We start from the raw sequence: 57,671 nt of genomic DNA, 5'->3' as shown, positions 1-57,671 counted from the left end.
GGGGTTGCGGCCGCGCCGACTGGCCGGGGGCCTGCTGGCGGCCGCGTTCGTCGGCGTCGCGCCCGCGGTCAGTCTGCTCGCCTCCGCCGGGCTGGTCATCACCGGGATGCGGCGGAGCGCGGCGGCCGGGCTGGTGGCGCTGCCCGCGCTCCTGCTCCACCTGGCGGTGCTGGTGCTGCTGTCGAAGGTCGCCGTCGCGGCGTTCGGCCTCGCCCTGCGATCACGGGCGAACGCGGTGCTTGTGGGCCTGCTCAACGGCGCGGTGCTCGCACTGCTCAGCCAGGGTTGGGTGTTCGCCGTCGCGTTTGGACAGTCGGGCGGCCTGCCGCCGGCGACGGGCGCGATCGTGCGGGCGCTGCCGTCGGGGTGGGGTGTGCTCGCCGTGGAGTCGGCCGCGTCCGGGCACTGGGGACGGGCCGCGGCCCTGATCGCCGCGCTGCTGCTGTTCTGCGGACTGCTGCTCGTGGTCTGGGCCGCGTTGATGGCCCGTCGGTCGGGATCGCCCCGGCCCGGCATGGCCGGACACCGGGTGCTCAACGCCACCTCCGCCCGGAACGCCGTGCTGGGCAAGGAGATCCGCACCTACTTTCGGGACCTGGTCCGGATCCACCAGCTCGTCTTCGCCCTGTCCTTCGGAATCTGCTTCGCCGCGCTTCCGCTGCTCGTGGGCTGGGTCCAGATGTTGCCGTGGGCGGGGCCGGTCTTCGTCCTGATGGCCGCCGCGCTCTCGGCGAACCTGTACGGCAACGACGGCACCGCGCTGTGGATCACACTGCTCACACCGCGCGCGATCGACGTGCGCGGCCGTCAGCTGGCCTGGCTGGCGTTCACCGCACCCGTCGCACTGACACTGACGCTGCTGTTCACCGCACTTGTCGACGGTCCATGGGCGCTGGTGCTCGCGGTCACCTTCGCTCTGCTCGGCGGCGGCGCGGGACTGGCTCCCCTGGTGTCGGTGTACGCGCTCGTCCCCGGCATCGACCCGCGGCGACGCGGCGGAAACCCTTTGCGTGTCACCGAGGACGACGGTTCGGCGACCGGCGTCATGTACGCCCTGCTCGCACTCGCGCTGCTCTCCGCGCTGCCCGCCGGCGTCGTGGCCCTCCTGTACGGCTGGGCCGGCGTGCCCGTCGGCCTGACAACCGGAATCCTGTGCTGGTGGGGACTGGGCAGGATGGCCGCGCGCAGGCTGCGCAGCCACGGCCCCGAGCTCCTCCAGATGATGCGCTCCGGCCGCCGCGACACCAGCGCCACCCGGTGGACCCGGTACAACGACCTCTCCAAGGGCCGCCAAGCCCTGGTGAGCCTGTGCATGACGGCGTGCCCGATCGCGTTGGTGCCCCAGGGGATCCTGCCCGGCGTCTTCAAGGTCGTCGGCGTCGACGCCAAGGCCTGGTTCCTCGCCCTGCACGTCCCGAACTGGGCCCAGTGGCCCACCATCCTCTGCATGGTGCTGCTGGGCGTCGCGTTCGGCGCCGCCGCGGTGCGGCTCCTGCGCGAGAAGGGCGCTCACCACCCGCCAGAGGCGCACCTGGAGCGCGCCTGACGACCTCGACGGTCGGCCAGTCAGGCGCGCAACTCGCCCGGAAGCCCGGCGGTGGCGGAAGTCCCGACCGAGCTTGGGAAAGACCGCCACCGACCGAATGCGGGGTGTTACGTTCCTGCGGTGAGCGACAACGTGGAGTCCGTGGTGCGCCTTGATCCGCACGACGGCGACATCTCGGAGATAGTTGATCGCATCAAAGGCTTTCTCCTCACCTACGGGGTCGTCGAAGGAGACCCCGTGTGGAACGCTGACCACGAATGCTACGAGTGACCTTCTGTCCCACGAACACCCTCAGCCGTCTCCGCACGACGAGAGTTGGCGTGGGACAGCACTCCGGGAGACGAGGTTCAGATCTGCACGAGGCGCATGGTGTACGACCCCGAGGAGAACTACGAGCCCCCCACATGCGCCGAGTGCGGAACAGAGCTCGACTCCCGTGAGCACATTGATGCCGTGGAGCCGTGGCTCCACGGTGTGGAGCCAACATTCACGTGTGGACAGTGCGGGTGGTCGGCACTGGCGGGAGACTGGCCGATGACATGGGGACTGGCCGTGGGCGACATAGCGGTGTCCCTCGCCAACTGGACCCCCATGTCGGAGACCTTCATCAAGGAAGTCTCCAGACTCCGGGGTGGGCGCTGTGGAGTTGTCCGGGCTCGCTACTGACCCTCCTCGGAGGTAGGCCGCACGCCACTTCCACCTTCCCCAGCCCACCGCAGCCAGTGTCCACAGCGGACTTGTCCGATGTGGACGCACCCGTGGCGGCTGGCGACATCCCGTCGGGTTCTGGCTCTCGTGCTGGCCGGCAGGTCGAAGGCGTGCCGTCTACCCGCCTCCCGAGGACACCGGGCGACGGCGCACGCCGCAGGACGCGCGTCGAACGTTCGTCGGAGCTGAGAACCGCCCGTCTGCTCACGCCGGCTCCGCGGGCAGGGCAAGCGAAAGGCAGGTGCGCGACGGGGCGGCGTGAGTACGGTGGTCAGCATGGCATGGCTTCCGGACGACTTCGCGCATCCGACGGTGCTCCCGGTTCTCGACGGTTACCACCTGCGCCCGATTCGGGAGTCCGACACCGACATCGACTACCCCGCCGTCATGGGCTCGCGGGAGCGGCTGTGGCGGATCTACGGGGAGGCGTGGGGTTGGCCGCCCGCCACGATGACCGTCGACCAGGACCGGGCGGACCTCGCGCGGCACGAGCGGGAGATCGCGGCGCACGAGTCGTTCAACTACGCGCTGCTGGACCTCGACGAGACCGAGTTGGTCGGCTGCGTGTACATCGACCCGCCCCGCAAGTCCGGATCGGACGCGGAGATCAGTTGGTGGGTGGTGGACGACAAGGTCGGCACCCGCCTGGAGGAGGCGTTGGACTCCGCGGTGCCGACGTGGATCGCGCAGGTCTGGCCCTTCGAGAATCCCAGGTACGTGGGCAGGGACCTCAGCTGGCAGGAGTGGCTGGCGCTGCCCGACGCCTGACCCCGCCCCGGCTGTCGGCTCGCGGTCCGACAGCCGGGGTCACGGGCCCCGCGCTCGCGATCAGGAGCGAACAGGCGAGCAATCGTGCTTTCCAGCAACCACTTTTCCGGTCACCGGCTGCCGCACAGCGCGGAGTCGATGACATCCTCCTGTGCGGGCGAGGACGCCGAGGACTCCGTGTTCGTCACCACCGCGGCGTGCCGGGCGTCGTCGGTCACGGCCGTCATGGACGAGTAGCCGGTCGCGGAACCGCCGGGGTGCCCCCACGCCGCTCCCCCGCAGCTCAGCGGCTGCCGCATCAGGCCAAGTCCGTAGCCGTAGCCCTGGGAGTGACCGGGAACGGGCACCGTCCGCCGCATCTCGGCCAGGGCGGACGCGGACACCACCTCGCCGCCGAGCAGCGCCCGGAAGAAGGTCGTCAGATCCTTCAGCGTCGACACGATCCCGCCGGCCGAACTGCCGACGGACGCGATGTCGACGTTGGACCCGGGATAGGTGAAGGTGGTCTCGGTCCAGAAGAGGAACGGTCCCACGCGCCTGCCGGTGTACCCGGGCAGGTACGGCTCGCCGAGCGTCCTGTCCCCGGGGCGGGGAAGTGTGGTCTCGGTCAGTCCGAGCGGCCGGATGATCCGGCTGGTGACCGCGTCGACGACCGTTGTCCTGGTGATCCGTTCGATCAGCAGTCCGGCCAGGTGGTAGTTGGTGTTCGAGTAGCCCCAACTGGTTCCGGGCGCGAACTGCGGCGGATGACTCAGCTCGCGCCGAACCAGATCCCCCAGCGCGATGGTGCCGTCCGGGCTGGGGACCCTGCCGATCGCCGAGACCGGCGGGTTCGCGATTCCGCTGGTGTGCTGGAGGATCTGCCTCACAGTGATCTTGTTGCCGTCGTAGCCGTTGCCCCTGACCACCCCGGGCAGGTACCGCTCGATGGGCGCGTCCAACTCCACGCGCTTCTCGTCGACCAACTGCAACACCACCGCAGCGGTGAAAGTCTTGGTCTGACTGGCGATGCGGAAGTGGTCGGTGGTCCTGACAGGACGGTGGGGCCAGCCGGCCCTGGCGGTTCCGCTGTGCAGATGCCACACGCCGGTCCGGCCGCCCGCGTAGACGGCCGCGCCCGGGCCGGACTTCGCCCGGTAGCGGTCCAGCACCACCTGGGTGTCAGCGTGCCCCTTCTCCGTCTGGGCCTGCGCCGAAGCGGGCACCGCCAAGGCGACTGCCGCAGTGGCGGCCAACGCCACCGCCCATCGCCGTGAACCGTTGCGCACGTGCTCTCCTCCCCGTCGATCGCGGCCAGGCCCCTGCGAAAGTCCACCCCGGCCACAACCGGAAGCATGCCCGCTGACAGAGTCGAAGATCCCAGGAGGCCGTTTCCCACGAGGAGCACGGGAAATCAGAGGCCACAGGCGCTACGTCGACTGGCTCCCCCGATCGTCATGGCGTTGCCTTCCGGAGCTTGCCGCGCAGCGCGCGCCGGGCGACCGGCCCGAGGTCGTCGACCACCTCGACGAGAGCGACCAGTCGACTCAGGGCGTCGAGCGCGGCCTGCGCGCCAGCGGGTTCGACGCCCTCGAACAGTTCCAGGCCGATGAACCCGGCGCACACGGCGCGGGCCAGCCCGGCGGTGTCGACGACCGCGGCCAGGGGGGAGCCGGTCAGCAGGCGGTCCAGGGTCCGCTCGACGGGGTCGATCCACAGGTGCAGCGCGGCGGAGGTCGCCTTGGCCAGCCTGGCGTCGGACTGGGCGGCGGCCAGCATCTGGGCGAGCACGGTGACGTTGCCCAGGGAGCGTTCCTCGGCGTGCAGTCGGCGGCCCAGGTCCAGGAGTTGCCGGAGGTCGGAGACCTCGGCCAGCCGTTCGGCGAAGGGCGCGACCCTGGCCTCGGTGGCGGTCAGGCAGGCGACCTCAAGCAGTTCGTGCACGCTGCCGAAGTGGTAGAAGACCAGGGCCTGGTTGACCCCGGCCGTGGTGGCGATCGCCCGCGCGGACGTTCCGGTGATGCCGTGCCGCCGGATGGTCTCGATCGCGCCGTCGATCAGCCGCTGTCGGGTGTCGCCCATGGCTTCACGGTAGATGCGCCGACCGGCGGGTCCGGTCCGGGTGGGCGCACAGGTAGGGGCGGGCCAGGACCAGCGCGGTCAGGGTGAGGCCGATCCCGACGAAGACCGGCGCGAGATGGCCGAGGTCGGTGTACTGGATCGTGCCGTGCACGACCACGGCGGGAAGGAACCCGGCGGCCGCCGCCAGCGCGAGCGACCACCAGACCCAGGACTCGCCCCGACGCCATCCCCACGCGCTCAGCAGGATGATCGCCGTGGCCGCCGCCGTCAGCGCCCCGCCGAACCCGGCCCGGTCGTGCGCGATGAACGGCAGCAGCCGCGGACTGACGGCTCGCAACAGGTCCGGGTCCGTCTGGAGGAACTCCAGGTCGCTGGCCACGAACACGTCGGTGAGGCCGACCGCCGACACCGTCACACCGCCGACGAGCAGTCCGAGTCCGGTGAGGACCAACAGGAGCTGACCGACCAGCGCCCTGCGCCGCTCGCGCTCCGGCCCCTCCTCCCGCACTGTCCACTGTGGCCGGACAGGTCGACGTCGGGTGGCGGCGAGGAACATCGGGAAGAGCACCACCGTGACCGCGGTGTGCAGCGGCTCGACGAACCCGAACCCCACGAAGTACAGCAGGGTGGGGAACGCGATCCATCCGGAGGCGAGGTACGCGTCGCGGGCCCACGGCCATCCCCGGCGGACGCCCCCGACCGCGAGGCCGACGTAGAGCACGCCGATGGCAATCATGGTGCCCGCCATGGTGATCCGGTCGTGTTGCAGGAAATGCACCAAGTGGTGGTTGGCCGCGTGCAGCTGATCCACCTCCATGCCGAGGAACTCGCGGTCGTACCACAGCAACACCGGCCCGAGCGTGATCGCCGCGGCTCCCAGGCCGGCGCCGATCATGCCCAGGCCGACCAGCAGTCCCCACCACCACCCCGGCCACCGACGTGGATCACGACCGACGTCCCGTGCCGACGGCGCGGGACGGGTGGGGGTGGCCGCTTCCACCACCCGGGCGAACCATCCCGGACCCGCGTGCACCAGCACCGAGGGCGCGGCCAACACCACCTTGGCCGGCTCGTTCAGCATTCGAGCGGCCGCGGCCACCGACGGCGAGGTCAGGTAGACCACGTTCGGATCGGCTTCGGTCCTCACCGCGTCGACGTGCGGGGCGAGCGCGGAGGCCACGCCGGCCGCGTCGGGCCCCACCGCGCGCACCACGACCGGGACACGGCGGCCCTCGGCGGCCTCGCGCACCACCGGGACGTCGGCGAGGCTGACGGGAGCCACCTCGATCAGCCCGGCTCCCACCGGGGGCAACGCGCGCACCGCGTCCCGCGCCACGCTGGGCGACACCACTGCTCCGAGTCTACTGTGGACAGTGATGCCCGAGACCGTGCCGGCGAGGTGGGGTGGCGGGTGGCGGTGCCCGAACGCTCGGGCGATCAGCCGACCTCCGCCGGGCGCGGAACCGATTGCCGCCAGGGCGCGCAATGCGACCCGCCGCGATCGGCGGAGCCCCAGGAGCGCGGCCGCGATCCCGCGCAGCGGTTGGTAGGTCCAGTCGGGCACTAGAGCTCCCAGCCGAGGACGGGCGCCATGGAGCGCAGGGCCGCGGTGGCAGGTGTCAGCCTGGTGGCAAGATCGCGCAACCACACCACCGGCGGCCACGACCACTGGGCGAGGGCCCCGAGGCGAGCGGAGCGGCGGACGATCCCCTGGGTCCGCGGCCGGCGCGACCGGTCGTAGCGGCCCAGTGCGGCGGCCACATCAGGGGACGTGTCCAGACAGGCGGCGAGAGTGACCGCGTCTTCCAGAGCCTGGCACGCCCCCTGCCCGAGAACCGGGTCCATCGCGTGCGCGGCGTCCCCCAGCAGCACGACCCGGCCGCGCACGAAGGTCGACACCGGCGGGAGGTCGTACACGTCGTGCCGGAGCACGGATTCCTCCGACACCGCCGACAACAGCGCGGGGATCGGGTCGGGCCAGTCACCGAACCGGCGTCGCACCGCCGCGTGCTCACTGTCGACGGCAGCAGCCCCGGCAGGCAGAGCGGCGGTGGCGAAGCAGTAGAACCGCTGGCCTGGCAACCTGGTGAACCCGAAGCGTTCGCCACGTCCCCAGAACACGGCGCCGTCGGTCCTGACCTCGTCCAGTGGCTCGGTGATCATGCGCCACGCGGTGGAGCCGACGTAACGGGGTTCCTCCGCGTCCGGCCACCAGTGCCGCCGCACCGCGCTGCGCAGGCCGTCCGCGCCGACCACCAGGTCCGCGCGCAGTGTTCCGCCGGAGTGCTCGACCACCACCGCATCGCCGTTGTCCCGCCCGGCGCGCATCTCGCAGCCTGACCGCAGGCAGTCCGACGGCAACGCTTCCACCAACGCCCGCATCAGGTCCGCCCGGTGCACCACCGTCATCGGCCAGCCGTGACGACGGGCGATCTCGGTGTTGTCCATTCTCGACAGCCAGCGGCCCGCGCGATCACGCACACCGCCCGCCGCCTCCACCGCCCCGAGCGCGCTCACCCGCTCCGCGAGGCCGATCGCCGCGAGTGCGCGCATCGCGTTCGGCCACAGCGACAGACCCGCGCCGACCTCGGCGAACTCCGCCGCCCGTTCCAGCACCGTCACCCGCCAACCACGGCGGTGCAACGCGACCGCCGTGGCCAGCCCGCCGATTCCGCCGCCCACCACGATCACCGTGCGCCCGGCCACAACCACCCCTCCTTGAGCGACTGCTCAAGGCGCAGGGTACGCAGGGTTGAGCGACTGCTCAACCCTGGAAGGCGAGCAGGAACCCGCTCGCACCCTGGAGGAGCGGCACGTCGGACTGACTCGGATCGGCAGCGGGAAACCGGTCTCCCGAGGCCGTCGTCAGCGATGACGCTGGTGGAGGTTCCGGCCGCGTTGTTCGTTGTCGGGGTGGCCTCGGGCTCAGCGGTGCAGGGTCGTCTCCTGCTCCATGCGCGACAGCTTCTCGGGGTTGCGCACGGCGTAGAGCCCGCTGATGAGGCCGTTGTCGACGCGCACCGCCAGGACGGTGTCGATCTCGCCCGCCAGCCGGAGAACCAGCGCCGGGTGGCCGTTGACCTGGGTCGGCACCAGCGACATCGTGGCGGCGACCCTGCCCAGTCCGGCGACCAGCAGGCGGGACACCTTGTCAGCGCCCACGATGGGCCGCAGCACGGCCTGCACGACCCCGCCGCCGTCGCCCAGGAGCACGACATCCGGCGCGAGGATGTCGAACAGGCCCTGCAGATCGCCGGTCTCGATCGCCCGCTGGAACGCCTTGAGCGCGTTCCGGGCCTCGGTGGGAGAGGTGCCCGCGCGCGGTCGGCGCGCGGCGACGTGGGCCCGCGCGCGGTGGGCGATCTGGCGGACCGCGGCCGGGGCCTTGTCGACGGCCTCGGCGATCTCGTCGTAGCCCAGGTCGAACACCTCGCGCAGCACGAACACCGCCCGCTCGGTCGGTGTGAGTGTCTCCAGCACCAGCAACATGGCCATCGAGACGCTGTCGGCCAGCTCGACGTCCTCGGCCACGTCCGGCGCGGTCAGCAGCGGCTCCGGCAACCACGGGCCGACGTAGGACTCCTTGCGGCGGCCGAGGGTCCGCAGCCGGCCCAGGGCCTGGCGGGTGGCGATCCGGACCAGGTACGCGCGCTGGTTCCGCACCGTGTCGAGATCGACGCCCACCCACCGCAGCCAGGTCTCCTGGAGGACGTCCTCGGCGTCGACGGCCGAGCCGAGCATCTCGTAGGCGACGGTGAACAGCAGGTTGCGGTGGGCGAGGAACGCCTCGGTGGCGGGGTCCGGGCGGTCGTCCTGACCCGTGCTCGGGCCGTGGTCCTCGGCAGCGGTCCGCGTCGTGCCAGCCATGGTGGCTCCTCTCCACTCTCGACTGCGTCGCCCACCAGACACCGGTCCCCGCCGTTCTGTGACACCGGAACGGCAGCCGACCTCCCTGTCCCCCGCCGCCAACCTAGGTGATGCCAGGTCAACGTCGTGACCAGCGGTGCGTCGCACCGCGCCGACGCGTTCCAGACCGTGTGCCCCTCGTCACGTCGTCGTGCTGTCACACGGCTCGGCCGCCCGGCATCTGGTGTTCGTCCAGTGCGACACCGTGAGAGAGGACAACGTCATGGACGCCCGGATCAACCTGATGCAGAACGAGATCGGCGCGAAGTTCGCCAAGCGGTTCGTCAACGCCAGCCTGGTGCTCCACGAGTCGTCGCTGCCGAAGTCGACCCAGGAGCTGGTTTCGTTGCGCGCCAGCCAGATCAACGGCTGCGGCTTCTGCACCGACATGCACACCAAGGACGCCGCGGCCGCCGGCGAGACCTCGGTCCGGCTCAACCTGGTCGCCGCCTGGCGGGAGGCCACCGTGTTCACCGAGGCCGAGCGGGCCGCGTTGGCGCTGGTCGAGGAGGGCACCCGGATCGCCGACACGCACCAGGGCGTGTCCGACCAGACCTGGGCCCAGGTGCGCGAGCACTACGACGACAACCAGATCACCGCCCTGATCTGCCTGGTCGCCCTGATCAACGCGGCCAACCGGATGAACGTGATCGCGCGCACCCCGGCGGGTTCCTACGAGCCCGGCATGTTCGCCAGCGTGGCGAGCTGACCGGCGCGAGGCTCCGCCCCCGGCCTGGCCCGGGACCGAACGGTCCCGGGCCGGGCCCGCGCATGTCCGGGATGGTCCCCGGCCAGCCGCGCCAGCCGTGATCGCCGTCCCGCCGGCGGTGTCGCGCGACGAGTCGCGCCGCGGTCCTCAGTCGTCGCGGCCCTGCCAGGTCGAGACACAGGCCTCGTTGCCCTCGACGTCGGCGAGCACCCAGAACGCCGGAGCGGAGTCCGCGGACACGACCCGGCCGCCCGCGGCCACCGCCGCGGCGATGCGTTTCTCCGCTTCGTCGTGCGGAACGCTGACGTCGAGGTGGATCCGGTTGCGCTCGGGGCGGGGCCGGTCCATCTGCTGGAACCACACGGCGGGGCCCTGCCCGAGGGGATCGACGATCGGGTCCTCGGGCCCGGCAGCGCCCGGAGCGTCCACATAGTCCAGTACCGCTTTCCAGAACGGTCGGACACGCCCGATGTCCACAGCGTCGATCGCGATCTCCAGCAGGTGGACGGATCGCCCGGGGACGCCGCGCCCGACGGCGTCGGTCCGCAACCCGGCCTCGGCCACAGCGGTCGAGATCCGCCGGGCCAGATCGATCTCGCGCGGACCAAGCCCCGCGTCGCGCGCGCCGTGCACCCCCAGCACGACCCGGTCACCACGCAGATCGACGTGCAGGTGTTCGTCCGCGTCGGCTCCGGCCGCCTCGACCACCCGCGCCGACACCGCCACCGCCTCGACCAACGACCCGACCAGCACACTCGTCTGCAAGGTCTCCAGCACGAACCGCCACCCCAGGTCTCCCACCGCGTCCGAGACCTGCTGCCCGGTCAACTTCCGTCCCATGCCGGTATCTTCACATCCCCCACCGCCCACCGACGCCCCTCGGCACCAGGGATCTCCTTCTGGGCAGCCGTGCCCGTGTCGACGCGGTGGTGTCGGGCATGTCCCCCAACGGATTCCGCCCCTGGAGGCCAGATCGGCTACCCGGGTGAATCGGTACCGGGCCGGAGCCGGAACTGGTTCCCTGGCCATCAGGAGTCAGACGACGAGATGGGGGGCACCCATGTTCAGACTCGCCGCGGTGGCAGCACTGTCAGGGATCGCGCTGCTCACCGCGGTCCTGCCCGCGCAGGCACAACCGGCCGACACCGGGCCCGCCGCGCCACTGGCGTGCGAGATCGGCGGACCGCACACGGACTTCGCGGGAACCAACATCCGCATGCGGTCCACGCCCGGCGGCGGTCGAGTCCTGGGCCACGCCCACCAGGGCGACTGCGCCTACTGGTACTTCACGGATTCGGGGCCGTCTGTTCGTTGCCCGGACGGCAGCACCACCGTCGCGTGGCACAACGTGCTGAACAAGCGCACCAAGGTGCGTGGCTACGTCTCCGCGTGCTTCTTCCGCAAGTGACCCACGGCGGGCACTTCCCCGTACGGCTCAGTGGTTCTCCTGGTGCTGTCCACTGTGGTGGGAGCCGGCGCGGGGCCGGGAGCGGAAGGTGCGGCGGTAGGTGTCCGGAGGCACGCCGACCGTGCGGTGGAAGTGCCGGCGCAGCGTCGTGGCGGTGCCCATGCCGGTGGCCGCCGCGACGGCGTCGACGCTGATGTCGCTGTCCTCCAACAACTCCTGGGCGCGGCGGATTCGCTGCGCCAGCAACCACCGCAGCGGGCTGGTCCCGGTCACCGCCCTGAAGTGGCGGCCCAGGTTGCGCGAGCTCATTCCCGCCTGGCGGGCCAGGTCGGTCACGGTCAACGGTTGGTCCAGCCGCTCCAGCACCCAGGGGAACAGCGCGGTGAGCGGGTCGTTGGTCGGGGCGGGCACCGGGGTGGTGACGAACTGGGCCTGGCCGCCGTCCCGGTGCGGTGGCACGACCAGACGGCGGGCGACCGTGTTGGCGACCGACGAGCCGTGGTCGAGGCGGACCAGGTGCAGGCACAGGTCCATGGCGGCGGCCTTGCCAGCGGAGGTGAGCACGCTGCCGTTGTCCACGTAGAGGACGTCGGGGTCCACGTTCACCCGAGGGTGGCGGGTGGCCAGGGCGTGGGTGTGCGCCCAGTGCGTCGTCGCGCGTTTGCCGTCCAGAATGCCGGCGGCGGCCAGCACAAACGCGCCCGTGCAGAGGGAGGCCACGCGCGCGCCCGCCTCGTGGGCCGCGCGGACCGCGTCGACCAGTTCGGCGGGTGGGTCCTCGTCGACGTCGGCCCAGCCCGGGACGATCACGGTGTCGGCGCGGGACAGGTGGTCGAGGCCGTGGTCGGGCTCCAGCCGGAACCGGCCGGTCCGCACGGCGCCCGGCCCGCAGACGACGACGCGGTACCAGGGGTCGGCCACCCCGGTCAGGTCGGCCCCGAAGACCTCGTAGGCCATGGACAGCTCGAAGTGCAGCATCCCGTTGGTGACCGCCAGCGCCACAGTTCCCATGTCCGAAATTGTATGGATGATGGCGTTCCGGACACTCGCGGGGAGGTCCCGTCCTCGTCAGGCTGTGCACGACAGATCGCGGCAGACCGGTTCGAGCACGGGGAGAACTCATGGGATCAGGGCACACGGTGGCGGTGTACGGCGCGTACGGCCACACCGGGCGCTTCGTGGTGGCGCGGCTGCGGGAACGCGGGTTCGTCCCGGTTCTCTCCGGGCGCGACGCCGCCAGGCTGGCGGCGCTGGCGGCGTCCGAACCCGGACTCGACGCCCGCCCGGCGTCGGTGGACGACCCCGCCTCGCTGGACCGCGCGCTGGCCGGCGCGGCGGCCGTGGTCAACTGCGCCGGCCCCTTCGCGGCGACCGCCGCCCCGGTGATCGAGGCGGCACTGCGCGCCGGGATCCCGTACCTGGACGTGGCGGCCGAGATCGAGGCCATCCTCGACACCTTCGTCCACTTCAGCGACCGCGCCCGCACCGCGGGAGCGCTGGTCGTCCCCGCGATGGCCTTCTACGGCGGCCTCGGCGACCTGCTGGTCACCACCGCCATGGGCGACTGGACAGCGGCCGACGAGGCGCACATCGCCTACGGGCTGAGCGGTTGGCACCCCACCGCAGGGACGCGTGCCGCGGGCGCGGTCTCCCGGCAACGGCGCGGCGGCCGACGCGTCCGGTACGCGGACGGGCGACTGGAGTACCGCCACGACGACCCGCCGACGCTGCGGTGGCCCTTCCCCGCCCCGATGGGCCCCCGAACCGTCATCGGGGAGTTCACGATGGCCGACGTCGTCACGGTCCCCAGCCACCTGCGCATCGCCGACGTGCGCACCTACATGACGGTCGAGGCGGCCAGGGAGGTGTCGGCTCCGGACACCCCGACCCCGGCCGCGGCCGACGAGCGCGGCCGGTCCGCGCAGACCTTCCTCGTCGATGTCGTCGTGCGCTCCGGCGGCCGTGAACGACGCGCCGTGGCCAGGGGCCGGGACATCTACGCCGTCACCGCGCCGCTCGTCGTGGAGGCCGTCGACCGCGTCCTCACCGGGCGGACCAGGACGGTCGGTGTCGCCCCCGCCGGCGAGATCTTCGACGCGCCTGACTTCCTCCGCGCCCTGTCCTCGCACATCGCCCTGGAGCTGCCGGCCCCTGCCGCCGCGAACCCCGCCGGTGGCGAGTGACCGCGCCCAACCTCGCCGCCCGGTCGGTCAATCGGTTCTCACCGAGCGCGGCATGCGCTGTCCGGCGGTTCTCGTGGGCCGTCAAAGGAATCAGGGCCGTGTACCACGAGGCCGAGTTCTTCCTTATTCGAAGGACGTTCCGGGCTATCACCAGGAAGGGAAGCCGCCGTGGACAGAGTTGCGTAGCGATACCACGGTCGGCAGTCGCGAGCCAGCCTGCCAGCCACCGAATCGGTCCTCGTTTCTGACAGTTTTGAAAACACTCTCGATCGCCCAACGGGCCGCGGCGAAACAAACCAACGCGTCGGTTCGGTTCGGCATCGGTCGGGCACCGCTCGAACGGCGGGCCAGCGGTCCCGGCGCTGGTGCGCCAAAGGCCGGATCTCGGCGATGTCCGCACCCGTAGCGCGGGACTACCAGCACCGTCGCCGCAGCTCAGGAGCTTTCACGCTCCCTGGAGGCGGGGCGGGGGCCGCGGGCCGGTCGCGCTGGCGATCGCCGGCCCGGTCCGGCGGAGGACGAAGCCGCAGCGCGGCCTCCGACCCCGGGGCGGGGCGCGGATCGGGCGGACCTCCGCCTCGAAATTTTCGATCCGACCGGCCGTCCCGCGCAGCGGCCGGGCCGTCCTCACCGGCTTCATTCCCTTCCCGGAAAAGCCGACCCCGTCGGCGAATCAGCACACCGCGTTCCGGACTCCAAAGGCCGCCACGACCGCCGTCCAGACAGTGAGTGATCTTCATCACAGGATGTCAACCGGTTCGCGACGCAACGATCGCTCCTATGCTCCGGGACGTGTCCACACGCTTACCTTTTCGCGGCTGGGTTTATCGCGCCGCGCTCACGATGCTCGTGCTTACCGGGGCGTTCGTCGTCGCCACGTTCTCCAGTTCGCAGTCGTCGGCCGAGCCCGAGGACCGCACGCCCCGGGCGCCGCTCGCCCCGGTGGTCGACCGCCCCGTCGAGTCGCCGACTCCGCTGCCGAACGCGGTGGCCGCCCAGGTGCACTCCGCCCCGGCCGGGCGGACGATCGCCCACGGACCGAACATGACCGTCGACGAGTTCACGCTCAACGAGCCGGCGACGCTCAAGGGCGGCAACGCGCCGGTGCGCGCCGTGGCCCGACTGACCATCACCGGTGACTTCCCGACCCGCTCCCTCGACCCGACCGTGCTCGTGGACGACAAGCCGGTCGGCCGGGGCATCGCCGCGGTCGACGAGCGCTCGATCAGCGTCGCGCTGACGGACTTCCCGTCCGTGCGCAGCGGGTCGGTCGTCAAGTACCGGTACGGCTCGGGTCCCGCGACCACGGTCGGCCAGCTCACCCTGGGAGGCAAGTGATGCGGACCAGAACCAGGCTGTTGCTCGCCGCGGTGGCCGCGGCCGTCATCGCCCCGCTCGTCCCGTTCGCCGCGAGCGCGGCGACGCCCGAGGTGCCGGACCCGCTCGCCCCGGGCGAGCACCCGGTCGCCGTGGCGGACTACACGCTCGGCGACGAGGCGTTCAAGCCTACCAACTTCCCGTGGCCGGTGGAGATCACCGGGCAGATCCACTACCCCACTGACAGCAAGAACGGGCCGTACCCGCTGGTGGTGTTGCTGCACGGACGGCACTCTCCCTGCTACGTCGGCAAGGAGACGCGCCTGAAGTGGCCCTGCACCGGGGACGAGAAGCCGATCCCCAGCTACCTCGGGTACACCGAGCTCGCGAAGTCCCTGGCCAGCCACGGGTACGCGGTGCTCTCGATCAGCGCCAACGGCATCAACGCCAAGGACAACCAGGACGCCGAGTTCGGCCAGCCGGCCCGGGGTGAGCTGACGCTCAAGCACCTGGACCTGTGGCGGTCCTGGCGCAACCACGCTAAGGGCCCCATCCCGACGCAGGCGCTGCGTTCGCTCGACCTGAACAACATCGGGCTGATGGGGCACTCGCGGGGTGGCGAGGGCATGGTCAACGCGGTTGAGCAGAACGCGATGCGCGAGGAGTCCCAGCGGCACGGGATCGCCGCGTTGCTGCCGCTGGCCGCCACGGACTTCTCGCGCCGGGTCCCGACCGGGCTGCCGATGGCCGCCCTCCTGCCGGCCTGCGACGACGACATGTACGAGCTCCCCGGCGTGCACTACTACGACGACGGCCGCTACCGGGCGGCCAACGACCGCGGGGTCCGGCACACCGTGACCGTGCTCGGCGCGAACCACAACTACTTCAACAGCGTGTGGTCGCCGAGCGCCGGTCTGCCGGGGTCGGTCGACGACTGGAAGACCAGGCCGGGCTCGCCGTGCGACCCGGCGCAGTCCACCCGGCTGACCGAGCAGCAGCAGCGCAACGTCGGCACTGCCTACATGGGCACGTTCTTCCGCTACTACCTGGGCAACGAGACCCAGTTCGCGCCGCTGTGGAAGGGCCAGGCCGGCGTGCCCCGCTCGCTGGCCCCCGCCCAGGCGTACGTGTCGTACCACCCGTCGACCATCAGCGGGAAGCGCAAGGACATCAACCGGTTCGCGAGCGTCCGGACCGTCAACGAGCTCGGCGGCGACATCACGGTCGGCGGGCAGCTCAAGGCCACCCGTTGCGGCGGCTACCGGACGGACGCGAAGGGCTCGTGCCTGCACGTGCAGCAGACCAGTGACATCCGGGAACCGCACCGGGGCTGGGGTGTGCTCGGGGTGGACGCCCACCAGCTCACCTGGACCTCCCCCACCGACTCGCTGACCAACGCCATCCCGGCCGCGCACAGCGACGTGCGGTCCTTCAAGGCGGTCCAGCTGCGCGCCGCGGTGGACTTCACCAACGAGTTGAACCCGGTCGGCAAGGCCCAGGACATGCGGGTGGAACTGGTGGACGCGGCGGGCAAGTCCGCCTCCGCCAAGGTCAGCGCGTTCAGCCGCGGCCTGGACTACCCGCCGGTCGGCCCGGACGGCGACGTCGTCCCGCACCTGCTGTTCCACCAGGTCCACGTGCCACTGAACGCGTTCACCGGCGTGAACCTGGCCCAGGTCAGCAGCGTGCGACTGGCGTTCGACGCGACCCCGACCGGGTCGATCGTGGTGGCCGACCTGGCGTTCACCGCCTGAGCCGTCACCGCGAACCAGCCTGGCCGGGCTTTTCTCGGCCACCAGCGAGGTGATCCGAACGAGGCGGTCCGGAGCGCGACAGCTCCGGACCGCCTCGTTCGGTCCTGCCTCGCTTAGCGGGGCGAGGCGACAACGCTCCAATCAGGACAGTTCGGTAGCACAGAAGTTGCGAGATGCACTGTCCATAGTGGACTTATTTGTGAGGATCGTCTACGGACGCCGTGCACGACTGTCCTGCGACAGCCGATCGATCAGCGCTCGGGCTCGTTCACTGAACCACCGACGCCACGGACATGTTCCAGAAGTCGGCGTAGCGGCCACCACGGCGCAGCAGGTCGTCGTGAGTTCCCTCCTCCACGATCCGGCCGCCGTCCAGGAAGACGATGCGATCGGCGCGTTGGACGGTCCGCAGGCGGTGCGCCACCATCACCACCGTCCGGCCCGCCATCAGGCGTTCGATGCCCTCGTGGACCGCCGCCTCGTTGAGCGGGTCCAGCGCGGAGGTCACCTCGTCCAGCAGCACGATGGGCGCGTTCTTCAGCAGTGCTCGCGCGATCGAGACGCGCTGGCGCTCGCCACCGGACAGCAACGCGCCGCCCTCGCCGACGTTGGCCGACCACCCGCCGGGCAGTCGTTCGACCACCTCGTCCAACCGGGCCGCGGTCGCGGCCGCGCGCACCTCGGCGTCGTCGGCGTCGGGACGGCCGAGGCGCACGTTCTCCTCGATCGTGCCGTCGAACAGGTGGACCTCCTGGAAGACGATGGCGATCTGGGACATCAACACCTCGCTGTCGACCACGCGCACGTCCACGCCCCCGACCCGCACCGCGCCCGCGTCCACGTCGAAGAACCGGGCGAGCAACTGCAGCAGGGTGCTCTTGCCCGAACCCGACGGGCCGACAACGGCGAGCCGTTGTCCCTGCGGTACGGACAGCGACACGCCGTCGATCACCGTGCGGTCGCCGTGCCGGAAGGTGACCGAGTCGAACTCCACGTCGTGGCTTGTCGGCCGAACGGGATTCGGGGCCTCCGGCAGCGGTTCGGTGCGCAACACCGCGTCGAGCCGCACCAGCTCGGAACGCGCGCCGCGCAGCTTGCCGCCGATGTCCGACAGCGACAGCAGCGGGTCCGCGCAGCGGGCGGCCAGCACCAGGATCGCCAGAACCTCCGCCGCTCCGATGTGCCCGCCGAGTGCGAGCGAGGCACCCAGGACCAGCAGCACGGTGAACACCGCCTGCACCACGAACGTCAGGGCCACCACACCGGGCAGCGCTGACAGCACGGTGCGGCGGGACGCGCGCTGGAGTTCGGTCAGCGAGTCGTCGAGCAGCCGGAAGCGTTCGCCGGTCCGGCCACCGGCTCGCAGCACGGGCTGGGCCTGGAGATACTCGATGACCCGTCCGGTGGCCTCGTGATCGCGTTCGGCGCGCTCCGCGTCCTGGGCGGCCATCGCGCGTCCCGTCCAGACCTGGATCGCCACCACGACCGGCGCGGCGGCCAACGCGGCCAACCCCATCTGCCAGTTGAAGACGAGCATCACGACGGCGACCGTCAGCGGAGTCACGCAGGCGGAGATGAACGGGGCCAACAGGTGCGCGATCACGCTCATGCTCTGCAGCACGCCGTTGCTGGCCAGGACGGACACCTCGCCGACACGGGCGGCGCTGTACCAGCCGAGCGGCAGGCGGGCCAGGTGGTCGCCGAGCCGGTGGTACATGCCCCGCAGCAACGTGGTTCCGACCCGGAAACCGGACAGGTCGCTGCCATAGCGCAGCACCGCGTAGACCACGACCGCGGCGCCGAACGCGATCAGCCAGGGCCAGGCGTCCCCGGGGTTCCCGCCGAACAGCGCCCGCAGCACCGGAACCAGCAACGCGTAGGACAAGCCCTCGGCGACCGCGGTCGTCGTCATCAGGGCCACGGTGCGGCGCACCGGTTGCGCGTACTCGTGTCCGAGCACTCGCAGCAGCGTTCGAATCACCGAGGCTCACCTCCTTGCGGTCCGCCACTGTGGGTTCGCCAGAACGCGGCGAACTTCCCGTTCTGCGCCAACAGGTCCGCTGGTCGGCCGCGCTCGACGATCTGGCCGTCCTCCAGCACCACCACGGTGTCAGCGTCGGCGACCGTCTCCAGGCGGTGGGCGATGACCAGGACCGTCCGCTCGCCTCCCAACGTCGTCAGGGCCTGCCGCACCGCCTGTTCGGTCTGCGGGTCGGCGAAGGCGGTCGCCTCGTCGAGCACCAGGACGGGCGCGTCGGCGAGCAGCGCGCGGGCGATCGAGATCCGCTGTGCCTCGCCGCCGGACAGCGCGGCCTCGTCGCCGAGCACGGTGTCGTACCCGCGCGGCAGTTCGAGAATCCGGTCGTGGATGTTGGCCAGCCGTGCGGCGCGGACCACGTCGTCGAGATCGGCGTGCGGCACCGCCAGCGCGATGTTGTCCGCGACCGACGCGCGCAGCAGGCGAACGTCCTGGAAGACGAAGGAAACCGTCCGGTAGAGCTCCTGGCCGCCGATCTCGCGCAGGTCGACTCCGCCGAGGACGACCGAACCGCTCGTCGGGTCGAAGAACCGCGGCAGCAGCTGAACCAGCGTGGACTTCCCGCTTCCCGACCGCCCGACGATCGCGGTGACCGTCCCGGGCTCCAGCACCAGGTCGATCCCGCGCAGCACCTCGTGGTCGGCGTCGTAGCCGAACCGGACGTCGCGCAGTTCCACGCGGTGGCCGCGGGGCACGGCCGGGCGCGCGGGCTCCGGAAGCGCCTGCACCGCAAGCACGTCCCGAATCCGTCCGACCGCGCGGCGGGCGGTCTGCAGGTCGTCGAAGCCGTGGCCGAGGGCCGCGACGGGGGCGGTCAGGCCCAGGCCGAGCACCAGGAAGGGCAGCAGGTCGGCCGGCGCCATGCCACCGCTGGTGATCAGCGTCGCACCGCCGACCAGCATGACCAGCAGCACGAACGGCGGCGACAGCGCCACCTGCATCCCCGCGGCGACCCCGGACAGACCACGCACCATCCGGAAGAAGCTGCTGACGAAACCGTCCACGGCGGTGCGGAACCTGCGCTGGGCCCGGTCACGTCCCCCGAACGCCTTGACCACCGAGATGCCCTGCACGAACTCGACGACGGAACTCGCGATCCGGCCCATGGCCGCGTCGAACTCCTCCTGCTCGCGCAGCCGCGTCGGGGTCATCATCAGGGGAACCAGCGCCACCGCCAACAGCACCGGGATCAGGGTGATCAGCGTGAGCCGCCAGTCCACTGTGAACAGATAGACCAACGACACCAGCGGCACCACGAACGCGGCGACCAGCTCGCCGGGGGCGTGCGCGATGAACGGGTGCACGGCACGCACGTCATCACCCACCACCTTGGCCAGCTCTCCGGTCCGGCGTCGGGAGAACCACCCGATCGGCACGCGCCCCAACCGCTCGGCCAGCCGCCTGCGGAACGACAGTTGCACCCGGTCGTCCAGGAGGTGCCCGACGCCGGACGCGGCGGCCGTGAACAGCAGCCGGACGAACAAACCGACCGCACCCCCGATCACGACGAACCAGACGTGACCGCGATCGACCGGGCCGGGCGACAACAGCGCGCGCCCGAGCTCGACGACCGCCAGCAGCGGCGCCAGACCGGCGACAGCGCCGATCACCTGCAGGAGCACCACGGCCGCGAAACTCCGGAGATGGGGCCGCAGCAGCCCAGCCAGGCGTTGTCCCGCCTCGGGATCAGCCGCCGGCGGCATGGTTTTCCCTGTCGCTTCGGCAAGTTCCGTGGTGGTCATCGCTTCCCCGTCTTCGTCGGTCCCGCCGGAACCCGGCCCGTCAGCCGGAATCCGCCCCGGAGGAACCCGGCGACCTCCGCTCGCGCCGCTCCGGCCTGCCGCACCAGGCCCGGCATGCTGAGGAACGCGTGCGTCGCTCCGGGGTGCTCGGTGAGGTGGGCCGGCGTCCCCGACTCGCGCAGCCGTGCGAAGTAGAGGCGGCCGTGGTCGGCCAGCGGGTCAACGGTCGGCACCACCACGAGCGCCGGGGCCAGCCCGCTCAGGTCGTCGGCGTGCAGCGGCGACAACGCACGGGGATCTTCTCCCTCCGGGGCGGCCAACCGTTGGAGCAGCCGCATCTGCGCCATGTTCAGGGTCGGGCTGTGGGCGTGCTGGGTGGTCGAGGCGTAGTCGTACGACTTGTCGGTCAGGTCGAGAGCGGGGTTGACCAGCACCTGCGCCCGCAGGGGCAGGCCGGTCTCCCTGGCCCGGAGCGCGACCAGCGCGCAGATCAGCCCTCCGGTGCTCTCACCGAAGACCGCGGCGCGTGCCGGATCGATCCCCCACTCCGCGGCCTGCCGCACCACGTGGTGGAGCACGTCCCAGCCGTCGTCCACGGCCGCCGGCAGCGGAGTCCCCGGAGCGAGGAGGCGGTGCTCGACCGAGACGACGACCGCGGGCAGCCGGGCGGCGAGGTGGCTGTTCACCCAGTCGCTCTGCACCGCCGTGCCCACGAACCCACCGCCGTGCACGTGCAGCACGAGCGGCAGGGCGCGGTGTCCACCGCCGCGCGCGGACGTCGGCCGGTACACCCGGACCCGGACCGTTCGGTCGGGCAGCGCCACCTCCCGCCACCGGATCTCGGCCCCGCGGTCGGGAAGTCCGGTGATCACCCGGATGAACGGGGACGACCGCTTGCGGTTCTCCGCGTCGCTGAAGGCGGCCAACTCCTCGGCGGTGATCGTCGCCCAGTCCGGCCCCTTGTTGCTCAGGGCGTGCAGCAGTCGGATGCCCAGCGGTGGTCGTTCCGCGCCCGTGACGTCCTTCATGACCCCTCCTCGACCGGCGACAGTTCCGCTACCAGCGGTAGCGAAACTGATAGTAGCGAAACTAGCTATCGTGAGGGCATGAGCCCAGCGTCCCCATCCGCCAGACCGCCCGGCCGCCCGCGCGCCGGCATCGAGGCGACGGTCTTCGCCGCGACGCTGAGCACGGTCCACGAGCTGGGCTACGCGGGCGCGACGATGGATCGCATCGCGGCGGCGGCCGGCGTCGCGAAGACGACGATCTACCGCCGCTGGCCGTCGAAGGGGGCACTGATCACCGACTGCCTCGTCGACGCGCTGGGCCCCGTCCCGCTGGCGGACGCCGGCCGGGAGGAGATCATGGCCTCGGCCATCCGCTGGGTCGCGGCGAAGGTCAGCGAGCCCGGCGTGGGCGCGGCGTTCGCCGGCGTGTTCGTCGACGCCGTCAGCGATCCGGCCCTGCGTCAGATCCTGTCCACGCGCCTGCAGGACCCCTACCGGGTCGTGCTCCAGGACGTGCTCGACGAGCCGGAGAACCGGGTCCTGTTCTTCATCGACGTCATCGTCGGAACCCTGCTCCACCGGATGGGCATGACCGGAGCGCCGATGGTCGACGCCGACGTCACTGCCCTGGTCGAGATGGTGGTGCGCCACCTCACCAACGGCACCGGCCCGGCCTAGGCAGGCCGGACGAACGACTTCCCCGACTTCCGGCCGGCTCCGTCAGCCGGTACTGCCCAGCGGCGTCACTGTCCTCATAGGACTATGCCGGAGCCGACTCGGATCACTGATCCGATCACGTGACCCACAGGTCTCGTCAGGCGATGAGTGCCGCGCACCAGCGGCACCGACAGCGGGACAGGCGCGTCGGTCTCGCGCGCTTCGAACTTCAGTGAGAGGTTCTCACTCCTGTCGTTGACACCCCGACTCGTTGGTTATAACTTCTAACTACCGCGACAGACACTAACTAGTCGAGCCACCCCGGCAAGGAGAAGCGCCGTGAACGTCACCACCCCGTCCCTCTCGCCGAGCCCCCGGACCCGAACCCGGCTGTGGAGCGCCTTACTCGCGCTCCCCCTGGCCACCGGGCTCCTCGGCGCCGCCGTCGCGCCGGCCCACGCCGCGACCTCCGACCAGAACGCGACGCCCAGCCACACCGCCGCTCCGGAGTCGCTGACCTGCCGGGGCGCGGGCATCGACCCCACCGCCAAGCTCCACCACCGGACCGAGATCTTCATCAAGGCCCCGCTGAGCACCGTCTGGAAGCTGCACACCGACCTGGAGGGCTGGCCCTCCTGGCAGACCCCCGTCACCAGCATGAAGCGACTGGACCCGGGACCGCTCCGGAAGGGCTCTCGGTTCCAGTGGACCACCCCGGCGCCGCCCACGCCCACGACTCCCGCCACCACCCTGGTCATCACCTCCGCCGTCCAGCAGATCAGGCACAACCAGTGCGTTCGCTGGTCCGGGCCGGCGATCGGCGAGGGGCTCCGCATCGACCAGGGCATCCACGTCTGGAACTTCGTCCGGGTCAGGGGCGGCGTCATCGTCCGCACCGAGGAGAGCTGGACCGGCGCCCAGATCGAGGCCGACCCGGCCACCTCCATCAAGTACCTCGCGCCCGGTCTCGACGCCTGGCTGGCCGCGCTCAAGACCGCCGCCGAAGCCCACTCCTGCGACGACTGAGCCCACCGTCGACCGGGAGAAGACGATGATCCCCTCCACTCCGCCACTCGACCGTCCAAACCAGACCGCCGCCCGCACCTCGCGGCCCGCGCTCATCGCGGCCTGGGCCGTCCCAACCCTCGTCCTCGGCCAGTTCGCCCTGATCGCCGGCATTCCCGTCGCCGTCGTACTGATCAGCGCCCTGCGCGATCCCCGATCGCCCGCACTTCGCTGGTGGGCCGGCGCACTCGCCGCCATCTACGCCGCTCCACTGGCGTTCTGGCTCGTCGGGCCGAGCAGCGCGCCCAGCCTGTCGAAGTCCATGAGCCCCGTCGTCACCGCGTTCGTCGTCGCGACCGGCGTCGTTGTCGCCATCGCACACCACGTCCTGCGCGGACGTTCCGGAGCACCAGCCCGCGAACAGGCCACCTGAACGCTTTGCCCGGCCAGCACCGGAAAGGACGGGGTCGAGGAGTTCTCCTCGACCCCGCCCGCCCTGTGTCGGGGTCGGTCAGCCCACCCGGGGCTTGCTGAACTCCTCGATCAGCACGGGGTACTGCTCCCCGCCGTGCCCGGCGGCGATCGCCCGGTCGGCCATCGCCTTGATCAGCTTGGGCAGTTCGGCGTTGACACCCACCGCCTCGCTCTCCTCGATCAGGTGCGTCATCGCCCGCACGTCCGTCTCCAGGGCCGACACCTCGGCGGGGAAGGAGCCGTTGTCGATCTGCTCGGCGTACCCGGGCAACCACTCGGCCACCTCGACAGCGAGCCGCCGCGCGAACGGCGCGTACGTCGTGGCGTCGACACCGGCCGTCCTGAGCAGGGCCGTTCCCTGGAGCCATGCGTTCAGCACGCTCCACATCATGGCCAGCCCGGCCACGTCGTACAGCGACGCCAGCCCGTAGTCCGCGCCGAGGTAGGTGACGGTGCCGAGCGCGCCGAGGGTCGACTCGTGCGCCTCGAAGACCGCCTGCGGCCCGCTGTGCAGGATCACCCCGTCCGGGGTCCCGATCGACGGGGGGATGGCCATGATGGCGCCGTCCAGGTACCGGGCGCCGCGCTGCTCGGCCCAGCGCGCGGCCTCCCGCGCCTGGGCCGAGTCGCCCGAGGTCAGGTTCACCAACGTCGTGCCGCCCAGCTCGACGTCACTCGCGCCGAGCAGCTCGTGCACGACCTGGTAGTCGGTGACGCAGAGGATCGTCAGAGTCCCCGCCTGAATCGCGTTACCCACCGTCGGCGCCAGCCGCGCACCCTCGGCGACCAACTGGTCGGCCTTGCCGGCCGTCCGGTTCCAGACCGTGGTCGGGTGCCCGGCTTCCAGAAACGTGCGGGCCAGCGCCTGGCCCATCAGCCCGAGCCCGATGACGGCCACGGGTGCGTCTGCGTTGTTGTTCATGACAGCATCGTCAACGTTGATACCGGTGTGAAGGTCAAGCGAGGTTTCGGTGCGAATCGGAGAACTGAGTCGTCGGACGGGCGTCAACACCCACCAGTTGCGCTACTACGAGGCCCAGGGCCTGCTGGAGGCGAACCGCCGCGCGAACGGTTACCGCGAGTACGACGAAACCGCCGTACTGCGGGTGAAGCAGATCCGACACCTGCTCGGCGCCGGTCTGTCCTCAGAGGACATCGCCTACCTGCTCCCCTGCGCGGTCGGCGAGGCCCCGGAACTGCTCGGATGCCCCGAACTGCTCACCGCGATGCGATCCCGGCTCCAACGACTGGACGAACAGATGGCCACACTCGCCCAGTCCCGCCGCGCCCTCGCCGACTACATCGACGCGGCCGAACAAACGGCCAGCGACAACTACCCACCCTTCGACGGCACCAACCTCCAACCCATCCCCGCCTGACCAACCAGCCCACCGGCCACCCCTGACATCCCTCCTCGGAGAGCCACCGCAGCGTCGCGCATGGAATTTATTTTAGTTGGCACTGAAGCCATCGGGGTGTCAGTCGCGTATCGTGTTCGCTCAGTCTCTGGGTGATGCCGCGCCGAGACTGGTCAGGAATCAAGAAGCACAGGTCATCGGACCGCGCCTAACGTTCCTGCCATGACCTCGACCGTCCACTGACTTCCTGAAAACACCAGGTCAGTACGACGGGTCGGGTTACGGTCCCGCGCACCACCGTCCTCCGAGGAGACAGCACGATGAGCCGCACCAAGACCAGCAGCAACTACGAGGGCTTCACCGCCGAGGAACGCGCCGCGATGAAGGAACACGCCCAGGAGGTGAAGAAGGCCGCCCGCCGCAGCTCCCGCACCGACAAGGCCGCCGAAGCCCTGAAGGACGTGCTGGACAAGATCGCCGCGATGCCCGAGGCCGACCGGGTCATCGCCGAACGCGTCCACGCCGTCGTCACCACTCACGCCCCGATGTTGGCGCCGAAGCTGTGGTACGGCATGCCCGCCTACGCGCTGGACGGCAAGGTCGTGTGCTTCCTGCAGAACGCGGACAAGTTCAAGACCCGCTACTCCACCCTCGGCTTCAACGACCTCGCGGCACTGGACGACGGCGCGATGTGGCCCACCCACTTCGCCCTGGCCGAGATGACCACCGAGGTCGAGGAACGCATCGCCGCCCTGGTCCGACGAGCAGTGAGCTGAACCCGACCCAGGCGGGTCCGATCTTCGTCGCAGGCGGACGGCCGTGAACGTCCGCGGTGTCGCTGGGGCTGGGCCGGGTCAGCCGGTGGCGACGGCCACCGGTCGGGTGCCGATGTCCTCGTCCTCCGTCAGGAGGCGGCGGGCGATGGACTCGACCGCTTCCCGCAGGTCCACTCCGGGTCGGCGACCGATGTCCCGCTCCACCTGCTGTTCCAGCCAGGTCGCCCCCGCGTGGCGGATGAGCTCCGACTCCCGGCGTCCCACCTCGGTGTGCGCGTACACCCGGCCCTCGTGGGAGAGCACCCCCTCGTCGACCAGGCGGGTGAACAACGGCGCCAGCACCTCCGGCGGCATGCGATGCCGGAAGGCGATCACCTCCAGGTCCGCCACGCCGAACCTGCGGGTGGCCAGTTCCACCTGGATGACCGCCCACGCGCTCGCCACGTCCAGGTGGGTGCCGGCCGCGGCCACGATGCGCCGCAGGGCGTCCGGCTCCGTGTCGCGCAGGATCCGGCCGACCGCCGCCTCCAGGACGCACTGCGAGTCCGGTCCCCTCGGCGAGCCGAACCCCTCCCCCAGATCGGTCGAGCCCAGTCGCGCGCTGTCCCGCAGGGGGACCTGCTTGAGGAACAGCGACACCACGAAACCCAGCAGCGCCACCGGAACCGTCCACACGAACACGGTCCGCAAGGAATCGGCGTACGCCCCGATGATCGGTTCCTTCGCCAGGGCTGGCAGGGCGTGCAGGCTGGCCGGGCTGTGGGCGGCCGTCGCGATCGACGCGGGGTCGGCCACCCCGGTGCGGGCGGCCACGGCGATCGCCGACGTGAGGTTCGGGGTCAGCGCGTTCGTGTAGATGGTGCCGAACACGGCTGTGCCGAACGCGCCGCCCAGCGTGCGGAAGAACGTCACCCCGGACGTCGCCGTCCCCAGGTCGGCGTAGTCAACGGTGTTCTGCACGGCGATCGTCAGCACCTGCATGCTCAGACCCAACCCCACACCGAGCACCACCATGTACAGCGACGACAGCCACACGCCCGTGTCCGGCCCCATCAGCGACAGCAGGTACAACCCGAGCGCGGTCACCAGCGAGCCGACGATGGGAAAGACCCGGTACCGCCCGGTCTTGCCGATCACGTTGCCGCTGACGATCGACGACACCATCAGCCCCAGCACCAGGGGCAACGTGCGCAGACCCGCGACCGTCGCGGAGACGCCCTCCACGTACTGCAGGAAACTCGGCAGGAACACCATCGCGCCGAGCATCGCGAAGCCCACGATGAAGCTCAGCAACGAGCAGACGGAGAACACGGGGTTGCGGAACAGCCGCATCGGCAACATCGGCTCGGCGGCGCGGGTCTCGGCCCAACAGAACAACGCGAGCGCGACCACCCCGCCCACGAACAGACCGATGATCACCAACGATCCCCAGGCGTACTGGCTACCACCCCAGCTCGTCGCCAGGACCAGCGCGCTGGAGCCGACGGCGACGAGCCCGATCCCGGCGTAGTCCACGACCACGCGGTGCACCGACCGCACCACCGGAATCGTCCGCGCCGCCACGAAAACGACGACGACCGCGATGGGCACGTTGACGTAGAACGCCCAGCGCCACGACAGGTGGTCGGTGAACAGCCCGCCGAGCAGCGGCCCGACGACTGTCGACATGCCGAACACCGCGCCCATCGCGCCCTGGTACTTGCCGCGCTCACGGAGCGGGATGACATCGGCGATCAACGCCATCGCGGTGACCATCAACCCACCCGCGCCGACACCTTGCAGCCCCCGCCACGCGACGAGCAGTGTCATCGACGTGGCCATCCCGCACAGGAACGAGCCGGTGATGAAGACGACCGTCGACACCTGGAAGACCAGCTTGCGGCCGAACAGGTCGCCGAACTTCCCGGCGAGCGCGGTGGCCACGGTCTCGGCCAGCAGATAGGCCGTCGCCACCCACGACATGTGCGCGGCCCCACCGAGATCGGCGACGATCGTCGGCAGCGCCGTGCCCACGATCGTCTGGTCGAGGGCGGCCAGCAGCATGCCCAGCACGATCGTCACGAAGACGACGTTGCGCCGCCCGGTGTCCAGAACTGGCGGCGCCGGTTCCTCGACGGCCGGCGCCAGGTCGGCAGTGGGCACCCCTCCACGGTCACACCGCGAACCCACGCCCCGCACGTCGAGTCACCCGGTCAGTTGGCACCACCCCAACCAGCCACCCCCTCTCTCCATGGGCCTCCATGACCGCGAGATGCTGGGCCACGATGGAGAAGATTGGCCGACCTGATTCGTCGAGCTCAGGGCGGTGGTCGCCTACCGCCACTGCCGGGGAACCAGCTCGACTCGGACATCGGCTCCCGAAGGACTGGTCAAAACCGCCGTCCCGGCGAGATAAACTGCCAGGTCAGGAAGTGTCGTCCCCGCGCGCGCGGGGGTAGCTCCACCGGGGGGCGATGGGATAGCCGATCTACTATGTCGTCCCCGCGCGCGCGGGGGTAGCTCCGAGATGATCCGCAGGTCGGGGTGGGTGCTGGTGTCGTCCCCCCGCGCGCGGGGGTAGCTCCGAGGAGCTGGTAGGCGGCATCGTCCCTGTCACGTCGTCCCCGCGCGCGCGGGGGTAGCTCGTCCTTGAGTGACCACTACGCGGCCATGTGGGAGTCGTCCCCGCGCGCGCGGGGGTAGCTCAAGTCGGGGCCATAGCGCCCCCCCTTCCTGGTCAGTCGTCCCCGCACGCGGGGGTAGCTCTGCCGACCAGGTGCTCCAGGTCCCAGGTAGGCCGTCGTCCCCGCGCGCGCGGGGGTAGCTCGCACAGCAGGCGTACCTCGCCAACGGTTCGACCGTCGTCCCCGCGCGGGGGTAGCTCCTGGCTCGACCAGATCTGGGGGATGAACTTCGTGTCGTCCCCGCGCATGCGGGGGTTCCCCACTTACGTTTCGTCACGGTGACGCAGTAGCGACGTCCGCGCGGGCGGGGGCTGGGACGTGAGCGCATAGGCATCGAGCAGCGGGGAGCTCACACCACGAAGGTTTCGGCGAAGACCACGCGGCCCGTTGTTGGGTCGGGGGTGTCGTCCGTCGGGAGTGGTTCGAGCTCTCGGATGACGATGCGGTGGTGGTCGGGTTGGCGGTCGGCGGGGAGTCGCACCGTTCCGCTCCAGAGGGGGATCGTGGGCCGGATGCCGGGTTGGGGAGGGGCCGGGTTCATCGGCAGGACGAAGTCGCCGCTGGCTGTCACGTCGTGTGCTTCGCCGGAGGGGCATGTGGCGGCTTCGTCCAGCACCAGGCATTCGCACCGGGCGCACCGGCGGGCACCGGCGGCGCCGACGACGTGCGGCAGGACCGTGAGGGCGTGTTCCACGTCGGTGACCGGCTCGTGGTCTTCTCCGGCCGCGCAGGGAGCCGGGGTGTTGTCCGGGCGCACCAACGTCGTGCACTTGCCGCAGAACCGCCAGCCGCGCTCCCCTGCGGTGTCGGGGCCGGACACGACCGGGAGGTTCATCTCCAGGGTGTCCAGCACGTGTCCGCCGCCGTCGGGGCAGGGGCCCGGGGAGTCCGAGGTGAAGACGAGCCCCTGGCATGCCACGCACAGCACCGCGCCGGGTTGTCCCGGGGCGGAGGGGTCGCGGTCGAGCACGTAGTCGGCGCTGCCGGAGTGGTCGTGGGGGCCGCCGAAACTGGCGGGGCAGGGGCCGTTGGCCGCGACGGGGCCGGGAATCGGTCCGCCGAACACGAGGCTGTGGCACCGGGCGCAGCGGCGCCATCCCGTCCACGGGTCGAGGGTGGGGATTCGCGTGAGCGCGTAGACCTCGCCCTCGACGGGGACGTGCTCGCCGCCGGCTGAGCAGACACCGGGGTTCCGGGCGTGGACCAGGATCTGGCACTGGGAACAACGACGCCACGTGTCGCCGGCAGGTGGTTCCGCGGCCGGTTCGAGCGCGAATGCCTGGCGCTTGCGGGGTCGGTGCGAGCCACCGACGGTGCACGGGCCGGACGCCCCGTCACCCACGAAGGTCACCCCGCCGCAGCCGCCGCACGCCCGCCAGTCCCACCGGGGTGACAGAGCGACCTCCACGCCGGGGGTGTCCTCGGGCAGCGGTGCCCAGCCCAGCTCGTCCTGGGTTCCCGGGATGCGCCGCTCCACGTCCACCCGCACGGGCAGGCCGGGTCGGGGCACCGACTCGGGGGGCGCGCCGTCGACCACGAGCTGGAACAGGTTCGGGTCGCCCGGCAGGGGGCGCAGCCGCACCTCGCGGGTCGGTGGCACCTGGGCGAAGTCGGCGAGCACCACGCGGGAGAGCTCCACTCCCGGCAGCGACTGCGGCTGGTAGCGGGCGAGGGCGAGCCGGACGAACGGGAAGTACGTCACGTCGGGAAGGGTGTCGAACGCGATGTCGCAGTACAGCAGATCGCGGTCGGCGTCCGGGTCGTGCCGCACCACGTGGCCGACGGCGATGACCGACAGGCCGGGCTCCTCCTCCAACGTCGTCAGGGGTTCGATGACCACCGCGTTGGAGAACGCCATCGGTTCCGGTGCGCCCAGCCCGAAGTCCACCCAGAGGGGGTCCCCACCCCAGTGCGTCACGAAGGCCGCGGTCCGGTCGTCCGGCGGGTAGTGCACCGGGTCGACCAGCACGACCGCCAGCAGCTCCCCGTCGCCCGAGGAGAACCACGGCCGCTCCAGGTAGACCCGAAGACCTCCGGTGCGGTGGCTGACGCGGGCGCCGTCGGGCGCGGTGTCGCGGGTCCAGGAGAAGGTGGGCAGGACCGACACCACGCGGGGCGCGGCGGGGCGGGCCGAACTGGGCACGACCACCTCGACGGCCTCGCCGGTGCGGGTGATCCGCTCGGGTTGTCGGGTGACCTCCGGCGGGAAGCACTCCCGGAACCGGGTGCTCGCCGTGACCTGGTACTGGACCACGCGGGCCCTGGTGTCCCCGAACTCGTGCCGGCTGAGGAACTCGCGGCCGGACTGGTCCTCCGGGTGCGGCGCGTGCAGGGTGAGCTGACTGCTGTCGTGGTCGTAGGTGGCCAGGGGCACCACCTCGACCTCGTCGAGGTTCGGCGGTTCCCCGCCCGGCTCTCCCGGCAACGGGATCGGGATGTCGAACACGTGCGCCTGGCACGGCACGGGTGGGGCACCCGGCGGGTCGACCGCCTCCAGCCACGACGCGAACACGTCCACCTTGACCGTGCTGTCGCCGTCCACCGGGACCTGGGCGCCGACGAAACACGCGGTGAGGTCGGGAAAGCGGGTCACCCCGATGTCCTGGAGCTCCGGGGTGAGCAGCGGTTGCTCCACGGCGTGCACCAGGGAGATCACGCGCGAGGGGGTGAGCTGCCAGCTCCCGCCGGCCAGCGCCACCTCCAGCGTGCCGGGCGGGACCTGGTGGTCGGGGTCGGTCTCCAGCAGCCACCGCCACTGGCCGAGCTGGTCCAGGTCCTTCACGGCGAGGAACGAGCTGAGCCGGAACGCGCGTTGCTGGGCGGGGGCGAGGAAGACGGTCAGCACCCTGGCCTGCGGGTCCCACGCCGGCGGCGCGTCCCCGACCTGGTCGGCGGGCGGTTCGGCGAGCACCAGGCGGAACGGCAGCCGGTTCGGCCACTGCTCGCCGAACCCGATCCGCACCACCGATCCGCCCAGTGCCGCGATGTCGTCGGCGGGGATGGCGGAGGCGACGAACGTCAACCGCCCCGCCTGGTCCAGCACCCCCGACGGCCGGTCCTCGGGCACCCCGGGAAGCCCGAACAACGCCGCGCCCCGGGCCAGCGGGTCGGGCAGGTAGGGCAGTTCGAGGCGGGGCTCGCGGTGCACGACGTAGCCCTCCCCGGTGCTGGCGGTGGGGATCGTCTGGATCGCGGCGGGATCGGCCACCGGGGCCAGCTCCCCGGACGTGACGTCGACGACCGCCGTGTCCGTGAGCCGGCCCTTCTCCTTGCGGGCGATGCGGTAGGTCTGCCGGGGATCGCCGCCGGACCCGAACGACGCGTCGAACATGCCGTGCGTCTCGGCGGTGAGCTGCGCGGTCTTGGGCGGCACGACATGCCGCTCCGCGGTCGCCGAGTAGTGGGCCGCCGCCTCCGGTCGGGCGTCGCGCACCAGACCGGTCAGCTCGTCGGCCTCCTCGGCCGCGCTCGCCCCCGGGCGGCTGCGGATCACCAACCGCTCCAGCGACTCACCCTCCACGAACCGCTCCCTGGGCACGAGCACGGGCGAGAGCACCGGTTCGAACCGCCGGTAGACGAAGTCCTCCTCGTCGAGCGGGAGCACCGGGAGGTCCAGTCCCAGCAGGGGAAACAGCTCGAACAGCTCGGTGGCCTCCGCCAAGCCCAGCCCGTTGCCGGCCAGGTCGACCGCGCGCGCCCGGAACCGGTAGCGATGGCCGAACCGCAACCGGGGCAGGGACCCGGGTTCGGCCCGGAACGACACATCGAGCTGGGGCATCTCCTCGGGCGCGGTGTTCACGAGCCGCTCGACGCCCTCGTCGGTGATCGTCCGGCCCGGGCGCGGCGCCGCCAGGCTCCAGCCCTGCCAGTGGGCCAGGGAGTCGTGGACGTACAGCTCGCTGTTGGCGTCCGGGCGACCGTCGGCCCCGACGGGTTCGGTGACCGCCTGTTGGACGACGCCCTCGTCGTGGATGACCAGGGTCTTCGGTCCGCCCTCGTGGCGGCGGAAGACGTAGGTGCCCACCCGTTGGTGCAGCGAGCGCCACGCCCCGGCCTGGGCGTCCAACACGTCGACGCGGTAGCCCCGGACGAGGTCCTCGGCGAACAGCGCGGGCGCGCTGCCCTCCGCGAGGGTGGCGTTGTTGTCGGTGGCCGTGCGGAGCCCGTCCCACACCCGGTTGGCGTGGTTGTCGCGGACGATGCTCACGCCGCTGGTGCGGACCGTCGGCACGCCGCCCTCGTCGGCGTCCCCGTCGGGATCGGCCCCCGGGGCGCGCGACAGGGAGTTGACCAGTTTCAGCCCGCTGCCGTACACATCGGTCTGGATCAGGGCGAACTCCCCGTCCGACCGGACGTCGAGCAACCCGTGGACGATCTCCCGCCGCTCCGGGTGCGGGGCGGCGGCGAAGAAGCCGTGGTGGTTGCCCTCCAGCACGTAGGCGGTGAACGGGCTCAGCGAGTCGCCCCGGATCGGCTCGGTGAAGGCGGGCAGCACCTGGAGCTGGTGGGCGACCGGCTCGTCGCTCGGGGACGGCGGAACCGCCCCCATCGGCACCTCCAGGTCGATGACCAGCCCGAGCAGGCGCAGCAGCGCGGCGTCGTCGGAGAGCAGGGTCAGGCACCGGTGGAAGTCGAACACCGGGGCCGGCGGCGGGGGCGCGCCCTGCGGGACCACCTGCCCCTGGTTGAAGGCCGTCAACCGGGCCAGCTCCGCCGCCGGGGCGTCCTCGACCGCCGGCAGCACGTGCACGGGCTCGTCGGGGGTGAGGGTCGCCAACGCCCGCGCCTGGCTGATCGCCACCGCCACGCGGCGCGGCACGTCGGTGTCGTCGTCGGCCCGGAACATGTTGCCGGCCAGCCTGTTCAGAACCGTCCTGATCCGCTCCGGCCCCATGTCCTCGGGCGCGGCCAGCGTCGGCACGACCGGTTCGGCGTCCCCCATCGCGGTGAACGCGGCGGTCAACCCCATGGTCGCGCCCAGGGCCGAGAACGTGGGCCGACCGACCAGGGACTGCTGGGCCAACGCCTGGTGCCCCTGTTTGAGCTGGTCGTGCAGGCGCGCCGCGGAGTAGGTGCTCAGCGGTCGGGCCGACATCTTCTCCGTCGTGTGCGCCTCGACCGGGGTGGAGGCGTCGAACAACGCCCGCCACAGCGCCGAGTCCGGTGGCGGGCTGGTCACCGTCGCCAGGACCGACTGCCCGGGCGGCTCGTCCGCCGACGCCCTGGCCCGCACCGAGAAGGCGACCGCGCCCGGCCGCAGCCGCGCCGGCCAGTCGAGGAAGTCGGGGAACCCGGCCAACGTGGGGCCGCGGCCCTCGGCGACCAGACGGGGGGACACGAACACCGAGATCCGCAGCCGTCGAGCGGCCGGGTCGCCGGTGACCCCGTTGGGCAGGGCCGTCCACAGCACGGTCTCGTCGGCCATCTCGCCTCCTCGGCGTCGCCCGCTCAGGCGAACGCGCGGCAGTACGTCTCCCAGTCGTCCTCGTCGACCAACTCGTCGAAGGAGGGGTCGCGCGCGGGGATCGCGAAGTGCTTCTCGGTGCTGAGCCGCACGGTCTTGGTGAACATCAGCAGCCGCACGGCCACCATCACCGAGGCGCGCCCGCCGATCCGCGGCTCGGGCCCCGGCTGGTACTCCAGCACCAGGTAGATCTCGAACGACACGCCGGCCACGCCCAGCAACTCGACGGCGCCGCCGATCCGCAGGTACGCCTCGAAGCGGATCGCCCCGCCGGCTTCGAGGCCGAAGTAGAAGCCACCCATCACGTAGGCGCTGGCCGACACGATGCCGAGGTTCACCGACAGGCTCGCGCCGACCTCGATCGCGCCCTCGATCCGGCGGATGCCGGTGGTGTCCACCTCGATCGCGAAGTAGCCCCCACCGCCGATCATGGACACCGTGGTCAGGAACGGGTGCGCGCGGTCGGAGAACGCCAGCCGCACCGCCGCGGGGCGTCCCACGAACGGCAGCACGATCCCCGCGGAGAACGCCACGTGCTCCAGGCTGAAGATGCCCAGCCCCGCCTTGGGCAGCCCGAGCGAGTAGGTGGCCTCCACGCCCTCGCTGGTGACCCTGAGCTGCGGGGGATCGCTGAACCCGTCGGACGGCACCATGTCCGCCAGGGCGTTGAGGAACGACAACTGGTTGCGCAGCTCCAGCCGCATGCCGGCGGGGTGGACGTCGATCTTCCTGCCGTCCTCGGCGAGGAAGCGCAGCTCCGCGAAGCCCAGCCGGACCACGTTGACGAAGTCGATCGCGAAGTGGGTGAGGACTCCCTCGACGCGCATCCTCGGCTTCCCTGGCGCGCCACGGGGAACGTGCACCTCGCTGCGCAGGGTCAGGGTGGAGGTGCCCCCGATGTGGAGCTTCAGCGGTCCGGCCTCCGGCCGCAGCGGGGGGCTCCAGGTGAAGACGATGTCCACACCGGACGGTGTGACCCGACGGGACAGCCCGGGGAGCTGCGCCTGGTTGACGATCTGGCCGATCACGTCGGGCAGCGAGATGCCGCCGAGCAGCTTCGCGTCCTCCAGGGCCGAGAACACCTCGCTGAGCTGGAACTGGCCGGTGCCGAGCCGTTCCAGGGCGGGGGGCACCGCGCCGAGTTCGCGCGACAGCGCGCCGATGCTCATGTTCGGTCGCGCGAGCCCACCCGCCCGCTCGGTGGGCAGGTTCAGGCCGAGGGGCTCGCGGAGCCGGGCGAACACCTGGCCGGGGGACGTCGCGGGGTCGACCAGCTCGATCTCGCGCGGCGGCACGGGGGACACGCTGCCGACCAGCTCGTTGGCCCCGGGGACCTGCACCATCGCCGACTCGACGAACGGCAGGAACGGCGGGTCGGCGCCCGCGGCCTCGACGGCCGAGAACGCCATCGACGCGACCGGCAGCACCGTCGTGCCGGGATTCGGTGTCTGCGGGGCCAGCGCCACCGGGCGGTTGTGCAGGTCGATGTGCCGGAGATGCGTCTCGTAGAGACCCTGGAGCGTCGGGAACGAGCCACCACCGCCGGCGGGCACGAAGATCAACGGCATGTCGAGGTCGACCTGGCCGCCCGCCCAGTCCTCGCCCACGACGTCGAAGACGAACGGCACACCGTCCACCGCGATCACGAAGGGGACGCCGGAGGGAGCGTCGTCCCGCGAGAGCTGCGGTGTCGCCAGGGTCTGGATGCGTGCGCGACGGATGGGGAGTTGCGCGTTGCGAGGATGGGCGGAGCGGGTCTGCTCGTAGTCCCGCACCGGCTGTCGCACCTCGACCCGACGCACGGTCTCGGTGAGGAGGTCGATGCCGCCCTCGGACGTCAGTACCCGCTCGACCACCGAGACCAGGACCGCGCGGTGGCCCAGCGGGAACAGGTGTCCGCGTTCCACGACCCGCACGAACTGGTCACGCCCCTGCGCCACCACGTGCCGCCACGACTCAAGGGGCAGTTCCTCGCCGTCGGCGGTGTCCCAGTCGCCTCGGACGTCGGCCCAGGCGCCGAGCGCGGAGAGTGTGAGGTGCCTGGCCTGGAGCGGGGTCGGGTCGTCGAACTGGGTGAAGTCGGCGGACTGGCGCACGATCGCCCGCCGCTGGCCGCCGGTGAGCGAGGTGTCGACGAACTCACCGAGGTCGTCGGCGAGGTCGCGGGCCCACACCGCCCGGACCACCGGCAACCGGGTCTCGTCGACCCCGCCGTCGGCCGCGAGCCCGAGCCGGGTGTGCCACAGCTCGCTGACCCCCTCCCGCGTCACGGCTCCGACCGCGTGGGCCCAACCCGCCCGGTCGTCGGGGCTGAGCACCAGCCGGTACGGCAGTTCGATCGCGGTCTGGTGCGGCTCGGGGGCGGCGGGAGCGGGGCTGGGCACCGGCTGACCGGCGGCGGCGTTGGCGGTCACGCTGAGTGTGTGCCGCGACCAGTCGAGCAGGGTCGCCAGCGAGAAGTCCACCTCGTCGAGGTCGTCGTCCACCCGGAAGGCCAGCCGGGACGGGTTCGCGATGACGGCCTGGGGGTGGATGAACTCCTCCCGCATGACCTGCTCGGCGACGTGCTGGGGAGGCAGGACGACCACGACGAAGGCGGGCTCGCCCCGTCGGAGCCGACGCAACCGCGGCGGCTGGCCCGCGTCGCGGTCGAGCTGGAGGTTGACGAAGTCGAAGTCGAGCACCAGCAGGTCGTCGGGGCGCAGCACCGCGGCCCGGAAGTCGACGTCGGGCATGACGGCGATCTCCTCCCCCGGGATCAGATCACGACGCCAGGGTGTGCAGGACGAAGAGGACTCTTCCCCGCAGCCTGCCGCCCCGGCTCCCCCGTCGCACGTCGACGTGGAGGACCCCGCGGCCCACCTCGTGCCTGAGCTCGCTGTCCGATCAGCCCACCCGAACGGGGAATGCCCCGATCAGGGGAAACCAGGGCAGCGTCCACCGTGGACTCTCAGCGGCGACGCGGTGCCCCGAGCAACGCCTCGACGTGGTGGAGCCGGCGCTCCGCCACATCACACAGCGGGGGAACCAACAACACCGGCATGCCGACGTCCACGGCCGCTCCGTCGTGTGAGGCGCGGTCCCCCACCATCAACGTCTCCCCCGCGCACGTGCCGAGCCCCTCCAGCGCCACCCGGAAGATCACGGGGTCCGGCTTCTGCACACCGTGCTCGTAGGACAGCACGAAAACGTCGACCAGATCCGCCAACCCGGCCGCGCCGAAGACAGGACGCAGGTCGAAGTGGATGTCGCTGAGCACCGCGATCCGACATCCATGCGCGGACACGGAGCGCAACACCGGCTCCACGTCGACGGCGAACTGGTTGTGCGCCGGGTCCGACTCCACGGCGTAGAGCGCACCGGCCAACTCGGAATCGAGCCCCGCATCAGCGAACACGCCGCAGTAGGTGTCCCGGTGCAGGGCGAGGTCGCTGTCCACGCCCGGAGCGTCCAGCCGGTCAGGCTCCCCAGCGGCTTCCAGGACCGCCCGCCACACCTGGTCAACCGCCTCGTCCGAGCTGTCCCGGCCAAGGCACAGCAACGCCTCCCGCACCCAGCTCCCACCGTCGAGCGTCGTCACCAGGGTTCCCCGCCAGTCGAACACCACAGCCCGCAGATCAGCCACCAGCCCAGGACTACCAGCAGATGTGGCGCCGGCGCGTGCGCCAGCGGATTCACGGACAGGAGAGTGGCTGACCGATGTCCGACCCTGGGGAAGGGGGTTGTCAGCCACGTCCGCTCTCGTCGGTGTCGCCGGAGAGGTTGTGGGCGGCCGCACCGGCCTCGCCGGTTCGTTCCGGGGCCACCCACAGCGCATGGGACGGGGACGGTGGGGCGACGAGAACCTGGGCGCCGACGTCGGACAGCAGCCTGTTGATCCAGAGCTTGTCGGCCGACAACGTCTCCGTGACGGCCGTGATGACCGGGACCGGCATCGGGTCGGTGGCGGTGAGAACGCGGACCACCTGGTTCCGGGTGTACCCGATCTTGCGGGCAAGGCGCTCGTAGTCGGTGTGCGAGTCGACGTAGTAGAAGCGCAGCCACAGGTAGATCGCGATGGTCCGGTGCAGGAGCGAGGCGGTGGCGCTGACGTGCCGGAGGTGCCGCATGATCGGCTCCAGCGGGAAGCCCAGGCCGTCCAGGTCGTCGCCCAGCACCCGGGTGACGGTGTCGTGGACGGGGTCGCGCGGGACGGTGGCCACGCCCCGATCCTCGACCACCCGGCTGGACGCCAGGTGCATGGCCACGTACTTCGTCAGCGCCTCGCGCTGACGTCGCAGGATTCGCTTGCGGCGGGCGGCTTCGCGCACCACGTCGGCCAGGGCCGCCTCGGCCTGGCGGTCCCGGCTAGAGAGGATGGTCGCGCGGCTGGCGATCGCGCGGTCGCGCTGCTGGCTCATCCGCCGAAATGCCCTGATCGTCGAGTTGAGCAGCAGCATCGTGTCGATGTCGCGGGCGCGCAGATGCGCGTTTTCCGCGCGCAGGGCGGTGTTTTCGGCGAGGGCCTTGGCGAGGTCGTGTTCCAGGATCGAGCAGCGCAGGGTCAGCTCGGCCAGGGTGTGGTCCTCCGGCAGGGCCAGCGGTGGGTCCGAGGCCGGCAGGCGCAGCGGGCCGTGGTACCCGGGTGGGCGGGCTCCGCCCCGGGCGGCGGCCCACAGGCTCGCCACGTGCGCCAGCTCCGCGTCGGGGTCCGGGCTGCAGCAGCGGACGATCAGCTCCGCGTAGGGCCAGGCCGGCCCCTGGGTCGAGCGCTGCCCGCCCATCTGCTCGGAGAGGCGGCTGACCAGGCGGGACACGTCCTTGGCGCTCGTCTCGGCGCCGGTGTGCTGCGGCAGGTAGATCGCGTCGCTGGTGATCCGGTGCGCGAGGGCGTGCTTCACCAACGCCCGTAACGGCCCCTCCACGCCGAAACGCTGGTGCAGCAGGTGCTGGAGCCGTTTGACCAGGGTGATCACGGCGTCGCTGCACCCCGCCTCGCGCATCTGCTGCGCTGTCCGGAGCCGTCGCCCGCCACGGCGACGCGGCTTGTCGGCGTTGTCGGCATCCACGCGCAATGCCGTTCCTCCGTTTCCCTGACGCCGACAACGTCGGGGTTGTCGGCGAGCACCACGCGGAAGTGGACGGACAAGCTGCCCATTCCGCTGACTGGACGAGTCACCAATCCGCTGGTTCCGCCCGACCGAATCACCACACATTGCCGAGCCTTACTCAAATGAGTTAACCCATTCGAGTGACATCGGTTTCTGAGGGTAGCCAAGGGCGGTCGCAGCGGGGAAAACCAGTTCCCGAGAGAAAGGGACCCAGCTCCATGACGACCTGGCTGGTTGGCGGCGCGGCGCTGCTGCTGATCATCGCCGCGCTCGCCGCGGCCCTGCGCGCCGCCACGCGTCGGCGGACGGGAGTCCGCCAGCGCACGCAGCTACTCGGGCGGTCCCGGAGGGGACGCCATCACGGCCGTCATCGGCGCTCGTCCCGCCCGGGGGAGACGAGGCCTCCCGCCGATGGCGAAACCGGGCAGTAGGGCGAAAGGACGCCGCCGGTGCGCCCTTCGGGGCACCAGCGGCACCCGCCAACCGGCGTCACTGAACAGCACAGGCGAAGCCTGGCTGCTGTTCATCGCGCCGGACCGCACGCTCACCGCGCCGCCGGCGCCCCGTGGTTTCGACCCATCTAGATTCACGGTGCTCCGTTTCCATGACCTGGACCCGACGTGGCAGTGGATGGGCCTCCGAAACCACGAACGGGCGCTCGGGTGAGCGGAGAACTCGCTCCCCCCTCCCCCGCCAGAAGGAGGGGGGAGCCACCGCTCACCCGTAATTCTCCCTTCTTGGGTGAGTCAGGCCGCGCGGTGGTCGCTCATTGGCATCGCCTGCCCGGTAAACGGACCCGGGTGGACCAGTCCCACCGAATCACCAACCATCCGCCCGGTTGACCAATGCCCACGAGCGCCCTGTTGGTCTACGCCAATCACCGTTACCCACAAGCCTCTGTCCAGGGCATTTCCCGGACGGCGCACCACCGAGCCACTCCCGCCGCGCCCACGCGAACCCGAAGACACCCGTCGGACAACCGTCGACAACCGTCGGACAACCGTCGCCGCCACGAGGAACACAGGTGACCAAGGACAAGGACCGCATCCAGTTCCGCACGGGCCCGCTGGCCGCCGACCTCCAGGCCCGCACCGCCCCCGACGCGAGCACCTCAGCCGACCTGATCGCCCGCCGCGACCTGGAGCGCTACTACCAGGTGCTGCACCACGACCTCCACACCGTCGACCTCACCCGAGAGGAGGCCCACCTGGTCTGCGAAGCCCTGTCCACCCCCGACGCGGACCCGTCTCCCGACACGATCCTGGGGTCCATCCTCATCGCCGTCCACATCGACCACCTCGACCGCTCCTACGGCGTCGACGCACGCGCCCTAACCCTCAAGATCAAGTGGTGGACGGTCGGCCAGCGCTACGCCGTCCTCGACGCGGTAGAACGCTGGCGCCTCCTGAAAGACGAACGCGTCGACCCCGACATGGCCCTGGTCCGAGTGGGCCTGTACCGCCCAAAACGCCACTAGAACAACCAGCCCCACCCAGGAAACCCACCCCGCGCGGCCGGGGCCGACAGCGGCGACGCGATCAGGAACGGGGCGATGCGGGAACCATCCCCGCGCGTGCGGGGCCGACCACGCGGCCGCGTCCGAGATCGGCTGGACGATGGAACCATCCCCGCGCGTGCGGGGCCGACGCTTTGAACGTCACGCTCACCTCGATGGGCGTGGAACCATCCCCGCGCGTGCGGGGCCGACACGGTGTCCAGGCTCGCGCCGGATTGCCGGCCGGAACCATCCCCGCGTGCGCGGGGCCGACTTTGTTCCGTAGGCGACGTGCTGCCCCCACCGAGAACCATCCCCGCGTGCGCGGGGCCGACCCAATGTCCGGATCGACGGGGAAACCCCGAAGGGAACCATCCCCGCGTGCGCGGGGCCGACCGGATGGCTGGGACCGATCAGGTGATCCTGGGAGAACCATCCCCGCGTGCGCGGGGCCGACACTTGCTGACCTGGGACTTTATCTCGTGGGGGCGGCTGTTTTGTCCATTTGCTTTTGGAATGGATGTTCGGGGGTGGGTTCGTGTCGAGTCCGGCTCGCTGACGGCGGGGTGTCAGCGGGCCGGACTCGCGTTCTGGAGGAGGACTCGTGCCCTCCCGCAGGGGGCGGGGTCAGACCCGGCCCGCGACCATGTCCATCAGGCGGGACAGGACGCGTTCGCCGGATGCTTGGACGCCGTCGTGTTCCCACTCGTTGGTGACCCACGCGCGCAGCGAGCCGACCGAGCGCGCGGTGGACAGCGAGAGTTCGGTGGGCACGTACATGTCGTCGTGGTAGACGGCCGCGGCGACCGGCACCTGGTTGGCTGCGAGGCGCGCCGGGTCGTACAGGGCGGGCCAGTCGTCGCGTTCGGCCAGGAGGTGTGCCGCGTCGGCGAAGGGGCGGAGGCCGGCGATCTCGTCGAACATCCAGGGGTAGATCATCTCGCCGGTGAGGAGCAGGGGGTCGGCGTCCTCGGCGAACTCAGGGAAGGCGGGGAGGGCGCGCTCGGCGGCCCATGCGGTCGCCGTGCCCTGGGCGTAGATCGACTCCTGGAGCACGGCGTAGAGCGGGTTGCCCACGAAGCCGGTCTGGGTCATCACCTGCTGGAGGAAGGTCGGGGAGAGTTCGTCGTCGGGGCCGATCGCCTCGTCCAGCAGCCAGTGCAGCTGCTCGAAGCCGTCGCCCTTCCCGAGCACCTGTCCGAGCGAGCGCAGCCGGCGCACGGTGAGGCGGTCGCCGTCGGGGAGGTGGACCGGCGTGCGGGTGATCAGGTCGGCGATGCGTCGGACCAGCTCGCGGTCGCCGGGGTAACGGGCGTAGTAGGCGGTCACCTTGTCCCGGACCATCGGGTAGGTGGCCGCGTAGATGTCGTCGGCGGTGGCGTGCGGGTTGGACAGTCCACCGGTGACGTAACAGGCGCGCAGCCCCTCCGGCGCCTGCGACAGGTAGGTGAGGGTGATGAAACCGCCGAAGCTCTGGCCGAGCGTCTCCCACGGCTGGTCCCCGCACAGCGACCGCCGGACCAGCTCGGCGTCGGCGACGATCGAGTCGGCGCGGAAGTGCGCGAGCCGGTCGGCGAGCTCCTGCGGGGAGAACCGCTCGGCTGTCCGGGTCGTCACCGGGGTGCTGCGGCCGGTTCCCCGCTGGTCCAGCAGCAACACCCGGTGGGTCTTGAGGGCCCGGCCGAGCCAGCCGCTCGTGCCGTTGAGCGGTCGCGGCGACTTGCCGCCCGGCCCGCCCTGGAGGTAGAGCAGCCAGGGCAGGTTGTCCCCGGCCCGCGTCGGGTCCACCACTTCCCGCGCGAACAACTGGATCGAGGGTCCGGTGGGGTCGGCGTGGTCGAGCGGCGCCGGGAACACGTGGTCGGTGACCTGGACCCCGGGCAGGCGGTAGGTGTTACTCATGACGTCCTCTCTACCGGACGACACCAGCGGCGTTGGCAGGCAGCCCCACAACACCGCCGGTCGACGTCTGTCCACAGTGGAGCCCTCTGTCCATTGTGGAGCCCCGAACGCCCGTGCCGAGGATGGCGATCAGCCAGGTGGTTATCCGATGACGAACGGGAGTTTCGCGGCCAGCTCGCCCAGTTCGGCCTTCTCGGCGTCGGTCGGGGCACGTCGTCCAGTGCCGACCAGCAGCGCGTCCTCGTCGGAGAACGACTCGGGGAACGCGGTCCCCGCGATCTTCTCCAGGATCTCGCGCGTCCGGGCGAGGCCCTCGGCGGGCGGTTCGGCCACGTGCGGGAGGTGCGCGATGAGGTCGAGGTGGTGCAACGTCCACTCCAGGACGTACGCGGAGAGGTAGTCGCCCGCGGTCAGGACCTCGCCCTGGGTGCTGACGCGGACCGCGGGATCGGCGAGTTCGGCGGCGCGCCCGGCGGCGGAGCCGATGTCGTCGAGGTGGAACTTCAGCAGCCCCGGGTCCTGGTACGCGGCGGCCAGCCGGACGGTCAGCGCGTCGAGCGGGTCGTCGCCGGTCGGCGGCGTGTCGGAGACCTTCCAGTAGGTCACCGCGTCCCGCGTCGGCTCGGCGTCGGTGGGGGTCACGAGGGTGATCAGGACGTCCTGCGCGTCGATGACCAGGTGGCACACCAGGTCCCGCACGAGCCAGCCCGCGCAGCCGGACGGTTGGGCGAAGTCCTCGTCGGAGAGTTCGGCGACCGCCGTGCGCAACGCCGTCCACGAGCGCGAGAAGAGATCCACATCGGCAAGGTAGTGGGCCGCCGGAACGACGGACAACCGTCTTTGACCGGGCCGCCCGCACAGCCCGCGCAGCCACCGTGCGACTAACAGGAATCGACCGAGCCGCGAATCCTGTTCTCCAGACAGACCGCGACCCGCCGAAGCCGCTGGATCTCCTGGAGTGCGGTGCGCAGGGCTGCGACGTCCACGTCCGCGATCGACCGCGTGCAGCGCGACCCCGCCTCGTTGCTCGACTTCACGAACGCGTCCCACCGCTCCTGCACCCCCGGGTCGCTGACGCGGAAGAAGCCCTGCGCGTCCTGCCCGACTCGGGACACCTCGGCGCAGTGCGACGTGAGCGTGGTCGGCTCGATCCGGCCCTGGACCTGGTCGATGTAGGCGAACAGGCGACGGGAGGTGGTGCCGAAGCGGGACAGCAGGTCGCGCGCGCCCTGGTCCGCCCACTGGGCGAGGCCCAGGGCGTCGCCGGGTTCGGGCACGGTGGTGACCGGATCCTCGCCCCGGTGGACGGCGGCCAGGCCGGCGCGCAGGGCGGTCGCGGCGACGGCGGCGGCACGCGCCCACGCGAGGCCGATCTCGGGTTTGGTGGGGCAGTGCGTGCGGGCGCGGTCGGAGCGCGTGACGACGGTGTTCCACAAAGGACGGAGACGCGGGTCGGGAACGCGGAAGAACGCCTGGGCGTCCCGGGCTGCGGTGGCGGCCGCGTCGCAGGTCGTGCCGCTGGTGACGCGGGCGAGGATCGCGTGGCCGCCGACCGCGGACCAGGCGGCGAGCTGCATCCGCGTGACCCGGGCCGAGGACGCGGAAGCCGTGGGGGTGGGGCCGGGGACGAGGGAGCCCGACGGACGTGCGGCGTCGGCGGTGATCTCGACTCCGGCGGTGAGGAGCGAGCCCGTGGCGAGCACGGCCACCACGGCGCGGCGCGGTCGCACAGGAACAACGCGGTGAGGCGGAGGAGACACAGACAAGGCGGAGCGCCGTCGTCGGAGGCGGCGGGCCGCGGCACGGCCAACGGCGATGCCCACCGCCAGCACGGCGGCCAGCGCGAGGGCCGGTGTGATCATCGGGCTCAGGACCGACCAGGAGCGGACGAGCGCGCCGACCGCGATGGCGCACAGGGCGGCGATCTGGGCGGCGGCGAGGACGACGGGCAGGCGGTGGCGACTCGGGGCGACGAGGGCGGCGAGGAGGGCGGCGGCCGTGGCGGCGACGAACGTGGCGGCGACGAACTCCAGCTCCGGCAGGTCGCGGCCCACGAGCAGCGCCACGGCGGCCAACGCGCCCCCGAGCACGCCGGGCAGCACGACGCGCCGCAACGGTGGCAGCGGCTGCGGGAGTTGCTCGGGCGCGTCGGCGACGGCTTCGCGCACCCATCGCAGCGGCCCCGGCCGGACCGTCCACGCCAGCAGCGGCACCGCCCACGCGAGGGTCACGGCGACGAGGAGGAGCGGCACCTTCGACACGGTCGCCACCATCGGCATGGCCACCGCGATGTCCCGCACCAGCCAGGCGGGTCCGGTCCCGGGGGAGATGCGCTGGAACTGCGCGACCATCGCGTCCGTGTCGATCGGCCAGCCCACCACCAGCAGCGCACCGCCACCGCGCCACCACGCGAACCACGCCGACAGCACCACCCACCCGGCGGCGAGGACCAGCAGCATCGGCGCGCGCAGCGTGCGCCCCGGCCACGTCCCGGCCCACAACCGGGCGCACTGGGCGATCCACCAGGTGAACGCCACGCCCGCCACCACGATCAACGACAGGAACCACCAGCGGGCGGGCACCCAGCTGTGGATCACGTTCTGCCCGCCCACCAGCTCCCCCGCGAGCACCCCCGTGCCCAGCCACAGCCCGGCGCGCACGCCGGTCGGGCCGTCGACGTTGGTCAGCCGCGCGTGCGCGACCGCGCGCCACAGGACGATGCCCGCGATGCCCGTGACGAGAGCGGACGCGAGCAGCGCGACGACCTGGTCGGCCCACCACCCGGCGATCCGGTAGTGCTTGAGGTACTGCCAGGCGGAGCCGTAGATCAGCGCGGCGCCGACCCCGGTGAGGAACATCGGCAGCGCCCGCACGCCGAACAGCGGCGCCGGGTCGTCCAGCGAGGCCCGCCGCAGGTCCCAGCGCGGGTGCGTGCGCCACAGCTCGGCGAACGCGCCGCCGACCGAGGGGGTGTCGGCCACCTCCCAGCCGCGGCGGTCCGCGCCCCACCTCAGCGCCGTGAGATCGGCGTGGACCTCGCGGGTGCGCAGGACGTCCGCCCGAGCGAGGTGCACCAGCAGCACCAGCACGACCGCGAGCACGATCCCGCGCGTGACGCTGGGCAGGTAGGACGACCGCAGCGGTGAGGACCCGCCCTCCACGAGCTGCCACACCAACCACACGGTGTCGGGCAGCAGCACCAACGCCAGGAACACCCGCCACAGCGCGACAGTCGCGTAGGTGAGGGTGATGTCGCGGTTGCGGACGTGCGCCAGCTCGTGCAGGACCACCGCGCGGAACCGGGCCGGGTCGGTGTGGCGGCGCACCAGCAGCCCGCCGTGCAGGCTCACGACCGGTCTGCCGTCACGGCCGAACACGACGGCGCCGGTGGACGTGGCGGTCGGGTCGACGACGAACGCGGGCGCCCTGGTCAGCCCGGCGGTGGCCACCAGGTCGTCGAGGACCCGGGTGAGGTCGCCGTCGCGGTCCACGCGCCGCACCGGCACGACCCGGCGCGCCTTCCACGCCGCGATGGCGAAGAACAACGCGGTCGCGGCCGCGACCAGCACGACCGGTCCCAGCAGCGGCAGCCACCACGGCGGCCGGGGCGCGTGCCGGGCGAGGCAGGACTCGTAGGGGCCGGGCTGGCTGAGCAGGCCGGCCATCTCGGCCAGGTCGCCGCCGTCGGGGTCCCACCCGGCGGCCAGCGCGCACGCCCAGGAGTGCGACTCCGTCGTCCGGGACGCGAAGTCCGACGCGGGCGCCACCGACGCGACCACCAGCAGCACCAACAGCAGCGCGAACCGGACGGTGGTGCCGGGGCCGAGGACCCGTTCGTCCACCCTGGACACGGTCGCCTACTCCGGCTCGGCGTCGCGCAGAGCCAGCCGCGCGACGATGGCGTCGGCGATCTCCTCGGACCGCTCCGGCGGCAGGCCCTGCCGCGCGCCGGCCTCCAGCGCCTTCCGGCGGACCTCGGCCAACTGCTCGGGGGTCAGCGGCAGGTCCACCACGCGGGGGATCGCCTTCCGCCGCCGGAACAGCCGCCGCGCGCGGCTGACCACACCGTCGGTGGCCGACTCGGCCAGCCGCCCGGCGACGTGCTCGACGGCCCACCACACGATCGGCGTGACGACCACGACGGCGTCGCCCAGGCCGAACCCCAGCGGCTCCCGGCGCGCGCCCGCCTTCGCCCAGTGCCGGGCTGCGGTGTCGGCGCCCAGGGCGTCGAGCCCGTCGACGATCGGGATCTCCTCCGGCGCCACCCGGGCGACGACGTCGCGGACGACGTCGGCCACCCCGGCCCGTTCCCCCTGGGACGTCATGGGTTCCCCTCCTCGGTGCTCCCGACTCCGAACCGGCAGTCAACCGACAGCCGCTGTTGACCTGGACCGGAGCGGGCCGGAACCACTCGAACGGACCAGCGCCACGACCGAGGGCCCGGCGATGTCAAGATCGGGCGCTCGGCGACGACCACTGAGCGAGCGACGCCACCGGGGCGCGCCGACGGCGGAGGAGACGACGTGAAGTTCCTGTTGATCATGCACATGAACCCGCGGATCTGGGAGAGCCTCACCGAGGACGAGCGCAACGAGGTGATGAAGGGCCACGACGGGTTCATCGACACGATCCGCGAGTCCGGCGAGCTGCTCGGGACGACCGGGCTGGCCGACCCCACCGCCAGCGCCGTCGTCCGCGTTCGCGACGGTGTGCCCGCGGTCAGCGACGGCCCCTACCTTGAGGCGAAGGAGTACCTCGGTGGCTACTACCTCGTCGAGTGCGCGAGCCGGGACCGGGCTTTCGAGCTGGCGGCGATGATCCCGGACGCCAGCGTGGAGGGACTCGGGGTCGAGGTCCGACCGGTGGTGTTCGCGGCGGGAGCCGAGGCGTCGTCGGCCGGGTGACCGCGCCGTACAGGGGTTCGGGCGAACGGGGATGTCGCCCCCGTAATCGAGGCGCGGTCGGTGACACCGGCCGCCGGAACGGAGAGGTGACGTGAACGCCGAGGACCTCGGCCGCCTGTTGCGGGAGCTCGCGCCGCAGGTCCTCGGCGCACTCCTCCGCAAGTACCACGACTTCGACACCTGCGAGGACGCGCTCCAGGAAGCCATGCTGGCGGCGGCGGTCCAGTGGCCGGCGGACGGCGCGCCGGAGCACCCGCGCGGCTGGTTGGTCACGGTCGCCTCCCGGCGGGTCGTCGACCAGATCCGGAGCGAGCGGGCCCGCAGGGACCGGGAGGTGACCAGCGCGAACCGGGAACCGCCGGACGCGCTGGTCGACCCCGGCCCTGGCGAGCGGAGCCCGCGCGACCACGACGACACCCTGACCCTGCTGTTCCTGTGCTGCCACCCCGAGCTGACGCCGGCCTCGCAGGTCGCCCTCACCCTGCGCGCCGTCGGTGGTCTGACCACGGCCGAGGTCGCCAGCGCCTTCCTGGTGCCCGAAGCCACCATGGCGGTGCGCATCAGCCGCGCCAAGCGACGGCTTCGAGCCGCCGGCACGACGTGGGACACGGCATCGGACGCCGCGTCGGGCACGGCGGCGGACACGACGTCGGGCAGGCCCGGGGGACTGGCCTCCGCCGAGCGGCTGGGTGCCGTCCTGCACGTGCTCTACCTGATCTTCAACGAGGGCTACACCGCGAGCTCCGGCCCCGACCTGCACCGACCCGACCTGGCCACCGAGGCCATCCGGCTCACCCGCGCCATCCACCGCGCGCTGCCCGACGACGGCGAGGTGGCCGGCCTGCTCGCGTTGATGCTGCTGACCGACGCCCGCCGCGCGGCCCGCGCCGACGCCGAGGACGGTCTGGTCCCGCTGGCCGAGCAGGACAGGACCCGGTGGGACAGCGCCATGATCGAGGAGGGCGTCCGGCTGGTCACCGACGCGATGCTGCGCTCGCCGCTCGGCCCGTACCAGCTCCAGGCGGCGATCGCGTCCCTGCACACACAGGCGCCGCGCGCGGAGGACACCGACTGGCCGCAGATCAGGTTCCTCTACCGGGTGCTGTGCCGGATCGCGCCGAACCCCATGGCCACGCTCAACCACGCGATCGCGGTGGCCATGACCGACGGCCCGGAGGCCGGCCTGGCCATGGTCTCGGAGCTGTCCGCCGACGAGCGGATGGCTCAGCACCACCGACTCACGGCCACCCGCGCCCACCTGCTGGAGCTCGCGGGAGACACCACGGCCGCGCGGGAGCACTACCTGCTCGCGGCCGATCGCACCGCCAGTCTGCCCGAGCAGCGCTACCTGCGTGCCCGAGCCGACCGGCTCGCGGCGGCGGACCCGCCCTCCTGACGGGTCCGTCCACACGCGACAGTGCTCCCGCGTGGGCGGCTGCGTGTGGCGTCAGCGTGCGAACTTCTCGATGGCCGCCGGGGTGACGGGGGTGAAGAAGTTGACGAGGTTGCCGTCGGGGTCGCGGACCAGCAGCGACCGGTTGCCCCAGGGCATCGTGGTGGGCTCGGTGACGAAATCGGTGACGAAGCCGGTCAGGTCCTGGTGAACGCGGTCCACGTCGTCGACGAGGAACTCGGTGATCACGCTGTGGTTGTCCGCCGGGCGGGCAGAGCCCGGGGCGAACAGCGGAACGGTGCTGGCGCCGGCGATCGCGAGGGTGGCACCCGCGATGTTCAGTTCGGCGAACTCTTCAGTGGCCCACGTCGCCCGCACCCCTGTGGCTCGCTCGTAGAACTCCACGAGGCGCGCTACATCGCTGGTGATGACGCGGATCGAGACGAACTTCATGGGGATCTCCTCGGCTGTGCTGAAGGCGTGCACCGCGCAGGCTAGGAGAAATAGTGGACAGAATCGGTCCTGTAATCGCGTTAGGTTGTGCCCATGCCCCGACCCACTGCCCGCGTGCTGACACTCCTGGAGCTGCTGCAGTCGGGCGGCACCCGGACGGTGGCCGAACTGGCCGACCGGCTCGGCGTCGAAGGGCGCACGGTGCGGCGGTACGTGGACCAGCTGATCGACCTGGACGTGCCCGTGGAGTCGGTGCGCGGCCGCTACGGCGGGTACCGGCTCGCTCCCGGCTACCGCCTGCCTCCGCTCATGCTCAGCGACGACGAGGCGCTGGCCGTGCTGCTCGGCCTGGTCGCCGGCCGCCGAGCGGGGCTGACGACGACGCAGCGCACGGCGAACGAGACGGCATCGGCGAAGATCCGGCGGGTGCTGCCCCAGCACATCGCCCGCCGGCTCGACACACTCCTGGAATCCCTCGCCTTCACCGAACAACCCGGAGAGTTCGACACCCCGGACAGCGCAGTCCTGCTCACCATCGCCGACGCGGTGCGCCACCGCCGACCGGTCTCGATCCGCTACACCGACCGCGACGGACGGCGCAGCGAACGCACGCTGCACGCGTACGGGATCGTCGCCCACGCGGGCCGGTGGTACGTCACGGGCGAGGACGCCCAGATCGGCGAGGACCGAACCTTCCGGCTCGATCGCATCGCGGACGCGCGGACCCTGCCCGGCTCCTTCGAAGCGCCCGGGGGTCCCGGTCCGGCACAGCGCGTGTTGTCAGCGTTCGCCAGGGCCGAGTACCGGCATGAGGTGACCTTGCGGATCCACGGCACGGTGGAGCAGATCCGCGCCCACCTGCCCGCCAGCATCGCGAGCCTGGAGGAGCACGAGCCCGCGGCAGACCAGGATCAGGCGACCGAGCGCTGGTTGCGCGTCGGGCTGCGGGCGGAGCGGCTCGACTGGTTGCCTCCGGTACTCGCCTCCCTCGACCGGCCGTTCGTCATCGAGCGCCCCGACGAACTGCGCGACCTCGTCACCGCGCTCGCCGATCGCCTCGCGTCCCGCGCTCGCCAAGCCTGACCGCGAGGAGCCAAAGCCAGGAGATGGCACAGCTAGGCGTGTTCTCCCAGCACATGGCCAGCGTGGCCAGATCCACCACGCCCTGATCGGGCAGGGCGGTCTTGCCCCACCCGATCCCGACGGACCCCGGGTGCCTTCCGGTCCGCCCGCAGGCCCTGTCCGCGATCACCCTGCCCAGCCGGCTTTCCACAGGTGACCGGACCATCACCTGGCCGGCGCGACCATCGTGTCCACACTGTCCGTCTGATGTGGACTGTCTACTGAGGATGGCTCGCCGGTCGAGGGGGCGCCGGTCGGGGGAACGGCGCGCAGCAGGCGAACGATCAGCACGGCGACGACCGCGAGGATCGCGGCGCTGAGCGCGCTCACCAGGTGCAGACCGCTGACGAACGCCTCCCGCGCCGGCGCGAGCAGCGCCTCCGCCAGATCCGGCGGCAGGTCGCGGGCGGCGACCACCGCGTCGGCGAGGCTGCCGCGCGCGGCGTCGGCGGCTCCGGCCGGAACCTGGGCCGGTGGGGCGAACCGGCTGTCGTAGACGGCGGTCCCGATGCTGCCGAGCGCGGCGAGCCCGAACGCGAAGCCGAACTGGCCGCTGGTCTCGTTGAGCGCGGCGGCGGAGCCGGCCTTCTCCGGCGGCGCGGACGCCATGATCAGGTGGATGCTCAGCGTCACCAGCGGGCCGGAGCCGAGGAAGATCAACGCGAATCCGGTCGCGAGGGTGGTCGGCCCGGATGTCGTGTCGGTCTGGGTGAGCACGACCAGGCCGGACACCGAGACCGCCAGGCCGGCGCCGATCAGGTGCGCGGGCCGGAACCAGCGGGCGAGGATCGGCGACACGACGAACGACACGGTGTTCGCCCCGATGGCGGGCATCATCCACAGGCCGGCCGCGAGCGGGGAGAGTCCCTCGACCAGTTGCAGGTCCTGGGTGATGAACAGCATGACCGCGCCGGTCAGCAGCGTGCCGAACATCATGGCGCCCAACGCCGTGCTGAACGACCGGTTGGCGAACAACCGCAGGTCGAGCAGCGGGTGCTCCAGCCGCCGCTGCCTGCGGACGAACAGGACGGCGAAGACGACCCCGATCACGATGCCGGCGACGGGCGAGGCGCGCCAGCCGGTCTTGGCCAGCTCCTTGAGGCCGTGCACGGCCGGGAGCACGGCGGCGAGGGACAGCGCCACGCTGGTCAGGTCCAGCTTCCCGGCGTTCGGGTCGCGGTACTCGGGCAACAGGACCGGGCCGACCACGAGCAGCAGCGCCATCACCGGCACGCCGAGCAGGAAGACCGAGCCCCACCAGAACCGCGACAGCAGCGCGCCGCCGACCACCGGGCCGATGACCGCGCCGACCGAGAAGCACAGTCCCCACAGCCCGATCGCCAGTCCCATCTGCCGGGGGTCCCGGAACAGGGTGCGGATCAGCGAGATGGTCGACGGCGCCAGGATCGCGCCGGCCACGCCGAGCGCGGCGCGGGCCGCGACCAACATCGCCGGGCTGGTCGCGTAGGCGGCGACGACAGAGGCGACGCCGAACGCGGCGGCCCCGACCAGCAGCAGCCTCCTCCGCCCGATCCGGTCGCCCAGCGTGCCCATCGTGATCAGGAACCCGGCGATCAGGAACCCGTAGACATCGGTGATCCACAACTGCTGGGTGCTGCTCGCGCCCAGGTCCGCGCTCAGGTGGGGAAGCGCGAGGAGCAGGGCGTAGACGTCGACGGAGACCAGCAGCGTCGGCAGGGCGAGCACGGCGAGCGCGGTCCACTCCCGCCGCCCGGCCCTGGCCGGGATCGTGTCGTTCACGACGGTTCCTTCCCAGGTCACCACGGAGCCCGCGCACCGCGCGGGCGTTGTCACAGACAGGTCGGAGCGGACGACCGGTTCTTGACATCCAGCGCGGAGCGCCGTGAAAGGGTTGGACCGCAGAAGCGCGGCACGAGATGTGGGCCTGCCTGTCACGCCGTGCGTCCGCACTGCGGCCTCGGGTTCTGCCCGGGCAGGCTGGTCTTCGCGGTGTCCACGTGCTCCGCACGCTCGACGACGCGCTGGCGCTTCGCTCGGCGCTGCTGTCCTGCTCGCGGCTCGTGGTGGTCGGGGACGGTGTGCTCGGCGCCGAGATCGCCGCGACCGCGCGCGGGATGGGTGTGGCGGTCACCCTGGCCGGACCGCAACCGGCCCCACTGGCCGCGCAGCTCGGCCCGCTGGCAGCGGGTCTGCTGGGCGAGCTGCACGCCGAGAACGGAGTGGACCTGCGGCAGGCAGCGCGCCGAGGCAGCAGAAGCGCTGGTCAGTGCTGGTGTGGACGCGGTGTCACGACTCCCCTGTGCCCGACTCCCCCGTGCCCGACACGGCTGAGGCCGTCGCACCGGCCGCCAGCAGCCTCTCCGCCAGCACGCGACAACGCCTCCCGAGCTCCGGCGGGTCGAGCACCTCGAAGTCGTGCCCCAGCAGGAGCACGTGCATGAGCACGAAGTCGAGGCTGCCGGCACCGCTGAGCACCTCACAGCGCTCGCTTCCTCGCGGGCGCACGACGGCCGCCGACGCCGGGACCTGCGCGCGCACCGTCTCCGCCGGCGCGTGCACGAGGAAGCGCGCCTGGTGCCGGTAGGCCCGGCTCGCCACCCCCTCCTGCACGTACGCCGCCGCGTCGGGCACCGCGCGCGGGCGGAAGCGCCAGGTCCGCGCGGACACCTCGGTCATCCGGTCGACGCGGAAGCTGCGCCAGTCGTCGCGGTCGAGGTCATAGGCGAGGAGGTACCAGCGCCGGTCGGAGGCGACCAGGCGGTGCGGCTCGACCCGCCGCCGGCGCACCCCGTCCCCGGACGGGTAGTCGAAGCCGGCCTCGACCTCGTCGCGGCAGGCTCTGGCCAGCGTCATGAGCACCTCGGGCTCGACCGGGGCGCGGCCGCCTCCGCCGAAGGACTCCACCGCCCCGGAGAGCGCCCGCACCTCGTGCCGCAACCGGACGGGCAGCACCTGGTCGAGCTTGGTCAGCGCGCGGAGCGCGGCGGCGCTGGCGCCGGCGACCGCGCCGCCGGCCCCGGCGAGCAGCGAGACCGCGGTGGCGATCGCCTCCTCGTCGTCGAGGAGCAGCGGCGGCAGGTCCTGACCCGGGCCGAGCTGGTAGCCCCCGCCGATGCCGTGGGTGGCGTGCACCGGGTAGCCGAGCGCGCGCAGCCGCTCGACGTCGCGCCGCACCGTGCGCGGGGTGACCCCGAGCCGGTCGGCGAGCTCGGGGCCGGTCCAGACCTGGCGCTGCTGCAACAGCCCGAGCAGGGTGAGCACCCGCTCCGTCGTCCCCCGCTCGTCAGCCCGCGTCTCGCTCATGTCGCCACCCTGCCAGACAAGCGGACCGATCCTGTCCTCCAGTGGTGTCAGGGTCATGTCACAGACGAACCCCGACCCGAACGGAGCGACCCGATGAGCCGCCACATCCAGATCACCTTCGACGCCCACGACCCGCGCGCGCTGTCGTCCTTCTGGCGCGACGCGCTGGGCTACGTCCACCCCGGACCGCCCGGGGTCGACCTGCCCGAGGGCGCCGACCCGCTGGCCGCGTGGGACGACTTCCTCGCCCGGATCGGCGTGCCCGAGGAGGAGCGCGGCACGAGCTCGGCCGTCGAGGACCCGGACGGGCACGGCCCCCGGCTGTTCTTCCAGCGGGTGCCGGAGGGCAAGGTCGCCAAGAACCGCGTCCACCTCGACGTCCGCGCGGCTCCCGGGCTGCGGGGCGAGGAGCGGATGGCGGCGCTGGAGGCCGAGTGCGCCCGGCTCGTCGCGCTGGGCGCGACGCGGGTCCGCCGCTCCGAGCCCGCTCCCCCGCTGAGCGGCGGCTTCATCGTGATGGCCGACCCCGAGGGCAACGAGTTCTGCCTGGACTGACGCGCCTTGCCGCACAGGCCACGGCCGGTGTCGCGGCCGAGGTCGCCAGGTTGGCCACCAGCTCCACGACGCGGGTCCGGCTACCCCAAGAGCCGGACCCGCGCCGCGGGGCGCCATCGCGCAGCCGGGGCGGTGGTCAGGTGCCGGAGAAGGCGCCGAGGACGTTGTCGATGCTGTCCCGCAGCACCTTCCGCCTCGCCGTGGCGCCCGCAGCATCGTCCACTTTGGACTTCAGGTCCTCGAACAACCGCCGGACACCGGGGTCGCCGTCCCGCAGCAGCTCGACGTTCCCGGCGGTCATGATCTGGACGTACTCCCGCAGCAGCACCGCCAGGTCCCGGTCCGGCGGCTCGGCGGAGGGGTGTTCCCAGTCCGACACCAGGAACCGCTCCGGGTGCTCCACCGCCCACCCGGCGAACCGGTCGTCGGCGGCCAGCAGGTCGACGTGCTGGGCGATGCGGATGCGCTCACCACGGGAGCCGAGGGGCTCCGCGCTCCGCAGGCACAGCAACACGTCGCCGTCCCCGGACATCCACCGCTGGTCGGTGCGCTCCAGGACGAACCGGCACGGACCGGGCAGGCGAAGGCGCGCCGAGCGCGCGGGTGCCGCGAGCCAGCCCGAGCAGTCCCGCTCGGTGGTGGTCTCCGGCATGCGGAGGCAGACGCTGACCAGGTCCCCGCCGCCCCGCTCGAACCTCAGCTCGTCGCCGTCGGGGCAACACTCCCGCCCGCTCCCGACCGTCCCCGCGACGTGGTCCTCGTACACCATCGGGCTCCCGTAGGGCCCGACCATGAGGGTGCGGTCGCGGAGCCCCAGTCTCGGCCCCCAGGGCAGCTCCCACCCGCCCCTGGCCTCGACGGTCACTCCGCTCGCGAGTTCGATCACCACTCCACCTCGGCGAACAGTCCAGGGCGCCAGGCGGGAACCTGGTCCTTGCGGCCGGCAGCGCGAGGCGCGGCCGCGGCCTGGCTGATCGAACCACCCCCAGCGGCGGACGCCACGCCGTTCCATCCCACCCCCACCGCTCCCGCGCCACAACCAGGATCATCCGATCAGCGCACGCGCGTCCGGTCGGCCAGCACCGGCGGGGCCCGGCCGGAGGACGCCGGAAAGGGGTGATGAGAGTCGGTCTCCGCTGGTCAACCAGGGTGTCGCCGACCGCTGACGATCATGTGGCTGGGGGTACCCGGGGCGGGGAGGTCCAGACCCATCAGAAAGGATGTTCCCCATGTCCAAGGTTGAACTGACCACGAACTTCGGTCGCATCGTCCTCGAGCTCGACGACGCCAAGGCGCCCAAGACCGTCGAGAACTTCCTGACCTACGTCCGCAACGGCCACTACGACGGCACGATCTTCCACCGCGTGATCGACGGGTTCATGGTCCAGGGCGGCGGCTTCACCCCGGAGATGAAGCAGAAGCCCACCCTCGCCCCGATCCAGAACGAGGCGGACAACGGGCTGAAGAACACCACCCACACCGTGGCCATGGCGCGCACCAGCGACCCGCACTCCGCCACGGCCCAGTTCTTCATCAACGTCTCCGACAACGACTTCCTCGACTTCAGGGCGAAGAACCCGAACGGCTGGGGCTACGCCGTCTTCGGCCGGGTCGTCGAGGGCCAGGACGTCGTCACCCAGATCAAGCAGGTGCGCACCGGCACCAGCCAGGGCCACAAGGACGTCCCGCAGCAGCCCGTGGTCATCGAGAGCGCCAAGATCCTCGACTGACCGCCGCGCCCCTTCGTGGCGCACTCCGGCCACGCACCCCACCGAGGCCGGAACGCCATCAGGCGGGCCCCGGGGCTCCCGGTCCACTGGCGACTGATCACCGCCAGCGGACCGGGAGCCCCGCCGTGCCGGACTTACCGGAACGCCGGGAGGTTGCGCGCCACCCACGCGCCGAAGGAGTTGGCCGGGCGGTGGAGGACGGCCTCCACGTCGGGGCTCGTCCTCCGCTCCGCGGGGAGCGGGACGCCGAGCACGTCCAGAGTGCCGGTCACGACCTGCTCCGGCATGAACCGCGCCATGCGGGCATGAGCGTCCTCACGGGACAGTTCCACAAAGGTCACCTCCTCGCCCAGGGCCTCCGAGATGACCGCGGCCTGCTGGCGCGGGCTGATCAGCTCGGGGCCGGTCAGCTCGTAGGCGCGGCCCGCGTGACCGTCCTCGCGCAGTGCGGCCGCGGCGACCGCGGCGATGTCCGCCGGGTCGATGACGGGCAGTGCCACGTCCCCGAACGGGGCGAAGATCGTGCGCTGGGCGCGGACCGTCTCGGCCCAGGCGAAGGCGTTGGAGGCGAAACCGCCGGGGCGCAGGATGGTGAAGTCGCGTCCGGACGCCCGCACGGCCGCCTCGAACTCCCGCAGGCGGGCGTGCGAGAGCGCTTCGGGGCGGGTGGCGCTGACCTGCGACGAGACCAGGACGATCCGCTCGACCCCGGCTTCGGTCGCCATGTCGACCAGCGCGGCCGGGCTCTCGCCCCGGCTGTTGAGTTCGCCGCCCATCAGGAGGAACAAAGCGCGGGCCCCTTCGAGGGCGGGCCGCAGGCCCACGCCGGTCCCGATGTCGGCCTGGGCCCACCGGACACCAGCCGCCGGTCCGGCGGGCTGGGGCTGCCGCGACACGGCCACGACCTCCTCACCCGCCTCGGTCAGCAGGCCCACCAAGGTCCTCCCGATGTTGCCGGTCGCACCCGTCACCGTGATCATGTCGTCCCCACAAAGTTAGTTAGCTGACTGACTGAGAGAACGGTAGCACGCGTTCACGGGTGGCTGTCTATAGTCAGTTGGGTGACCAACTCAGGGGATCGGCGAGCGCGGGCGTCGCAGAAGCGCCGGCGGCTGACGGCGGCGGCGGCCCGGGTCCTGCACGAGCAGGGGGTCGAACGCACCACCCTCGCCGACATCGCGCGTGCGGCCGAGGTCCCTGTCGGGAACGTGTACTACTACTTCAAGACCAAGGACGAGCTGGTCCAGGCCGCGCTGTCCGAGCACAGCGCGCACCTGGACCAACTCACCGGCCAGCTGGAGCAGCTGGCCGACCCGCGCGAACGCCTCAAGGCGCTGATCGCGGCGTGGGTCGAGCAGCGCGATGTCGCCGCCCGCTACGGCTGCCCCACCGGCACCCTGGCCGTCGAGCTCGACAAGCGCGCAGACGGGACCCTCGACACGGAGGTCGGCGCGGTCATCCGGCGGCTGCTGGACTGGGTCGGACGCCAGTTCCGCGAGCTGGGCCTGCCCGACCCGGACGACCTGGCCCTCACCCTCATCTCCGCCTACCAGGGCATGTCGCTCCTGGCCAACGCCCTGCGGGACCCGGACGTCATGACCCGCGAGGGAACCCGCCTCCTGCGCTGGCTCGACTCCCTGCGGGCTCCCGACGGACACCCGCGCTGACAGACGCGGGCAGAGAACGACGGCGGGGGCCCATCGGGTGGCCCCCGCCGTCTTCTTCGAAGCTAGCAGCCCCAGGTCGTCGTCCGGGTTGGCGGACGGGTCAGCGCAGCTCCTGGATGCGGACCATGTTGCCGGCGGGGTCGCGGAAGGCGCAGTCACGCACGCCGTACGGCTGGTCGGTCGGCTCCTGGACGACCTCGGCGCCGCTGGCCGCCAGCCGGTCGAAGGTGCCGTCCAGGTCCCTGGTGGCCAGGTTGATCGCGGCGAAGGTGCCCTTGGCCATCATCTCGACGACCGTGCGGCGCTCGTCCTCGGTGATGCCGGGGGTCACGGCCGGCGGGGTCAGGACGATGGAGGTGCCGGGCTGGCCGGCGGGGCCGACGGTGAGCCAGCGCATCCCGTTGTAGCCGACGTCGTTGCGGAGCTCGAAGCCGAGGGCGTCGCGGTAGAAGGCCAGGGCCGCGTCCGGGTCGTCGTGCGGGAGGTAGGTCTGGTGAATGGTGAGGTCCATGGCGGTCACGCTAGGTGGGG

Annotated in this window: 47 protein-coding genes, 1 pseudogene and 2 CRISPR repeat arrays (2 of these 50 cut by a window edge); of the genes and pseudogenes, 21 read left to right on the top strand and 27 right to left on the bottom strand. The window is 71.8% G+C overall.

The features are described 5' to 3' along the window. From BUE43_RS13635 to BUE43_RS13630, 3 genes are all read left to right on the top strand, one after another. Positions 1 to 1,546, top strand: the 3' portion of a protein-coding gene (locus BUE43_RS13635; RefSeq protein WP_073483028.1) for a hypothetical protein. Its footprint begins 254 nt before the window's first position; 1,546 of the gene's 1,800 nt are visible here — the last part of the coding sequence; its start codon lies beyond the left edge, outside the window; it ends in the stop codon at positions 1,544 to 1,546. Between the two features lie 120 nt (positions 1,547 to 1,666). Continuing rightward, entirely contained in the window at positions 1,667 to 1,816 is a 150-nt protein-coding gene (locus tag BUE43_RS34175; RefSeq protein WP_159447731.1) for a hypothetical protein, read from the top strand. 714 nt (positions 1,817 to 2,530) lie between these two features. Further along, entirely contained in the window at positions 2,531 to 3,022 is a 492-nt protein-coding gene (locus tag BUE43_RS13630; RefSeq protein ID WP_073483813.1) for a GNAT family N-acetyltransferase, read from the top strand. Positions 3,023 to 3,132: 110 nt separating this feature from the next. Here BUE43_RS13630 and BUE43_RS13625 read toward each other — a convergent pair whose 3' ends face one another. From BUE43_RS13625 to BUE43_RS13605, 5 genes are all read right to left on the bottom strand, one after another. Further along, a complete protein-coding gene (locus BUE43_RS13625) occupies positions 3,133 to 4,290 on the bottom strand; it encodes a serine hydrolase domain-containing protein (protein WP_073483026.1) in 1,158 nt (385 codons plus the stop codon). Positions 4,291 to 4,456: 166 nt separating this feature from the next. Further along, positions 4,457 to 5,083, bottom strand: coding sequence for a TetR/AcrR family transcriptional regulator (locus BUE43_RS13620; protein WP_073483024.1), 627 nt, complete (start codon positions 5,081 to 5,083; stop codon positions 4,457 to 4,459). A 4-nt stretch (positions 5,084 to 5,087) separates the two neighbouring features. Next, complete coding sequence (locus BUE43_RS13615) at positions 5,088 to 6,434, bottom strand: hypothetical protein (RefSeq protein ID WP_200797501.1); 1,347 nt, start codon at positions 6,432 to 6,434, stop codon at positions 5,088 to 5,090. A 212-nt stretch (positions 6,435 to 6,646) separates the two neighbouring features. Then, positions 6,647 to 7,789: an FAD-dependent oxidoreductase gene (locus BUE43_RS13610; protein WP_073483020.1), complete on the bottom strand. Its 1,143-nt coding sequence runs from the start codon at positions 7,787 to 7,789 to the stop codon at positions 6,647 to 6,649. A 219-nt stretch (positions 7,790 to 8,008) separates the two neighbouring features. Next, positions 8,009 to 8,950: an RNA polymerase sigma-70 factor gene (locus BUE43_RS13605; RefSeq protein WP_073483018.1), complete on the bottom strand. Its 942-nt coding sequence runs from the start codon at positions 8,948 to 8,950 to the stop codon at positions 8,009 to 8,011. 262 nt (positions 8,951 to 9,212) lie between these two features. On the opposite strand from BUE43_RS13605, the gene BUE43_RS13600 reads away from it, so the two are divergent. Further along, on the top strand, positions 9,213 to 9,698 hold the full coding sequence (locus tag BUE43_RS13600; protein ID WP_073483811.1) for a carboxymuconolactone decarboxylase family protein: 486 nt from the start codon (positions 9,213 to 9,215) through the stop codon (positions 9,696 to 9,698). 147 nt (positions 9,699 to 9,845) lie between these two features. Here BUE43_RS13600 and BUE43_RS13595 read toward each other — a convergent pair whose 3' ends face one another. Continuing rightward, a complete protein-coding gene (locus BUE43_RS13595) occupies positions 9,846 to 10,538 on the bottom strand; it encodes a VOC family protein (RefSeq protein ID WP_073483016.1) in 693 nt (230 codons plus the stop codon). Positions 10,539 to 10,776: 238 nt separating this feature from the next. Here BUE43_RS13595 and BUE43_RS13590 point away from each other — a divergent pair, with 238 nt between their 5' ends. Continuing rightward, complete coding sequence (locus BUE43_RS13590) at positions 10,777 to 11,106, top strand: hypothetical protein (protein WP_143174152.1); 330 nt, start codon at positions 10,777 to 10,779, stop codon at positions 11,104 to 11,106. A 27-nt stretch (positions 11,107 to 11,133) separates the two neighbouring features. On the opposite strand, the gene BUE43_RS13585 is transcribed toward BUE43_RS13590, so the two are convergent. Next, positions 11,134 to 12,117: a helix-turn-helix domain-containing protein gene (locus tag BUE43_RS13585; RefSeq protein WP_073483012.1), complete on the bottom strand. Its 984-nt coding sequence runs from the start codon at positions 12,115 to 12,117 to the stop codon at positions 11,134 to 11,136. A 110-nt stretch (positions 12,118 to 12,227) separates the two neighbouring features. On the opposite strand from BUE43_RS13585, the gene BUE43_RS13580 reads away from it, so the two are divergent. The 3 genes from BUE43_RS13580 (at position 12,228) to BUE43_RS13570 (ending at position 16,360) form a co-directional block, all read left to right on the top strand. Beyond that, entirely contained in the window at positions 12,228 to 13,289 is a 1,062-nt protein-coding gene (locus tag BUE43_RS13580; protein WP_073483009.1) for a saccharopine dehydrogenase family protein, read from the top strand. Positions 13,290 to 14,081: 792 nt separating this feature from the next. Continuing rightward, a complete protein-coding gene (locus BUE43_RS13575) occupies positions 14,082 to 14,627 on the top strand; it encodes a hypothetical protein (protein WP_143174151.1) in 546 nt (181 codons plus the stop codon). Continuing rightward, a complete protein-coding gene (locus BUE43_RS13570; protein ID WP_073483005.1) occupies positions 14,627 to 16,360 on the top strand; it encodes an alpha/beta hydrolase in 1,734 nt (577 codons plus the stop codon). The genes BUE43_RS13575 and BUE43_RS13570 overlap by 1 nt, the downstream gene beginning before the upstream one ends. A gap of 268 nt (positions 16,361 to 16,628) precedes the next feature. Here BUE43_RS13570 and BUE43_RS13565 read toward each other — a convergent pair whose 3' ends face one another. Genes BUE43_RS13565 through BUE43_RS13555 form a run of 3 tightly spaced genes read right to left on the bottom strand, consistent with a single transcriptional unit; the run spans position 16,629 to position 21,168 of the window. Then, positions 16,629 to 18,341, bottom strand: a complete 1,713-nt coding sequence (locus tag BUE43_RS13565) for an ABC transporter ATP-binding protein (protein WP_073483003.1) — start codon at positions 18,339 to 18,341, stop codon at positions 16,629 to 16,631. Then, positions 18,338 to 20,101 carry an ABC transporter ATP-binding protein gene (locus tag BUE43_RS13560; protein WP_234995711.1) on the bottom strand — a complete coding sequence of 588 codons (1,764 nt, stop codon included), beginning with the start codon at positions 20,099 to 20,101 and terminating at the stop codon, positions 18,338 to 18,340. Before BUE43_RS13560 ends, BUE43_RS13565 begins: the two co-directional genes overlap by 4 nt. A gap of 35 nt (positions 20,102 to 20,136) precedes the next feature. Beyond that, the gene (locus BUE43_RS13555; protein WP_083959661.1) at positions 20,137 to 21,168 is read right to left on the bottom strand and encodes an alpha/beta hydrolase; all 1,032 of its coding nucleotides are present in this window, start codon (positions 21,166 to 21,168) and stop codon (positions 20,137 to 20,139) included. Between the two features lie 78 nt (positions 21,169 to 21,246). Between BUE43_RS13555 and BUE43_RS13550 the strand changes: the two genes are divergently transcribed. From BUE43_RS13550 to BUE43_RS13540, 3 genes are all read left to right on the top strand, one after another. Then, entirely contained in the window at positions 21,247 to 21,825 is a 579-nt protein-coding gene (locus tag BUE43_RS13550) for a TetR/AcrR family transcriptional regulator (protein ID WP_073482999.1), read from the top strand. A 318-nt stretch (positions 21,826 to 22,143) separates the two neighbouring features. Next, the gene (locus BUE43_RS13545; protein WP_073482998.1) at positions 22,144 to 22,830 is read left to right on the top strand and encodes an SRPBCC family protein; all 687 of its coding nucleotides are present in this window, start codon (positions 22,144 to 22,146) and stop codon (positions 22,828 to 22,830) included. 25 nt (positions 22,831 to 22,855) lie between these two features. Continuing rightward, complete coding sequence (locus BUE43_RS13540) at positions 22,856 to 23,242, top strand: hypothetical protein (protein ID WP_073482996.1); 387 nt, start codon at positions 22,856 to 22,858, stop codon at positions 23,240 to 23,242. A 78-nt stretch (positions 23,243 to 23,320) separates the two neighbouring features. Here BUE43_RS13540 and BUE43_RS13535 read toward each other — a convergent pair whose 3' ends face one another. Beyond that, positions 23,321 to 24,205 (bottom strand): NAD(P)-dependent oxidoreductase, encoded by an 885-nt coding sequence (locus BUE43_RS13535; RefSeq protein WP_073482994.1) that lies wholly within the window; start codon positions 24,203 to 24,205, stop codon positions 23,321 to 23,323. A 49-nt stretch (positions 24,206 to 24,254) separates the two neighbouring features. Between BUE43_RS13535 and BUE43_RS13530 the strand changes: the two genes are divergently transcribed. Beyond that, the gene (locus BUE43_RS13530) at positions 24,255 to 24,662 is read left to right on the top strand and encodes a MerR family transcriptional regulator (RefSeq protein ID WP_073482992.1); all 408 of its coding nucleotides are present in this window, start codon (positions 24,255 to 24,257) and stop codon (positions 24,660 to 24,662) included. Positions 24,663 to 24,961: 299 nt separating this feature from the next. Then, positions 24,962 to 25,417: an iron chaperone gene (locus BUE43_RS13525; protein WP_073482990.1), complete on the top strand. Its 456-nt coding sequence runs from the start codon at positions 24,962 to 24,964 to the stop codon at positions 25,415 to 25,417. Between the two features lie 78 nt (positions 25,418 to 25,495). Here BUE43_RS13525 and BUE43_RS13520 read toward each other — a convergent pair whose 3' ends face one another. The 5 genes from BUE43_RS13520 to BUE43_RS13500 all read right to left on the bottom strand — a co-directional run bounded on the left by BUE43_RS13520 (position 25,496) and on the right by BUE43_RS13500 (position 38,592). Beyond that, complete coding sequence (locus BUE43_RS13520) at positions 25,496 to 27,559, bottom strand: MDR family MFS transporter (RefSeq protein WP_073482988.1); 2,064 nt, start codon at positions 27,557 to 27,559, stop codon at positions 25,496 to 25,498. Positions 27,560 to 27,830: 271 nt separating this feature from the next. Further along, positions 27,831 to 28,102: direct repeats of the CRISPR family, unit length 28 nt; unit sequence GTCGTCCCCGCGCGCGCGGGGGTAGCTC. Positions 28,103 to 28,429: 327 nt separating this feature from the next. Beyond that, the gene (locus BUE43_RS33445; RefSeq protein WP_073482986.1) at positions 28,430 to 33,505 is read right to left on the bottom strand and encodes a hypothetical protein; all 5,076 of its coding nucleotides are present in this window, start codon (positions 33,503 to 33,505) and stop codon (positions 28,430 to 28,432) included. A 23-nt stretch (positions 33,506 to 33,528) separates the two neighbouring features. After that, positions 33,529 to 36,279, bottom strand: a complete 2,751-nt coding sequence (locus BUE43_RS13510; protein WP_073482985.1) for a hypothetical protein — start codon at positions 36,277 to 36,279, stop codon at positions 33,529 to 33,531. A 215-nt stretch (positions 36,280 to 36,494) separates the two neighbouring features. Next, entirely contained in the window at positions 36,495 to 37,169 is a 675-nt protein-coding gene (locus BUE43_RS13505) for an HAD family hydrolase (RefSeq protein WP_234995710.1), read from the bottom strand. A gap of 100 nt (positions 37,170 to 37,269) precedes the next feature. Next, complete coding sequence (locus BUE43_RS13500) at positions 37,270 to 38,592, bottom strand: hypothetical protein (RefSeq protein WP_073482983.1); 1,323 nt, start codon at positions 38,590 to 38,592, stop codon at positions 37,270 to 37,272. Positions 38,593 to 39,658: 1,066 nt separating this feature from the next. Between BUE43_RS13500 and BUE43_RS13495 the strand changes: the two genes are divergently transcribed. Further along, positions 39,659 to 40,111 (top strand): hypothetical protein, encoded by a 453-nt coding sequence (locus BUE43_RS13495; RefSeq protein WP_073482981.1) that lies wholly within the window; start codon positions 39,659 to 39,661, stop codon positions 40,109 to 40,111. A gap of 81 nt (positions 40,112 to 40,192) precedes the next feature. Continuing rightward, positions 40,193 to 40,586: a CRISPR direct-repeat array (repeat unit 28 nt; unit sequence GAACCATCCCCGCGTGCGCGGGGCCGAC). 170 nt (positions 40,587 to 40,756) lie between these two features. On the opposite strand, the gene BUE43_RS13490 is transcribed toward BUE43_RS13495, so the two are convergent. The 4 genes from BUE43_RS13490 to BUE43_RS13475 form a co-directional block, all read right to left on the bottom strand. Continuing rightward, on the bottom strand, positions 40,757 to 42,031 hold the full coding sequence (locus BUE43_RS13490) for an alpha/beta fold hydrolase (protein WP_073482979.1): 1,275 nt from the start codon (positions 42,029 to 42,031) through the stop codon (positions 40,757 to 40,759). A 141-nt stretch (positions 42,032 to 42,172) separates the two neighbouring features. After that, positions 42,173 to 42,829, bottom strand: coding sequence for a maleylpyruvate isomerase N-terminal domain-containing protein (locus tag BUE43_RS13485; protein WP_073482977.1), 657 nt, complete (start codon positions 42,827 to 42,829; stop codon positions 42,173 to 42,175). Positions 42,830 to 42,912: 83 nt separating this feature from the next. After that, a complete protein-coding gene (locus BUE43_RS13480) occupies positions 42,913 to 45,873 on the bottom strand; it encodes a M48 family metalloprotease (protein WP_143174150.1) in 2,961 nt (986 codons plus the stop codon). A 15-nt stretch (positions 45,874 to 45,888) separates the two neighbouring features. Beyond that, the gene (locus BUE43_RS13475) at positions 45,889 to 46,356 is read right to left on the bottom strand and encodes a hypothetical protein (protein ID WP_083959657.1); all 468 of its coding nucleotides are present in this window, start codon (positions 46,354 to 46,356) and stop codon (positions 45,889 to 45,891) included. 198 nt (positions 46,357 to 46,554) lie between these two features. On the opposite strand from BUE43_RS13475, the gene BUE43_RS13470 reads away from it, so the two are divergent. Beyond that, on the top strand, positions 46,555 to 46,935 hold the full coding sequence (locus BUE43_RS13470) for a YciI family protein (protein ID WP_073482973.1): 381 nt from the start codon (positions 46,555 to 46,557) through the stop codon (positions 46,933 to 46,935). Between the two features lie 91 nt (positions 46,936 to 47,026). Continuing rightward, positions 47,027 to 48,331 (top strand): RNA polymerase sigma factor, encoded by a 1,305-nt coding sequence (locus BUE43_RS13465; protein WP_073482971.1) that lies wholly within the window; start codon positions 47,027 to 47,029, stop codon positions 48,329 to 48,331. Positions 48,332 to 48,382: 51 nt separating this feature from the next. On the opposite strand, the gene BUE43_RS13460 is transcribed toward BUE43_RS13465, so the two are convergent. Next, entirely contained in the window at positions 48,383 to 48,781 is a 399-nt protein-coding gene (locus tag BUE43_RS13460; protein ID WP_073483802.1) for a VOC family protein, read from the bottom strand. Positions 48,782 to 48,874: 93 nt separating this feature from the next. Here BUE43_RS13460 and BUE43_RS13455 point away from each other — a divergent pair, with 93 nt between their 5' ends. Continuing rightward, a complete protein-coding gene (locus BUE43_RS13455; protein WP_073482970.1) occupies positions 48,875 to 49,864 on the top strand; it encodes a helix-turn-helix transcriptional regulator in 990 nt (329 codons plus the stop codon). Between the two features lie 204 nt (positions 49,865 to 50,068). On the opposite strand, the gene BUE43_RS13445 is transcribed toward BUE43_RS13455, so the two are convergent. Next, positions 50,069 to 51,664: an MFS transporter gene (locus tag BUE43_RS13445; RefSeq protein WP_073482966.1), complete on the bottom strand. Its 1,596-nt coding sequence runs from the start codon at positions 51,662 to 51,664 to the stop codon at positions 50,069 to 50,071. A gap of 161 nt (positions 51,665 to 51,825) precedes the next feature. On the opposite strand from BUE43_RS13445, the pseudogene BUE43_RS34695 reads away from it, so the two are divergent. Further along, positions 51,826 to 52,116 (top strand): annotated as a pseudogene (locus BUE43_RS34695) (FAD-dependent oxidoreductase); the annotation flags it as partial. 55 nt (positions 52,117 to 52,171) lie between these two features. Here BUE43_RS34695 and BUE43_RS13435 read toward each other — a convergent pair. Beyond that, on the bottom strand, positions 52,172 to 53,188 hold the full coding sequence (locus BUE43_RS13435) for a helix-turn-helix transcriptional regulator (RefSeq protein ID WP_073482964.1): 1,017 nt from the start codon (positions 53,186 to 53,188) through the stop codon (positions 52,172 to 52,174). Between the two features lie 93 nt (positions 53,189 to 53,281). Between BUE43_RS13435 and BUE43_RS13430 the strand changes: the two genes are divergently transcribed. Next, positions 53,282 to 53,743: a VOC family protein gene (locus BUE43_RS13430; RefSeq protein ID WP_073482962.1), complete on the top strand. Its 462-nt coding sequence runs from the start codon at positions 53,282 to 53,284 to the stop codon at positions 53,741 to 53,743. Between the two features lie 136 nt (positions 53,744 to 53,879). Here BUE43_RS13430 and BUE43_RS13425 read toward each other — a convergent pair whose 3' ends face one another. After that, the gene (locus BUE43_RS13425; protein WP_143174148.1) at positions 53,880 to 54,629 is read right to left on the bottom strand and encodes a hypothetical protein; all 750 of its coding nucleotides are present in this window, start codon (positions 54,627 to 54,629) and stop codon (positions 53,880 to 53,882) included. Between the two features lie 343 nt (positions 54,630 to 54,972). Here BUE43_RS13425 and BUE43_RS13420 point away from each other — a divergent pair, with 343 nt between their 5' ends. Next, positions 54,973 to 55,473, top strand: a complete 501-nt coding sequence (locus BUE43_RS13420) for a peptidylprolyl isomerase (RefSeq protein ID WP_073482958.1) — start codon at positions 54,973 to 54,975, stop codon at positions 55,471 to 55,473. A gap of 134 nt (positions 55,474 to 55,607) precedes the next feature. On the opposite strand, the gene BUE43_RS13415 is transcribed toward BUE43_RS13420, so the two are convergent. After that, positions 55,608 to 56,453, bottom strand: a complete 846-nt coding sequence (locus BUE43_RS13415; RefSeq protein ID WP_073482956.1) for an SDR family oxidoreductase — start codon at positions 56,451 to 56,453, stop codon at positions 55,608 to 55,610. A gap of 81 nt (positions 56,454 to 56,534) precedes the next feature. Here BUE43_RS13415 and BUE43_RS13410 point away from each other — a divergent pair, with 81 nt between their 5' ends. Next, positions 56,535 to 57,140, top strand: coding sequence for a TetR/AcrR family transcriptional regulator (locus tag BUE43_RS13410; protein WP_073482954.1), 606 nt, complete (start codon positions 56,535 to 56,537; stop codon positions 57,138 to 57,140). 100 nt (positions 57,141 to 57,240) lie between these two features. Here the strand turns inward: BUE43_RS13410 and BUE43_RS13405 are convergent, their stop codons facing one another. After that, positions 57,241 to 57,651 (bottom strand): VOC family protein, encoded by a 411-nt coding sequence (locus BUE43_RS13405; protein ID WP_073483798.1) that lies wholly within the window; start codon positions 57,649 to 57,651, stop codon positions 57,241 to 57,243. 5 nt (positions 57,652 to 57,656) lie between these two features. Beyond that, positions 57,657 to 57,671, bottom strand: the final stretch of a protein-coding gene (locus BUE43_RS13400) for a helix-turn-helix transcriptional regulator (protein ID WP_083959656.1). Its footprint extends 447 nt past the window's final position; 15 of the gene's 462 nt are visible here — the last part of the coding sequence; its start codon lies beyond the right edge, outside the window; the stop codon is at positions 57,657 to 57,659.

The sequence above is a fragment of the Streptoalloteichus hindustanus genome (assembly GCF_900129375.1).
In the GTDB taxonomy this organism is placed as follows: Bacteria; Actinomycetota; Actinomycetes; order Mycobacteriales; family Pseudonocardiaceae; genus Streptoalloteichus; species Streptoalloteichus hindustanus.
This window is presented reverse-complemented; position numbering and strand designations above follow the sequence as displayed.

What these genes read in the sequence shown, in the direction of transcription:
- BUE43_RS13620 (WP_073483024.1), bottom strand. Translation starts at nt 5,083, where the DNA reads ATGGGCGACACCCGACAGCGGCTGATCGACGGCGCGATCGAGACCATC.
- BUE43_RS13560 (WP_234995711.1), bottom strand. Translation starts at nt 20,101, where the DNA reads ATGCCGCCGGCGGCTGATCCCGAGGCGGGACAACGCCTGGCTGGGCTG.
- BUE43_RS13525 (WP_073482990.1), top strand. Translation starts at nt 24,962, where the DNA reads ATGAGCCGCACCAAGACCAGCAGCAACTACGAGGGCTTCACCGCCGAG.
- BUE43_RS13605 (WP_073483018.1), bottom strand. Translation starts at nt 8,950, where the DNA reads ATGGCTGGCACGACGCGGACCGCTGCCGAGGACCACGGCCCGAGCACG.
- BUE43_RS13540 (WP_073482996.1), top strand. Translation starts at nt 22,856, where the DNA reads ATGATCCCCTCCACTCCGCCACTCGACCGTCCAAACCAGACCGCCGCC.
- BUE43_RS13595 (WP_073483016.1), bottom strand. Translation starts at nt 10,538, where the DNA reads ATGGGACGGAAGTTGACCGGGCAGCAGGTCTCGGACGCGGTGGGAGAC.
- BUE43_RS13475 (WP_083959657.1), bottom strand. Translation starts at nt 46,356, where the DNA reads ATGACGTCCCAGGGGGAACGGGCCGGGGTGGCCGACGTCGTCCGCGAC.
- BUE43_RS13570 (WP_073483005.1), top strand. Translation starts at nt 14,627, where the DNA reads ATGCGGACCAGAACCAGGCTGTTGCTCGCCGCGGTGGCCGCGGCCGTC.
- BUE43_RS13490 (WP_073482979.1), bottom strand. Translation starts at nt 42,031, where the DNA reads ATGAGTAACACCTACCGCCTGCCCGGGGTCCAGGTCACCGACCACGTG.
- BUE43_RS13510 (WP_073482985.1), bottom strand. Translation starts at nt 36,279, where the DNA reads ATGCCCGACGTCGACTTCCGGGCCGCGGTGCTGCGCCCCGACGACCTG.
- BUE43_RS33445 (WP_073482986.1), bottom strand. Translation starts at nt 33,505, where the DNA reads ATGGCCGACGAGACCGTGCTGTGGACGGCCCTGCCCAACGGGGTCACC.
- BUE43_RS13585 (WP_073483012.1), bottom strand. Translation starts at nt 12,117, where the DNA reads ATGGGAACTGTGGCGCTGGCGGTCACCAACGGGATGCTGCACTTCGAG.
- BUE43_RS13630 (WP_073483813.1), top strand. Translation starts at nt 2,531, where the DNA reads ATGGCATGGCTTCCGGACGACTTCGCGCATCCGACGGTGCTCCCGGTT.
- BUE43_RS13430 (WP_073482962.1), top strand. Translation starts at nt 53,282, where the DNA reads ATGAGCCGCCACATCCAGATCACCTTCGACGCCCACGACCCGCGCGCG.
- BUE43_RS13550 (WP_073482999.1), top strand. Translation starts at nt 21,247, where the DNA reads ATGAGCCCAGCGTCCCCATCCGCCAGACCGCCCGGCCGCCCGCGCGCC.
- BUE43_RS13460 (WP_073483802.1), bottom strand. Translation starts at nt 48,781, where the DNA reads ATGAAGTTCGTCTCGATCCGCGTCATCACCAGCGATGTAGCGCGCCTC.
- BUE43_RS13555 (WP_083959661.1), bottom strand. Translation starts at nt 21,168, where the DNA reads ATGAAGGACGTCACGGGCGCGGAACGACCACCGCTGGGCATCCGACTG.
- BUE43_RS13415 (WP_073482956.1), bottom strand. Translation starts at nt 56,453, where the DNA reads ATGATCACGGTGACGGGTGCGACCGGCAACATCGGGAGGACCTTGGTG.
- BUE43_RS13455 (WP_073482970.1), top strand. Translation starts at nt 48,875, where the DNA reads ATGCCCCGACCCACTGCCCGCGTGCTGACACTCCTGGAGCTGCTGCAG.
- BUE43_RS13405 (WP_073483798.1), bottom strand. Translation starts at nt 57,651, where the DNA reads ATGGACCTCACCATTCACCAGACCTACCTCCCGCACGACGACCCGGAC.
- BUE43_RS13580 (WP_073483009.1), top strand. Translation starts at nt 12,228, where the DNA reads ATGGGATCAGGGCACACGGTGGCGGTGTACGGCGCGTACGGCCACACC.
- BUE43_RS13535 (WP_073482994.1), bottom strand. Translation starts at nt 24,205, where the DNA reads ATGAACAACAACGCAGACGCACCCGTGGCCGTCATCGGGCTCGGGCTG.
- BUE43_RS13420 (WP_073482958.1), top strand. Translation starts at nt 54,973, where the DNA reads ATGTCCAAGGTTGAACTGACCACGAACTTCGGTCGCATCGTCCTCGAG.
- BUE43_RS13435 (WP_073482964.1), bottom strand. Translation starts at nt 53,188, where the DNA reads ATGAGCGAGACGCGGGCTGACGAGCGGGGGACGACGGAGCGGGTGCTC.
- BUE43_RS13600 (WP_073483811.1), top strand. Translation starts at nt 9,213, where the DNA reads ATGGACGCCCGGATCAACCTGATGCAGAACGAGATCGGCGCGAAGTTC.